The organism is Methylobacterium platani (genome assembly GCF_001653715.1).
GTDB classification, from domain to species: domain Bacteria; phylum Pseudomonadota; class Alphaproteobacteria; order Rhizobiales; family Beijerinckiaceae; genus Methylobacterium; species Methylobacterium platani.
Genome location: NZ_LWHQ01000042.1, coordinates 1 through 45,607, shown reverse-complemented (window position 1 = coordinate 45,607; position 45,607 = coordinate 1). Strand labels below are relative to the sequence as shown.

The 45,607-nt window shown below is 71.2% G+C and carries 35 protein-coding genes, 1 tRNA gene and 1 pseudogene; 10 read left to right on the top strand and 27 right to left on the bottom strand.

What is annotated here, in order from left to right:
• Window positions 1-157: 157 nt before the first annotated feature.
• The 4 genes from A5481_RS21040 to A5481_RS21025 all read right to left on the bottom strand — a co-directional run bounded on the left by A5481_RS21040 (window position 158) and on the right by A5481_RS21025 (window position 3,102).
• On the bottom strand, window positions 158-883 hold the full coding sequence (locus tag A5481_RS21040) for an SOS response-associated peptidase (protein ID WP_048434513.1): 726 nt from the start codon (window positions 881-883) through the stop codon (window positions 158-160).
• Between the two features lie 12 nt (window positions 884-895).
• Window positions 896-1,891, bottom strand: a complete 996-nt coding sequence (locus A5481_RS21035) for a magnesium transporter CorA family protein (RefSeq protein ID WP_048434514.1) — start codon at window positions 1,889-1,891, stop codon at window positions 896-898.
• 171 nt (window positions 1,892-2,062) lie between these two features.
• Window positions 2,063-2,533 carry a YbaK/EbsC family protein gene (locus A5481_RS21030; protein ID WP_048434515.1) on the bottom strand — a complete coding sequence of 157 codons (471 nt, stop codon included), beginning with the start codon at window positions 2,531-2,533 and terminating at the stop codon, window positions 2,063-2,065.
• Window positions 2,534-2,796: 263 nt separating this feature from the next.
• Complete coding sequence (locus A5481_RS21025) at window positions 2,797-3,102, bottom strand: hypothetical protein (RefSeq protein ID WP_053082400.1); 306 nt, start codon at window positions 3,100-3,102, stop codon at window positions 2,797-2,799.
• A 199-nt stretch (window positions 3,103-3,301) separates the two neighbouring features.
• Between A5481_RS21025 and hrpB the strand changes: the two genes are divergently transcribed.
• Both hrpB and A5481_RS21015 read left to right on the top strand, forming a co-directional pair.
• A complete protein-coding gene (hrpB, locus tag A5481_RS21020; protein WP_048434516.1) occupies window positions 3,302-5,866 on the top strand; it encodes an ATP-dependent helicase HrpB in 2,565 nt (854 codons plus the stop codon).
• A gap of 92 nt (window positions 5,867-5,958) precedes the next feature.
• On the top strand, window positions 5,959-8,349 hold the full coding sequence (locus tag A5481_RS21015; RefSeq protein ID WP_064504275.1) for a sensor domain-containing protein: 2,391 nt from the start codon (window positions 5,959-5,961) through the stop codon (window positions 8,347-8,349).
• Between the two features lie 24 nt (window positions 8,350-8,373).
• On the opposite strand, the gene A5481_RS21010 is transcribed toward A5481_RS21015, so the two are convergent.
• The 3 genes from A5481_RS21010 to aroA all read right to left on the bottom strand — a co-directional run bounded on the left by A5481_RS21010 (window position 8,374) and on the right by aroA (window position 12,164).
• Window positions 8,374-9,996, bottom strand: coding sequence for an ABC-F family ATP-binding cassette domain-containing protein (locus A5481_RS21010; RefSeq protein WP_064504274.1), 1,623 nt, complete (start codon window positions 9,994-9,996; stop codon window positions 8,374-8,376).
• Between the two features lie 177 nt (window positions 9,997-10,173).
• Window positions 10,174-10,806 (bottom strand): (d)CMP kinase, encoded by a 633-nt coding sequence (gene cmk / locus A5481_RS21005; protein WP_048435694.1) that lies wholly within the window; start codon window positions 10,804-10,806, stop codon window positions 10,174-10,176.
• An 8-nt stretch (window positions 10,807-10,814) separates the two neighbouring features.
• On the bottom strand, window positions 10,815-12,164 hold the full coding sequence (aroA, locus tag A5481_RS21000; RefSeq protein ID WP_048435695.1) for a 3-phosphoshikimate 1-carboxyvinyltransferase: 1,350 nt from the start codon (window positions 12,162-12,164) through the stop codon (window positions 10,815-10,817).
• A gap of 171 nt (window positions 12,165-12,335) precedes the next feature.
• Here aroA and A5481_RS20995 point away from each other — a divergent pair, with 171 nt between their 5' ends.
• The 4 genes from A5481_RS20995 (at window position 12,336) to A5481_RS20980 (ending at window position 14,924) form a co-directional block, all read left to right on the top strand.
• Window positions 12,336-12,722 carry a TIGR02300 family protein gene (locus A5481_RS20995; RefSeq protein WP_048435696.1) on the top strand — a complete coding sequence of 129 codons (387 nt, stop codon included), beginning with the start codon at window positions 12,336-12,338 and terminating at the stop codon, window positions 12,720-12,722.
• Window positions 12,723-12,936: 214 nt separating this feature from the next.
• A tRNA-Ala gene (locus A5481_RS20990) sits at window positions 12,937-13,012 on the top strand.
• A 614-nt stretch (window positions 13,013-13,626) separates the two neighbouring features.
• On the top strand, window positions 13,627-14,028 hold the full coding sequence (locus tag A5481_RS20985; protein ID WP_167350084.1) for a transposase: 402 nt from the start codon (window positions 13,627-13,629) through the stop codon (window positions 14,026-14,028).
• Between the two features lie 44 nt (window positions 14,029-14,072).
• A complete protein-coding gene (locus tag A5481_RS20980) occupies window positions 14,073-14,924 on the top strand; it encodes an alpha/beta fold hydrolase (protein ID WP_048435697.1) in 852 nt (283 codons plus the stop codon).
• A gap of 10 nt (window positions 14,925-14,934) precedes the next feature.
• Here the strand turns inward: A5481_RS20980 and A5481_RS20975 are convergent, their stop codons facing one another.
• The 10 genes from A5481_RS20975 to A5481_RS20930 form a co-directional block, all read right to left on the bottom strand.
• The gene (locus tag A5481_RS20975; protein WP_048435698.1) at window positions 14,935-18,114 is read right to left on the bottom strand and encodes a multidrug efflux RND transporter permease subunit; all 3,180 of its coding nucleotides are present in this window, start codon (window positions 18,112-18,114) and stop codon (window positions 14,935-14,937) included.
• Between the two features lies 1 nt (window position 18,115).
• Window positions 18,116-19,321, bottom strand: coding sequence for an efflux RND transporter periplasmic adaptor subunit (locus tag A5481_RS20970; RefSeq protein WP_048435699.1), 1,206 nt, complete (start codon window positions 19,319-19,321; stop codon window positions 18,116-18,118).
• Window positions 19,322-19,531: 210 nt separating this feature from the next.
• Complete coding sequence (locus A5481_RS20965) at window positions 19,532-20,506, bottom strand: HpcH/HpaI aldolase/citrate lyase family protein (RefSeq protein WP_048435700.1); 975 nt, start codon at window positions 20,504-20,506, stop codon at window positions 19,532-19,534.
• 184 nt (window positions 20,507-20,690) lie between these two features.
• The gene (locus A5481_RS20960; RefSeq protein WP_048435701.1) at window positions 20,691-23,438 is read right to left on the bottom strand and encodes a phosphoenolpyruvate carboxylase; all 2,748 of its coding nucleotides are present in this window, start codon (window positions 23,436-23,438) and stop codon (window positions 20,691-20,693) included.
• Between the two features lie 149 nt (window positions 23,439-23,587).
• Window positions 23,588-24,487 (bottom strand): succinate--CoA ligase subunit alpha, encoded by a 900-nt coding sequence (sucD, locus tag A5481_RS20955; RefSeq protein ID WP_064504273.1) that lies wholly within the window; start codon window positions 24,485-24,487, stop codon window positions 23,588-23,590.
• Between the two features lie 12 nt (window positions 24,488-24,499).
• Window positions 24,500-25,669 carry a malate--CoA ligase subunit beta gene (locus A5481_RS20950; protein ID WP_064504272.1) on the bottom strand — a complete coding sequence of 390 codons (1,170 nt, stop codon included), beginning with the start codon at window positions 25,667-25,669 and terminating at the stop codon, window positions 24,500-24,502.
• A 128-nt stretch (window positions 25,670-25,797) separates the two neighbouring features.
• Window positions 25,798-26,427 (bottom strand): methenyltetrahydrofolate cyclohydrolase, encoded by a 630-nt coding sequence (gene fchA / locus A5481_RS20945; protein WP_064504271.1) that lies wholly within the window; start codon window positions 26,425-26,427, stop codon window positions 25,798-25,800.
• Complete coding sequence (locus A5481_RS20940) at window positions 26,427-27,287, bottom strand: NADP-dependent methylenetetrahydromethanopterin/methylenetetrahydrofolate dehydrogenase (RefSeq protein WP_425350195.1); 861 nt, start codon at window positions 27,285-27,287, stop codon at window positions 26,427-26,429. The genes fchA and A5481_RS20940 overlap by 1 nt, the downstream gene beginning before the upstream one ends.
• Before the next feature lie 83 nt (window positions 27,288-27,370).
• Entirely contained in the window at window positions 27,371-28,309 is a 939-nt protein-coding gene (locus A5481_RS20935; protein ID WP_064504269.1) for a D-2-hydroxyacid dehydrogenase, read from the bottom strand.
• A 420-nt stretch (window positions 28,310-28,729) separates the two neighbouring features.
• Window positions 28,730-29,917, bottom strand: a complete 1,188-nt coding sequence (locus tag A5481_RS20930; protein WP_048434210.1) for an aminotransferase class V-fold PLP-dependent enzyme — start codon at window positions 29,915-29,917, stop codon at window positions 28,730-28,732.
• A gap of 615 nt (window positions 29,918-30,532) precedes the next feature.
• Here A5481_RS20930 and A5481_RS20925 point away from each other — a divergent pair.
• Together A5481_RS20925 and A5481_RS20920 are read left to right on the top strand one after the other, a co-directional pair.
• Window positions 30,533-30,796 carry a hypothetical protein gene (locus A5481_RS20925; RefSeq protein ID WP_048434209.1) on the top strand — a complete coding sequence of 88 codons (264 nt, stop codon included), beginning with the start codon at window positions 30,533-30,535 and terminating at the stop codon, window positions 30,794-30,796.
• A gap of 80 nt (window positions 30,797-30,876) precedes the next feature.
• Window positions 30,877-31,167 (top strand): hypothetical protein, encoded by a 291-nt coding sequence (locus A5481_RS20920; RefSeq protein ID WP_048434208.1) that lies wholly within the window; start codon window positions 30,877-30,879, stop codon window positions 31,165-31,167.
• Between the two features lie 42 nt (window positions 31,168-31,209).
• Here the strand turns inward: A5481_RS20920 and A5481_RS20915 are convergent, their stop codons facing one another.
• The 6 genes from A5481_RS20915 to A5481_RS20890 form a co-directional block, all read right to left on the bottom strand.
• Window positions 31,210-32,004 carry an ATP12 family chaperone protein gene (locus A5481_RS20915; protein ID WP_048434207.1) on the bottom strand — a complete coding sequence of 265 codons (795 nt, stop codon included), beginning with the start codon at window positions 32,002-32,004 and terminating at the stop codon, window positions 31,210-31,212.
• Between the two features lie 43 nt (window positions 32,005-32,047).
• A complete protein-coding gene (locus tag A5481_RS20910) occupies window positions 32,048-32,710 on the bottom strand; it encodes an HAD-IA family hydrolase (protein WP_048434206.1) in 663 nt (220 codons plus the stop codon).
• Window positions 32,711-32,765: 55 nt separating this feature from the next.
• A complete protein-coding gene (locus A5481_RS35355; RefSeq protein WP_048434205.1) occupies window positions 32,766-33,188 on the bottom strand; it encodes a hypothetical protein in 423 nt (140 codons plus the stop codon).
• A gap of 171 nt (window positions 33,189-33,359) precedes the next feature.
• Window positions 33,360-34,946: an RluA family pseudouridine synthase gene (locus A5481_RS20900; RefSeq protein ID WP_048434204.1), complete on the bottom strand. Its 1,587-nt coding sequence runs from the start codon at window positions 34,944-34,946 to the stop codon at window positions 33,360-33,362.
• Window positions 34,947-35,150: 204 nt separating this feature from the next.
• Window positions 35,151-35,978 (bottom strand): ParA family protein, encoded by an 828-nt coding sequence (locus A5481_RS20895; protein ID WP_048434203.1) that lies wholly within the window; start codon window positions 35,976-35,978, stop codon window positions 35,151-35,153.
• Between the two features lie 125 nt (window positions 35,979-36,103).
• Window positions 36,104-37,420, bottom strand: a complete 1,317-nt coding sequence (locus A5481_RS20890; RefSeq protein ID WP_048434211.1) for a replication-associated recombination protein A — start codon at window positions 37,418-37,420, stop codon at window positions 36,104-36,106.
• A 193-nt stretch (window positions 37,421-37,613) separates the two neighbouring features.
• On the opposite strand from A5481_RS20890, the gene A5481_RS20885 reads away from it, so the two are divergent.
• Window positions 37,614-38,663, top strand: a complete 1,050-nt coding sequence (locus tag A5481_RS20885; RefSeq protein ID WP_048434202.1) for a hypothetical protein — start codon at window positions 37,614-37,616, stop codon at window positions 38,661-38,663.
• Between the two features lie 171 nt (window positions 38,664-38,834).
• Here A5481_RS20885 and A5481_RS20880 read toward each other — a convergent pair whose 3' ends face one another.
• The 4 genes from A5481_RS20880 to dnaK all read right to left on the bottom strand — a co-directional run bounded on the left by A5481_RS20880 (window position 38,835) and on the right by dnaK (window position 44,944).
• Complete coding sequence (locus A5481_RS20880; protein ID WP_048434201.1) at window positions 38,835-39,974, bottom strand: hypothetical protein; 1,140 nt, start codon at window positions 39,972-39,974, stop codon at window positions 38,835-38,837.
• Window positions 39,975-40,886: 912 nt separating this feature from the next.
• Entirely contained in the window at window positions 40,887-41,528 is a 642-nt protein-coding gene (locus A5481_RS20875; protein WP_048434200.1) for a class I SAM-dependent methyltransferase, read from the bottom strand.
• 165 nt (window positions 41,529-41,693) lie between these two features.
• Window positions 41,694-42,869, bottom strand: a complete 1,176-nt coding sequence (gene dnaJ, locus A5481_RS20870) for a molecular chaperone DnaJ (RefSeq protein WP_048434199.1) — start codon at window positions 42,867-42,869, stop codon at window positions 41,694-41,696.
• Window positions 42,870-43,024: 155 nt separating this feature from the next.
• On the bottom strand, window positions 43,025-44,944 hold the full coding sequence (gene dnaK, locus A5481_RS20865) for a molecular chaperone DnaK (RefSeq protein WP_048434198.1): 1,920 nt from the start codon (window positions 44,942-44,944) through the stop codon (window positions 43,025-43,027).
• A gap of 470 nt (window positions 44,945-45,414) precedes the next feature.
• Between dnaK and A5481_RS32675 the strand changes: the two are divergent.
• A pseudogene (locus A5481_RS32675) lies at window positions 45,415-45,607 on the top strand (hypothetical protein); the annotation flags it as partial.

The window sequence follows — 45,607 nt, the reverse complement described above, 5'->3', positions numbered from 1 at the left end:
GGAAAGGGGGTCGGCCAACGATGGGCCGCGAGGCCGACCGCAGGGCAACGGAGATCGTGTCGTGGACCGTGGGCAGGCCAACGCTTTGCCCGCTCAGGTTCTTGCTTTTGTCGCAGATTTTTGGCGCCGAACCGGTAACCACTTCGGCGAAATCTGCTTAGAACAGCGACCCCTGCGCCTCGCTCCTGGGCTCCGGCGGCGGCGGAACCGGGGCATCCTCGTCCGGCCGCAGCAGGTCCGCCGCGTCGTGGCGCACGTCGTTGACCCGCCGGCTTGCGGGCGCGAGGTCGAGCCACTCCTCCGGCGCCGGCCGGCACAGGGCGGCCGCCTGCCCGGCATCGACGTCGCGCATGTCGAGCCACCGGTCGACGCCCTCAGGCGACAGGATCGCCGGCATACGCTCGTGGATGGCGGCGAGCAGCCCGTTGGCGCCGCAGGTGACGATCGCCGCGGTGTCGATCTCCGAGCCGTCGCGGCTGCTCCAGGTCTCCCACAGGCCGGCGAGCGCCATCGGGCGGTGATCGGCGCGGCGGATCGCGTAGGGCGCCTGGCCGCGCGGGCCGCCGCGGCGCCACTCGTAGAAGCCGTCGGCGAGGACGATGCAGCGCCGGTAGCGCAGGGCGTTGCGAAAGCTCGGCTTCTCGGCCGCGGTCTCGATCCGGGCGTTGATCACGAGGGGGAAGTCGTCCGGGTCCTTGACCCAGGCCGGCAGGAAACCCCAGCGCATCAGCACGAAGCGCCGCCGCCCGTGCTCGGACGTCACCACCGCGACCGGCTGGGTCGGCGCCACGTTGTGGCGGGCCGGGAAGTTCGGCTGCTCCGCGTAGCCGTAGGCATCCCGGAAGGTCTCCGGCGAGGAGGTGACGAAGAAGCGGCCGCACATCGCGTCAGTCTCTCACAGCCAGCGCTTCCAGCGGAAGAAGGCGTAGGGCAGGATCGCCGCCACCACCATCATCACCACCGCCATCGGGTAGCCGAAGCCCCAGTCGAGCTCCGGCATCACCTTGAAGTTCATGCCGTACATCGAGGCGATCAGGGTCGGCGGCATGAATACCACCGCCATGACCGAGAACAGCTTGATGATGTTGTTCTGCTCGAGGTTGACGAGGCCGAGGGTGGCATCGAGCAGGAACTGGATCTTGCCCGACAGGAAGCTCGCATGCTCCTCGAGCGACTGCAGGTCGCGCAGGGTCGAGCGGACCTCCTCGCGGATCTCGCGCGGCGCCTTGCTGACCCGGTAGCTCGCCGAGAGCGAGAGCAGGATGCGCTCGACCGAGACCAGGCTCTCGCGCTGCTGCGACAAAAGCTCGTTGTGGCGGCCGAGCGCCCGCAGGGTGTCCTGCAATTCGGCGTTGCGGGCGCTCGGGTCGGAATGCTCGGCGAAGATCCGGCGCGACAGCCGGTCGATGCGCTCGCCCTGCGCCTGGAGCACGTCGGCGGCGCGGTCGATCACGGTCTCGATCAGGCCGGCCAGGATCGCCTCGCCGGTGAGCAGCACCCCGGCCGGCCGCGCCGCCCGGTGGACGAACATCCGGAACGCCTGCGGATCGTCGTAGCGCACCGTGGCGAGCTTGTTGTCGCGCAGGATGAAGGTGACGCCGGTGAGCCGCGCGTCGTCGGTATCGACCCGGCACAGCAGCCGCCCGGTCATGTAGCGGGCGCCGTTCTCGACGTAGAGCAGCTCCGAGGGCTCGATGTCCTCCATCTCCTCCCGGGTCGGGATCGAGATGCCGAGGAACGCCTCGACCTTGTGGTCCTCCTGGCGCGTCGGCTCGATCAGGTCGATCCAGAGCGCGTCGGGCGGGATCGGCTCGGACATCTCGAGCAGGCGCCGCTCGAGGAGCGGGTGCCCGGTGCTGGCGCAGGCATTCGGCTGATGGACGAAGATCAAGGGCGGTCTCGAACAGACGTGACGCAGCGGCAAGGATGCGCGGCGGCAGGGGGCGCGGCGGGAAGAGCCTTGTGGCTCGGCCGCCTTGAAGGCTCCGTGACAGCGTGGGCGAGGGCGCGCCGATTGTCGATGACGCGGCGTCCACAGCCGGCCCCTGTTTTCGCTTGGTTCTCAGGCCTCGGGCGGCTGGCAGACGTCGATCCACTCCGCGCCGGTCAGCGCCGCCATGCGCTCGGGCGCGACCCGCACGGCGCTGTGGGGCGAGCCCGCCGCCGGCACGACCTCGTCGAAGGCCTGCAGGCTGACGTCGCAATAGACGGGAAGCGGTGTGGCGAGGCCGAACGGGCACACCCCGCCGACCGGATGGCCGGTGATCGCCTCGACCTCCTCGGGGCCGAGCATCCGGGGCTTCACCCCGAAGGCGGCCTTGGCCTTGCGGTTGTCGAGGCGGGCGTCGCCGCGGGCGACCAGCAGCACGATCCGCTCGCCGAGGCGCAGCGACAGGGTCTTGGCGATGCGGGCCGGCTCGACGCCGTGGGCCGCGGCGGCGAGCGCCACGGTGGCCGAACTCGCCTCGGTCTCCAGCACGACGAGGTCGGGGGCGCGGGCGGCGAGGTCGGCCTTGACGGAGGCGAGGCTCATCGGCGGGCGGCCCCGCCGGTCGGGAGGGAACGGGTCGTCGCGGGCGTCATCGCGGGCTCCGGGCGGTCGCGGGATCCGGGAAGGATGCCGGTGCGGCTCCCCCTCGCCCGTCGCGCCGGACGGCGCAAGCCCTCGGGCGCGCGTTCCGTCGCCGCGAGTTTCATCGCCACGGGTTTCATACCGACGAGTTTCATCGCCCGGAGCGGGCCGGGCGATGACGCGAGATCGAGGGCGAGCGCGGTTCCCGGCGCTCGCCGGAGGCCTCAGTAGCGCGGGCCGCCGGTGGTGTTGCCGAGCTGCTGCTCGTAGCCGGGACGCGACGGGTTGCGGGCGTTCGGGTTGCCGTGCCGCATGGTGTTGCGGCGCATGTGGCGGCGCATGTGGCGGTCGTGCCGCTTCATGTGGCGGTAATGGTAGTGGCGGCGCATGGCGACGTGCTCGACCGTCGACTCGGGCCCGGCGACGGCCGGGGCCGGTCCGGTCACGGCGGCCGAGGCCGGGGTCATGGCGAGACCGCCCAGCAGCACGCTCGCCGCCAGCGCCAGGGTCAGGGACTTCATCGCGATCATCTCCAGACGGTGGCCCCCTCGGCCAACCTGTGCGTCAATCTTTCGCCCCGCCCGCGGTTCCGCTGGGGTACCGGAAAACATCGGGAAAAACTGATTGGGGGACGCCGGAGGCCGATCCGGCCCCCGCCGCGCGGTGCGGCCGGGGTCGCGCCGCGGTCCGGGCTTGCGCGGCGGGAGCGCCTCCGCCATCCCGGCGCCCATGCGCTCCGCTCCCTCCCTGCCGATCGACGCCGTCCTCGGCGACCTCGCGACCGCCCTCGCCGCCCCGGCGGAGGCAGGCCGCCCGGGTCCCCCCAACGCGGTGCTGGTGGCGCCGCCGGGCGCCGGCAAGACCACCCGGGTCCCGCTCGCGCTGCTGGAGGCGCCCTGGCGCGGCGACCGGCGGATCGTCCTGCTCGAGCCGCGCCGCCTCGCCGCGCGGGCGGCGGCCGAGCGCATGGCCGCCACCCTGGGCGAGGCGGTCGGCGAGACGGTGGGCCTCAGGGTGCGCCTCGGCTCGAAGGTGTCGGCCCGCACCCGGATCGAGGTCGTCACCGAGGGCGTCTTCGCCCGGATGATCCTGGACGATCCTGAGCTCGACGGCGTCGCCGCGGTGCTGTTCGACGAGTTCCACGAGCGCTCGCTCGACGCCGATCTCGGCCTCGCCCTGGCGCTCGACGCGCAAGGGGCGCTGCGGGAGGACCTGCGCCTCGTGGCGATGTCGGCGACGATCGACGGCGCCCGGGTCGCGGCGCTCATGGGGCAGGGCCTCATGGGGCAAGGCCTCATGGCGCAGGGGCACGGGAATCCGGCGCCGGTGATCGTCTCGGAGGGCCGCGCCTTCCCGGTCGAGACCCGCCACATCGACCGCGACCCGCAAGGGCGCATCGAGGACGCGGTCACCGACGCGGTGATGCGGGCGCTCAGGGCAGAGCCCGGCTCCGTGCTGGCCTTCCTGCCCGGCCAGGGCGAGATCCGCCGCACCGAGGAGCGCCTGCGCGAGCGCCTCGCCGATTTCCCCGAGGTGGACCTCGCCCCGCTCTACGGCGCCCTCGACCGGGCCGAGCAGGACCGGGCGGTGCGGCCGAGCCCGGCGGGGCGCCGCAAGGTGGTGCTCGCGACCTCCATCGCCGAGACCTCGCTCACCATCGAGGGGGTGCGGGTGGTGGTCGATTCCGGCCTCGCCCGGGTGCCGGTCTACGAGCCGGATCTCGGGCTGACCCGCCTCGTCACCCAGCGCGCTTCCCGCGCCTCGGTCGACCAGCGCCGGGGCCGCGCCGGGCGCACCCAGGCGGGCGTGTGCTACCGGCTGTGGCCGGAGGCCGCGACCGGCGCCCTCGACCCCTTCACCCGGCCCGAGATCCTGGCCGCCGACCTCGCCGGGCTGGTGCTCGACTGCGCCGCCTGGGGCGTCGCCGACCCGACCACCCTGCCCTTCCTCGATCCGCCGCCGGCCCCGGCGCTCGCCGAGGCCCGGGCGCTGCTCGCCGGCCTCGACGCCCTCGACGCCGACGGCCGCCTGACCCCGGCGGGCCGGGCCCTGCGCGCCCTGCCCCTGCCGCCGCGCCTCGCCCGCATGGTGACGAGCGCCGCCGCCCACGGCCGCGAGGCGGCCCGCAGCGCCGCGGACGTCGCGGCGGTCCTGGTGGAGCGGGGCCTGGGCGGCGACGCGGTCGACCTCACCGAGCGGGTCGAGCGCTACCGGCGCGACCGCTCGGGACGGGCCGAGGACATGCGCCGCCTCGCCGCCGGGTGGGCCAGGATGGCCGTCGGGATGGCGGCCGGGATGACCGGGCCGGCCGGGACCGCCGAGGTGCAGGACCTCGGCGCGCTGGTGGCGCTCGCCTATCCCGACCGCATCGCCCGGGCCCGCGGCAAGCCCGGCGAGTACGTCCTGGCGAACGGCCGCGGCGGGGCGCTCGATCCGGCCGCGAGCCTCGCCCGCGCGCCGTTCCTCAGCGTCGCCGAGATCGTCGGCAAGGCCTCGGCCTCCCGCATCCTGGCGGCGGCGCCGATCGCGCTCCCCGCCATCGAGGCGCTGTTCGCCGACCGGATCGAGGCCCGCACCCGGGTCGAGTTCGATCCCGACGCGCGGGCCCTGCGCGCCCGCGCCCAGCGCCGCCTCGGCGCGGTGTCGCTGGCCGAGCGCATCCTGCCGGTGCCGGCGGATGCCGACAGCGCCGCGATCCTGGCGCGCGGCCTTGCCGGCCTCGGCGTGGCCGCCCTGCCCTGGTCGAAGGCGGCGCAGCAATGGCGCGAGCGGGTGTTGTTCCTGCGCGCCGCCGAGGGCGAGCCCTGGCCCGACCTGTCGGATGCCCACCTCGCCGCGACCCTGCCCGACTGGCTCGGGCCGCATCTGACCGGCCTCACCCGCCTCGACGAGATCGGCGCCGACCGGCTCTCGGACGCCCTGCACGACCTCGTGCCGTGGAACCTCCGGACCCGCCTCGACGCCGAGGCGCCGACCCATATCGAGGTACCGACCGGCTCGCGCATCCCGGTCGACTACGCGGCGGAGGGCGGTCCGGCGCTCGCCGTGCGGGTGCAGGAGCTGTTCGGCCTCTCGCGCCACCCGACGATCGGCGGCGGCCGGGTGCCGCTCGTGCTCCACCTGCTCTCCCCGGCCCAGCGCCCGATCCAGATCACCCGCGACCTGCCGGGCTTCTGGCGCGGCTCCTGGGCGGCGGTGCGCGCCGACATGCGCGGCCAGTATCCCCGCCACCCCTGGCCCGAGGACCCGACCACCGCCCCGCCGACCCGGCGGGCGAAGCCGCGGGGGACGTGAGCCCCGGCCCGCCGGCAAGCGACGGCATGGTCCGGGAAAGGAAATCGCAGTGAATTCGTGAGAGCTTCCGGTCGCCGGAAGAAGACCACTTCATGCTGCCAGACGACCTCGACACCTTCGCTGCCGACTGGGTCTGGGAGACCGATGCGGATCTACGGCTGACCGCGATACGCGGGCGCTACGCGGCGCTGACCGGCGAGGCCGATCCGCGCGGGCGGCCCTGGCCGGGGCTCGACGGAGGCGGCGACACGGGTCCGTTCCGGGGTGGGGCTGCGTTCCGGGACGTCGTCCTGCCCCACCGGCATCGCGACGGGCGGACCCGCTGGTTCCGGTTCGGCGGGGCGCCGTCGCGCGGACCGGACGGGTCGATCACGGGCTGGCGCGGCGTCTGCGCCGAGGTGCCGGAGCCTCCCGCCGCCGAGCAGGCCCGGCACCTGGAAGCGGAGACGCGACGCTTCGAGGCGGCGGTGGAGGCGATGCCGATCGGCGTCAGCGTGTTCGACGGCGATCTGCGGCTCATCGCCTTCAACGACCGCCTGCGCGACCTCTACGGGCTGCCGCCGGAGCTGATGCGCCGGGGCATGCCGATGGAGCACATGATTCGCGCCAGCGCCCGGCTCGGCAACTACCCGGGCCTGAGCCCCGAGGAGGCCTGCGCCTTCGTGGCGGAGCGCATCGGCCGGCGGGTCCGGCTGCAGCGCGAGCGGCTGCTGCCGAGCGGCCTCCTGCTCAAGACCACGATCGCGCCGCTGCCGGACGGCAGCACCATGGTGGTGCACGAGGACGCGACCGACCGGGCGCGGGCCGACGCGGCCCTGGCCGAGCAGAACCGCCGGTTCGACCACGCGCTGAGCCACATGTCGCACGGGCTCGTCCTGTTCGATGCCGATCACCGGGTCACGGTGGTCAACCGGCAGTTCCTCGATCTCTACGGCCTGTCGCCCGAGACGGTGCATCCCGGCATCACCGCCGAGACACTGATCCACCGCCGCACCGAGGCCGGCAACTTCCCGGGGCTGACGCCGGAGGAGGCCTGGCACCAGGTGCGCGAGCGGCTGGCCACCCGCACCCGCTACCGCCTCGACCAGACCCTCGTCGACGGCCGGGTCATCGCCGTGACCTACGCGCCGACGCCGGAGGGCGGCTTCGTGACGGTGCACGAGGACGTGACCGCGGCCAAGCGCGCCGAGGCGCAGATCGTCCACATGGCGCGCCACGACGCGCTGACCGGGCTGCCGAACCGCACCCTGCTGCACGAGAGCCTCGCCGAGGCGCTGGCCGGGGCGTCGGCGCGCGACGGCGTCACGGCAGTGCTGTGCCTCGACCTCGACCGGTTCAAGACCGTCAACGACACCCTCGGCCACGCCGTCGGCGACAAGCTGCTGCGCCAAGTGGCGGCCCGGCTGAGCGCCGCGATCCGGGACGAGGCCGGGACCGTCACCCTGGCGCGGCTCGGCGGCGACGAGTTCGCCCTGGTGCTGCAGCCGACCTCGCGCTTCCGGGCCGGGCGCCTCGCCGGCCGGCTGATCGAGGCGGTCGGGCGCGACTACGAGGTCGACGGCAAGCGCGTCGCGGTCGGCCTCAGCGTCGGCCTCGCGCTCGCGCCGGCGGACGGGCGGGACCCGGAGGGCCTGCTGCGGGCCGCCGACATGGCGCTCTACCGCGCCAAGGGCGAGGGCCGGGGCATCCACCGCTTCTTCGAGCCCGCGATGGATGCGGCGGTCCAGGCGCGGCGCGGCGTCGAGCTCGACCTCAGGACCGCGCTCGCCGAGCAGCACTTCGCCCTGGCGTTCCAGCCCTTCCTCGACCTCGCGGCCGGCCGGATCGCCGGCTTCGAGGCGCTCCTGCGCTGGCACCACCCGGTGCGCGGCGTGGTGAGCCCCGCCGCCTTCGTGCCGATCGCCGAGGAGACCGGGATGATCGTGCCGCTCGGCGAGTGGGTGCTGCGCCAGGCCTGCCGCGAGGCGGCGCGCTGGCCGGATCCGGTCCGGGTCTCGGTCAACCTCTCGCCGGTGCAGTTCCGCGGCGGCGACATCGACGCCACGGTGATCGCCGCCCTGCGCGAGGCCGGGCTCGACCCGCGCCGGCTCGAGCTCGAGATCACCGAGGGCGTGCTGCTGCAGGACAGCGCCTCGACGCTCGCCATCCTGCACCGGCTGAAGGGGATCGGCGTGCGCATCGCCATGGACGATTTCGGCACCGGCTACTCGTCGCTCGGCTACCTGCGCGCCTTCCCGTTCGACAAGATCAAGATCGACCGCGCCTTCGTGGCCGACCTCGCGGTGCGGCCGGACGCGCCGGCCATCGTGCGGGCGGTGACGACGCTCGCCGACAGCCTCGGCATGACCACCACCGCCGAGGGCGTCGAGACCGAGGCGCAGCTCGCCTACCTGCGCGAGGCCGGCTGCACCGAGGTGCAGGGCTACCTCATCAGCCGGCCGGTGGCGGCGGCGGCGGTGGCGCCGATGCTGGGGGGCGGGTGACGGGGCGGGTCGCGGCCCGGCCGCTCAGTGCCGCAGGCCCGGCGCCTCCCGCCCGGTCTTCTCGACGTATTCCGAGTAGCCGCCGCCATATTGCTGGATGCCGTCCGGCGTCAGCTCCAGCACCCGGTTCGACAGGGCGGCGAGGAAGTGCCGGTCGTGCGAGACGAACAGCATCGTGCCCTCGTACTGCGCGAGGGCGGCGATCAGCATGTCCTTGGTGCCGACGTCGAGGTGGTTGGTCGGCTCGTCGAGGACGAGGAAGTTCGGCGGGTCGTAGAGCATGCGGGCCATGGCGAGCCGCGCCTTCTCGCCGCCCGACAGCACCCGGCAGCGCTTCTCGACGTCGTCGCCCGAGAAGCCGAAGCAGCCCGCGAGCGTGCGCAGCGAGCCCTGGCCGGCCTGCGGGAACGCCTCCTCCAGGAACTCGAACACCGTCTGCTCGCCGACCAGGGTGTCCATTGCGTGCTGGGCGAAGTAGCCGAGCTTGACGCTGGCGCCGATCGTGACGCTGCCGGCATCCGGCGCGGTGGTGCCGGTGGCGAGCTTGAGCAGGGTCGACTTGCCGGCGCCGTTGACGCCCATCACGCACCAGCGCTCCTTGCGGCGGATGCCGAAATCGAGCCCGTCGTAGATCGTGCGGCTGCCGTAGCTCTTGTGCACCGATTTGAGGCTGATCACGTCGTCGCCGGAGCGCGGGGCTGCGGGGAAGTCGAAGGCCACGCTCTGGCGGCGGCGCGGCGGCTCGACGCGCTCGATCTTGTCGAGCTTCTTCACCCGGCTCTGAACCTGGGCGGCGTGCGAGGCCCGCGCCTTGAAGCGCTCGATGAACTTGATCTCCTTCGCCAGCATCGCCTGCTGGCGCTCGAACTGCGCCTGCTGCTGCGCCTCGTTCTGGGCCCGCTGCTGCTCGTAGAAGGCGTAGTCGCCCGAATAGGTGGTGAGCGCGCCGGCATCGATCTCGATGATCTTGCCGACGATCCGGTTCATGAAGGCCCGGTCGTGCGAGGTCATCAGCAGCGCGCCGTCGAAGCCGCGCAGGAAATCCTCGAGCCAGATCAGGCTCTCGAGGTCGAGGTGGTTGCTCGGCTCGTCGAGGAGCATCACGTCGGGGTTCATCAGCAGGATGCGGGCGAGCGCGACGCGCATCTTCCAGCCGCCCGACAGGGCGCCGACATCGCCCTCGACCATCTCGGGCGAGAAGCTCAAGCCCGCCAGCACCTCGTGCGCCCGGCCCTCCAGCGCGTAGCCGCCGAGCTCCTCGAACCGGCCCTGCACCTCGCCGTAGCGCTCGACCAGGGCTTCCATCTCGTCGAAGCGGTCGGGATCGGCGAGCGCGGTCTCGATCTCGCGCAGCTCCGCGGCGATCGCGCTCACGGGACCTGCGCCGTCCATCACCTCGGACAGGACGGAGCGGCCGGCCATCTCGCCGACATCCTGGCTGAAATACCCGATGGTGATGCCCCGATCGGACGAGACCTGGCCCTCGTCGGGCAGCTCCTCGCCGGTGATCATCCGGAACAGCGTGGTCTTGCCCGCGCCGTTGGGTCCGACGAGCCCGACCTTCTCGCCGCGCTGCAGCGCCGCCGAGGCCTCGATGAAGAGGAGCTGGTTGCCGTTCTGCTTGGCGATCTTGTCGAGGCGGATCATGGGAAGCGAGGGTCCGAGGTGGAGGGCGCGCCGGAATGCGCGCGATGTCGTCGGGGAGGCCATTGCCACGGCTTCGTGGCGGCGCGGTGTCGGGTGGAATCCGGAAGCGCCCGACGCGCTTCCTCCATTCACGACTTCATCCTGAGGTGGCAGCCGGGTGGATTCTCGAAGCGGCGCTCAGCCCTGCGGCCCGCCCCGCCCGTCGACCACGCCGGTCGCCGCCCGGAAGGCGGCGTCGGCGTCGAGCTCGGTGGTGTCGATCACCACCGCGTCCTCCGCCACCCGCAGCGGGGCGGCGCTGCGGTCGGCGTCGCGGGCGTCGCGGCGCAGGATGTCGGAGAGCACCGCCTCGTAGGCGACCGGCTCGCCGCGGCCGTCGAGCTCGCGGTGGCGGCGGCGGGCGCGCTCCTCGGCGGACGCGGTGACGAACAGCTTCACCGCCGCGTCCGGGCAGACCACGGTGCCGATGTCGCGCCCGTCGAGCACCGCGCCCGCGGCCGAGCCGGCGAAGCGGCGCTGCCAGTCGAGGAGCGCGGCGCGGACCTCGGGCTGCGCCGAGACGATCGAGGCCGCCTCGCCCATCGCGCTGCCGCGCAGGCGGGCATCGCCGAGGAACTCGGGCGACAGGGCCCGGGCGGCCGCGGCCGCCGCCGCCCGGTCGGCGAGGTCCAGGCCGGCATCGAGGAGCGCGAGGGCCACGGCGCGGTAGAGCAGGCCGGTATCGAGATGCGGCAGGCGGTAATGTGCCGCCAGGCGCTTGGCCAGCGTGCCCTTGCCGGAGGCCGCGGGGCCGTCGATCGCGATCACCATCGGGCCGCTCACGCCGAGAGCGCGGCGCCGAGCGCCCGCATGTCGGCGAGGAAGGCGGGATAGCTCGTCGCGATCATCGCGCCGTCATCCACCGTGACCGGCTCCCGGGCGGCCATGCCGAGGACCAGGAACGCCATGGCGATGCGGTGGTCGAGATGAGTCTCGACCGTGCCGCCGCCCCGCGGGGCCGCGCCGTCGCCGTGCACGATCAGGTCGTCGCCCTCGACGACGTGGGAGACGCCGTTGGCCTTCAGCCCCGCCGCCACCGCGGCGAGGCGGTCGGATTCCTTGACGCGCAGCTCGTGCAGGCCCTGCATCCGGGTGGTGTCCTCGGCGCAGGCCGCCGCCACCGCGAGAACCGGGTACTCGTCGATCATCGCCGGCGCCCGCTCGGGCGGCACCGCGACGCCCCTGAGGCGGCTGTGGCGCACCCGCAGGTCGGCCACGGTCTCGCCGCCCTCCTCGCGCTCGTTCAGGCGCTCGATGTCGCCGCCCATCTCGAGGAGCGTGGTGAGGAGGCCGGTGCGCAGCGGGTTCATCATCACCCCCTCGATCACCAGCTCGGAACCCGGGACGATCAGCCCGGCGACGAGGGCGAAGGCGGCCGAGGACGGATCGGCCGGGACCACCACGTCGGTCGCCCGCAGGGTCGGCTGGCCGGTGAGCGCGATGCGCCGCCCGTGGCCCCCGGGACCGATCGCCTCGACGGCGACCTCGGCGCCGAACAGGCGCAGCATCCGCTCGGTGTGGTCGCGGGTGGCGGCCGCCTCCACCACCGTGGTGACGCCGGGCGCGTTGAGGCCGGCGAGCAGCACCGCCGACTTCACCTGCGCCGAGGCGACCGGGCTCTCGTAGGTGATCGGCACCGCCTCGCGGGGGCCGCGCAGGGTGAGCGGCACCCGGCCGCCCTCGGCCTGCTCGACCACCGTGACGCCCATCCGCAGCAGCGGATCGAGGATCCGGCGCATCGGCCGCTTGCGCAAGGAGGCGTCGCCGTCGAAGGTCGCGGTGACCGGATGGCCGCCGACGACGCCCATCATCAGGCGCGAGCCGGTGCCGGCATTGCCGAAATCGAGCACGCCCGCCGGATCGGACAGGCCGCCGACGCCGACGCCGCGGACCCGCCAGCGCCCCTCCCCGTCCCGGTCGATCCCGGCGCCGAGCGCCTTGGCGGCGGCGGCGGTGCGCAGCACGTCGTCGCCCTCGAGCAGGCCCTCGATCCGGGTCTCGCCGAGGCTGAGCAGCCCGAGGATCATCGCCCGGTGCGAGATCGACTTGTCGCCGGGCGGCCGCAGCCGGCCCTTGAGGGCCGTCCCGGCCTGGGCGGTGATCGGGGACGGAGTGGAATCGTGCGACACGGGCAGGCGGCCTGGTTCTCGAGAATCGCTTGGGCAAGCGTGGAAAACGGCGGGGTCGTTAGCACGCGGGCACCGCCGCGTCATCCGGCGGCCGCACCGGTATTTGACAGGGCTGGCGGGCGCGACTAACCGAACCCACTCTTATCCGACATCGACAGGAACGTGACTACCGTGGCCAGACCGGAACTCGGCTTGAAGCGCCAGTGCATGAGCTGCGGCGCGAAGTTCTACGACCTCAGCAGGGACCCCGCCGTGTGCCCGAAGTGCGGCACGGTCTATCAGGTCGCCGCACTCTCGACCACCCGCGTCCCCGCCCCCGCGATCGCCAACCGGGCGCCGCGCGAGGAGGAGACCGAGGAGGAGGCCGGCGCCCCCGAGATGGTCTCGCTCGACGAGGTCGAGGCGGCCGAGGGCGGCGACGACGTCTCGGTCGACGACGACACCGACGTGGCCGATGCCGGCGGCGACGACGATACCTTCCTGGAGGAGGACGAGGAGAGCGGCGACGACGTCTCCGACTTCATCGACAGCGACATCGAGAGCGACGAGGAATCCTGATCCGCCGGGGGCGGGCGGGCGCAGCGGGCACGCCGCGCCCGCCCAAACCCCTGACCCGCCTCGGGAATTCGCGACGGTCACGAAAACTTCGCGAAGACCCGCCCCGGGGGCTTGTGTCCGGCGCCGCAGCCCCATATACCGCCGCTCACCGACGGCGACCCCGCAAGGGGATGCCGGACCGGTCTCAGGACGGATCCCAAACGGCCTGCGACGTGGGGCTTTAGCTCAGCTGGGAGAGCGCCTGCATGGCATGCAGGAGGTCAGCGGTTCGATCCCGCTAAGCTCCACCATCCCTCTTCACACCCGACCTGAACACCAGCGACGACATGGCGGCCCGCCGGCGGCGCTCCGCCCGCGCCGCGATGCGGCTGCGCGCGTCGACGCGCGCCCGCGGGATCGGTCGCCGGCCGTGTCATGGAATCCGTGCGCCGTTCCCACCGGCAGCCGGGTCGACGCCTGACCCAGATGTGAAACGCCGCTGCAATCCCGCCGATTGCTGCGACGCAGCGACAATCACTCCGGAACGCAGGGACCGCAGCGGCGGCATCAACCGTGGCGCCGGTCAACCATCCGCAATAATCAATATCGCCGTGACCCGTCCGGAGGTGGAATTTTCTCTCTTCTCCGATTACGTTGCGGTGCGGTTCACGCCTTCATCGATGGAGGCGGCCGGCATTATACTTATCACATCTAATTTATCATTTAAAAGTATTTACAAGCGGAAACACCTATTCTTTAAAGTAATATAATGCTCTTTCTTCTCGTTGCCATGTTCGAACACAAACGATCTGGCCGTTCGCCATGTTGCAGATCGCCAACAAACTTCAACCTCCGGTCGGCTGCCCGATTGAAGAAGCAAATTACCCTTGGTAAGATGCCCTGCGGTGGAAGCGTGAACGAGGGGATGTTTATGTTGACGGAGGCGCAGTGGGCTGTACTCGCACCATTGCTCGAAGGCTGCCGGCCTCGTGGCAAGACGCAGCCCCACGATCTCAAGCGGACGCTCGACGCGATCCTCTGGCGCCACTGGCACGACACGAACTGGCGCGCCGTCCCGGCGCAGTACGGTCCGTGGTGGATGGCCGCCCAGACCTTCATCCGCTGGTCGCGGCTCGGCGTCTGGGAACAGCTCCATGGCCGCCTCGTGCGCCACTTCGAGGAGCAGGGCCTGCCGATCCCGGGGATCGACCACGACGAATTCGCCTATGGCGGCGCCCGCAAGAAGGAGTTGCAGGACAGCGAGCTCCAGGTGCGCCAGATCGCCAACATGCTGCTGAGCGTGCAGAAGCAGGCGGCCGTCGCCTGAGGCCCGCCCGCGGCGGCGCGGCCCCTCGCAGGGAGACCGTTCGCATGTTCGTCGCGGTCAACGGCGTCCGCCTCTTCGTGGACGTCGAGAATGCCGGGCTCGTCCCCGACGGCGGGACCATGCGGGAGAAGCCGCCCCTGCTGCTCCTGCACGGCGGCCCGGGCTTCGACCACAGCGCCTTCAAGCCCCTGTTCTCCAGCCTGAGCGACGTGGCGCAGGTGGTCTATTACGACCATCGCGGCAACGGCCGCAGCGAGGACGGGGACCGCGCCGCCTGGACGCTGGCGCAGTGGGGCGACGACGTGAAGGGCCTGTGCGACGCGCTCGGCCTCGTGCGGCCGGTCGTGCTCGGGATGTCATTCGGCGGCTACGTCGCGCAGGCCTACGCGACGCGGTACCCGGACCATCCCGGCAAGCTCGTCCTGGTCAGCACGGCGGCCAGGGTCGACTTTCCGGCGATCGTCGAGCGCTTCCGAGGGCTGGGCGGGGGCGAAGTCGCCCGCATCGCCGAGACCTACTGGACGGCCCCGACCGCCGAGAGACGGGCGGAGTACTTCCGCACCTGCGTCCCGTTCTACCGCCGCAGACCCGTCGATCCCGCCAGGATGCAGCGCGTGCCGGTGCGCAACGACACCGCGCTCCACTTCAACGGGCCCGACAACGAGCAGGGGCGCATGGATTTCCGCCCCGCGCTCGGAGGCGTGCGCTGCCCCGTCCTCGTCATGGCGGGCGAGCACGACCCGCTGGTTCCGCCCTCGGTCGGCCAGGCGCTCGTGGCCGCCCTGCCTCCCGACCGCCTGCGGTTCGAGCGTTTCGCGGAGTGCGGCCACGATCTCTTCGGCGATGCCCCGGACCACGCCGTCGCGGTCCTGCGCGACTTCATCGCGGCGGCCTGAAGCGGCCGCCCTACTCCGCCGCCTGCCGCAACTCCGGCTTCTCCTCGTCCGCCGGCGCCTCGTCCTCCGACGCGGGCCCGTGCGAGCCGCCGGACAGGAAGGTCGAGAGCTTGTCGAGGTAGATGTAGATGACCGGGGTGGTGAACAACGTCAGCACCTGGCTCACCGCGAGGCCGCCGACCATGGCATAGCCCAGCGGCTGGCGGATCTCCGAACCGGTGCCGGTGCCGAACATCAGCGGGATGCCGCCGAGGAGCGCCGCCATCGTGGTCATCAGGATCGGGCGGAAGCGCAGGAGCGCCGCCTTGCGGATCGCCTCCTCGGGCCCGATGCCCTCGTGGCGCTCGGCCACGATCGCGAAGTCGACCAGCATGATGCCGTTCTTCTTCACGATGCCGATCAGCAGGATGATGCCGATCAGCGCGATCAGGCTGAAATCGTAGCCGAACCACAGGAGCATCGCGAGCGCGCCGACGCCGGCCGAGGGCAGGGTCGAGAGGATCGTCAGCGGGTGGATGTAGCTCTCGTAGAGGATGCCGAGGATCAGGTAGACCACCACCAGGGCGGCGGCGATGAGCAGCGGCACCGTCGAGAGCGATTGCTGGAACGCCTGCGCGGTGCCCTGGAAGCCGGTCGCGAGCGTCGGCGGCACGCCGAGCTCCTTTGCCGCCTTGTCGATCGCCGCGGTCGCCTGGCCGAGCGCGACGTTCGGGGCGAGGTTGAAGCTGATCGTCACCGAGGGGAACTGGCCCTGGTGGCTGATCGAGAGCGGGCGCACCGGCACGGTGGTCCAGGTGGCGAAGGCCGCGAGCGGCACCTGGCCGCCGGTGGTCGGCGACTTCACGTAGATGTCGCGCAAGCTGTCCGGGTTGCCCTGGAGCGCCGGCAGGATCTCCATCACGACGTGGTAGCTGTTGAGCTGCGTGAAGTACTGCGCCACCTGGCGCTGGCCGATCGCGTCGTAGAGCGTGTCGTCGATCGCCTGCGGGGTGATGCCGTAGCGCGAGGCGGCGTCGCGGTTGATCGACAGGGTCAGCGTCGTGCCGTCGGTCTGCTGGTCGGTGGCGACGTCGCGCAGCTCCGGCAGCGTCTTCAGCTTGTCGAGCAGGCGCGGCGACCAGGTATTGAGCTCGTCGAGGTTCGGGTCCTGCAGCGTGTACTCGAACTGGGTGCGCGAGGCGCGCCCGCCGGTGCGCACGTCCTGCGAGGCCTGGAGGAAGACCTTCACGCCCTCGAGCTTCGCGAGCTTCGGCCGCAGCCGGTCGATGATCTGGAAGGCGTTCGCCTCGCGGTCGTCCCGGGCTTTGAGGGTGATGAACATCCGGCCGGAATTGAGCGCCTGGCCGCTGCCGCCGATCGACATCGCGACGCTCGCGACGTCCGGATCGGCCTGGATCACCGCGCCGACCGCGCGCTGGCGGTCCTCCATGGCGGAGAACGAGATGTCCTGCCCGCCTTCCGTGATGCCGACGATGAGGCCGGTATCCTGCTGCGGGAAGAAGCCCTTCGGGATGACGACGAACAGGTAGCCGGTGAGCGCCACCGTGGCGAGGAAGGTCAGGAACGTCACGACGTGGTGGCGGAGCGCCACGTCGAGCGCCGCCTCGTAGGCGTGCAGCATCCCATCGAAGACGCGCTCGCTCCAGCGATAGAGCCGGCCGTGATGCTCGGCCTTGTGCTCCTTGAGGAAACGCGAGGCCATCATCGGGGTCAGCGACAGCGACACGAAGGCCGAGACGCCGATCGTCATCGACAGCACCACGGCGAATTCGCGGAACAGCCGGCCGATGATGCCGCCCATCAGGAGCAGCGGGATCAGCACCGCGATCAGCGAGACCGAGATCGACACGATGGTGAAGCCGATCTCGCCGGCGCCCTTGAGCGCGGCCTGCATCGGCTTCATCCCCTCCTCGACGTAGCGGGCGATGTTCTCCAAGACGACGATCGCGTCGTCGACGACGAAGCCGACCGCGATGGTGAGCGCCATCAGGGACAGGTTGTCGAGGGTGTAGCCGGCCAGCCACATCAGCGCGCAGGCGCCGAGCAGCGCCAGCGGCACCGTCACGCTCGGGATGATCGTCGCCCAGACCGAGCGCAGGAACACGAAGATCACCGCCACCACGAGGGCGATGGTGAGAGCCAACGTGAACTGCACGTCCTCGACGGCGGCGCGGATGGTCTGGGTGCGGTCGCTCAGCGTCTGGATCTTGACGCCCGCCGGCAGGGCCGCGGTGATGCGGGGCAGCTCGGCCTTGATCCGGTCGACGGTGTCGATGACGTTGGCGCCGGGCTGCTTGAAGATGACCAGGAACACGCCGCGCTGGCCGTTGGCCCAGGCCGCCTGCTTGGCATCCTCCGGCCCCGCCACCGCCCGGCCGATGTCGCGCACCCGCAGCGGCGCGCCGTTGCGGTAGGCGATGATGACGTCGTTCCAGTCCTTGGCGCGGGTGAGCTGGTCGTTGGCGTAGACCGTGTAGCTGCGGGTCGTCCCGTCGAAGCTGCCCTTCGGGCTGTTGACCGTGGTGATCGAGAGCTGGGTGCGGACGTCCTCGAGCGACAGGTCCTTGGCGACGAGCTTCGCCGGGTCGATCTGCACCCGCACCGCGGGCTTCTGCTGGCCGCCGATCAGCACCTGGCCGACGCCGGAGACCTGGCTGATGCGCTGCGCCAGCTGCACGTCGGCGGCGTCGTCGACCTCGGTCAGGGGCAGGGTGTCGGAGGTGGCCGAGAGCAGCAGGATCGGCGAGTCGGCCGGATTGACCTTACGGTAGGTCGGCGGGCTCGGCAGGTTCTTCGGCAGCTGGCCGCCGGCGGCGTTGATCGCCGCCTGGAGGTCGTTCGCCGCCCCGTCGATGTTGCGGTTGAGGTCGAACTGCACGGTGATCGACGAGATGCCCAGGGCGCTCGTCGAGGTCATCTGGCTGACGCCGGGAATCTGGGCGAACTGGCGCTCGAGGGGCTGGGCCACCGTCGAGGCCATGGTCTCCGGGCTGCCGCCGGGCAGCTGCGCGGTGACCTGGATCGTCGGGAAGTCGACCTGCGGCAGGGGGGCGACGCCGAGGAGCGGATAGGCCACGATCCCGATGAACAGGATCCCGGCCATGATCAGCGAGGTCGCGACGGGGAAGCGGATGAAGAAGCCGGAGATGCCGGTGCGACCGGCGTTCTCCTGCCCGTTGCCGGATTGCATGTCAGCGCGCCTCGCTCGAGACCGGGGCGGAATTGTCGGCCTGGCGGTCCTCGCGCGGCGAGGCGGGTTGCGCCTGGGCGACGAGCGCGCCCTCCTGCACCCGGGACTGGCCGCGCCAGATCACCGTCTGGCCGGGGGTCAGCCCCTTGAGCACCTGGGTGCGGCCGTCGTTGGAGCGCCCGACCGCGATCGGCTGGACGCGGGCCCGGCTCTGGTCGTCGACCACGAAGGCGTACAGGCCCTTGGGCCCGTGCTGCACCGCGTCGTCCGGCACCGTGACGGCGTTCGCGACCGTGCCGGTGCGCGTCTTCGTCGAGACCGACACCCCCGGCCACAGGGCGTGGTCCTTGTTGGCGAAGGAGGCCTTGAGCCGGATCGTGCCGGTGGCGACGTCGACCTGGTTGTTGACGAGGTCGAGGCGCCCCTCGGACAGCTTGGCCATCCCGTCGGTGCTCCAGGCCTCGACCGGTACCGGACCGGCGGCGAGCGCCCGCATCATGTCGCCGAGCTGCTCCTCGGGCGCGGTGTAGACCACGAAGATCGGCTCGACCTGGGTGATGGTGACGATCGCGGTCTGTTGCGCGGCGTTGACGATGTTGCCGACGTCGATCAGCCGGAAGCCGGTGACGCCGTCGATCGGCGCCTGGATCGTGGCGTAGGAGAGTTGCGTCGCCGCGTTGTCGATCGCCGCCTGGTCGCCGGCGATCTGGGCGGTGAGCTGGTTCACCGTCGCGGTCTGGGTGTCGGTCTGCTGGCGCGAGGCGTAGTCGCCGAGCTTGGTGTAGCGCTCGAGATCGGCCTTGGCGTTCTTCACGGTGGCCTCGTCCTGGGCCTTCTTCGCCTTGGCCTGGTCGAGGGCGGCCTGGTAGGGGCGCGGGTCGACCTGGGCGAGGAGGTCGCCCTTCCTGACCACCTGGCCCTCGCGAAAGCCGATCTTCAGGATCTCGCCGTCGACCCGGCTGCGCACCTGCACGGTGTTGTAGGCCTGGACCGTGCCGAGACCGCCGAGCACCACGGCGAGCGGCCCCTGCTCGACCTGCGCCAGGGTCACCGGCACCGCGGCCGGGGCGCGGGCGGCGGGCTTCGTCGCCGCCTTCTCGTGGCCGTGCCACGCATACGCGCCCCCGGCTCCGGCCAGCACCAGCAGGGCCAGCAGCCATCCGCCGCGCCGACGCTTCTTTCGTCCAGCGCCCTGTTCTGATCTCATCGGTCGCGCGCTTCCACAAGTCCGGAGCCGGCCCGAGGCAAACGTCCGGGGCCGCGGAGGCGGCCACGGGGACCCGCTTGCTTCAGGCGTATGACATTGGACTGTTTCTGCCGTATGCGAGTGCGTGCGTCGTTTGTGCACGGCGGGCAGGCCTGCTCTCCCGCAGGCGCGGGACGGCGCGACGTCTCACCGCGCGCCGCCTCGGCGTGGTCAGGCGCGGGCCATCGCGTCGGCCTTGCCGATCAGCGCCTCGGCCATGCGGATCGACGCGATGTCGATGAGGCGCCCGTCGAGCGAGACGGCGCCGCGGCCGGCCCTGGCCGCCTCCTCCATCGCCGCCAGGATGCGCCGCGCCTTGGTCACCTCGGCCTCGCTCGGGGTGAAGACCTCGTTGGCGAGATCGATCTGCGAGGGGTGGATCGCCCACTTGCCCTCGAAGCCGAGGGCCGCGCAGCGCCGTGCCGCGGAGCGGTAGCCGTCCGGATCGGAGAAGTCGCCGAACGGCCCGTCGATCGGCCGCAACCCGTAGGCGCGGCAGGCGACCAGCATCCGGTTCTGGGCGAACAGCCAGGGGTCCTGCCAGTGGGTCTGGCGCCCCCCCGTCTCGTCCTTGTCGGTCAGCACCGAGTAGTCCGGGTTGACGCCGCCGATCACGGTCGAGCGGGCACGCAGCGAGGCGGCGTAGTCGGCGACGCCGAACGACATCGCCTCGAGCCGCTTCGAGGACTGGGCGATCGCCTCGACATTGGCCATGCCGAGCGCCGTCTCGATCAGCACCTCGAAGCCGATCTTCTTCTCACGGCGCTTGGCCTGCTCGATCTGGGTCACCAGCACGTCGATGGCGTAGACGTCCTGCGGCACGCCGACCTTCGGGATCAGGATCATGTCGAGGCGCGGGCAGGCCTCGACGATGTCGATCACGTCGCGGTACATGTAGTGGGTGTCGAGGCCGTTGATGCGGATCATCATCGTCTTCGTGCCCCAATCGATCTCGTTGAGGGCCTGGACGATGTTCTTGCGCGCTTGCTCCTTGTCGTCGGGCGCGACCGCGTCCTCGAGGTCGAGGAAGATCACGTCGGCGGTGGATTTCGCCGATTTCTCCATGAAGGTCGGGTTCGAGCCGGGCACCGCCAGCTCGGAACGGTGCAGGCGCGGCGTGGCTTGCTGGACGAGGGTGAAGCTCATTTCGGGTTTCCTCCTGGGGATCATTTGGCGGTCCGTCGGGGACGGACGCAACGTGGCGGAAGGTGGGGGGCCGGTGGGTTAGGAGCGGCGCGGGCTTTTTCCCCTCCCCCCTTTTGCCGGACAGACCTGCCGCCCACTGGGAGAACAGGATTGGTGCCTCGTCCGGCGATCGGGCATGACACTCTCACCCCGTCGCCCCGAACCCGGTCGCGACGCAGTTGATCGACAGGAGCAGGGCCGATTTCAGCGTCTCGCGCTCGGCCTCGTCGGTCTCGGCCCGGAAGCGGCGCAGCAGATCGACCTGCTCGCGGCTGACCTGGTTGAGCACCGGCAGCCGCTCGCTGAGCCGCCCGCGATAGAGCGGGAACCGCTCGGCGAGGCTGCGGGCACCGCTCACCTCCAGCGCCATGGCGCAGGTCAGCCGGTACTCGGCCTCGATCATCGCGAAGATCGCCTCGCGCGCGCCCTCGTCCGGACACAGGCCGGCGAAGTCGCGGGCGAGCCCGAGATCGACCGTCAGCAGGGTCTTCTCGACCTCGTCCATGATCAGGCGGAACAGCGGCGAGCGCTCGAACATCCGCCGCAGCAGCCGCCGGCCGGCCTCGCCGCGCACGTCGAGGAGGCTCTTCAACCCGCTGCCGACCCCGTACCAGCCGGTGATGCCGTGCCGGTTCTGGCTCCAGGCGAAGACCCAGGGGATCGCCCGCAGGTCGGCGAGGCTGCGGGCGCCGAAGCGGCGGGCCGGGCGCGAGCCGATGTTGAGGAGCGCGATCTCGTCGAGCGGGCTCGCGGCGCCGAAATAGGTCACGAGGTCCGGATGCGTCAGGAGCCGCACGTAGGCCGCCCGCGAGGCGCCGGACAGGGCCTCCATCACGTCGTCGAATTCGGGGCTGGCCGCCGGGACCCCGCCGGCGGCGCCGTCGAGGGCGTGCGCCAGCACCGCCGAGGCCAGCAGCTCCATCTGGTAGGCGGCGGTGCCGCGGTTGGCGTACTTGAACGACACCACCTCGCCCTGCTCGGTGGTGCGGAACCGGCCCCGGATCGAGCCCGGCGGCTGGGCGGCGATCGCCCGGGCGGTCGGCGCGCCGCCGCGGCTGACCGAGCCGCCGCGGCCATGGAAGAACGCGATGCCGATCCCCGCCTGCTCGCCGACCTGGGTGAGCAGCCGCTGCGCCTTGGCCAGCTCCCAGTTCGAGGCGACGAAGCCGCCGTCCTTGTTCGAATCGGAGTAGCCGATCATCACTTCCTGCACCCCGCCCTGCTGGCGGGCGGAGCGGCGCACGACCGGGACCTTGAGCAGCGTCCGCATGATCGCGGGGGCGGCGCGCAGGTCGTCGATGGTCTCGAACAAGGGCACGATCGGCAGCGGGCAGACCTCGATCCCGGCCGCATCGAGGAAGACTCCCGCCGTTTTCGCCAGCAGGTAGACGCCGAGGATGTCGGGGACCGAATGGGTCATCGACAGCACGAAGGACCCGAAGGCCTCGCGGTCGAGGCTGCCGCGCATCTCCGCCACCAGCCGGAAGGTCGCGAGCGTCTCCTGCGCCTCCTCGGGCAGGCCGGAGATGTCCGACGGGCCGTCGAGGGGACGCGCGAGCTCGGCCTCGAGCCAGGCGGTCCAGGCCGGAGCGTCGACGTCCGGCGGCTCGCCATCGCGCATCCGGCGCCACAGGGCCTGGAGCGCCCGGGTGGTGCGGGTGGTGTTCTCGCGGATGTCGAGGCGCACGGTCGAGAAGCGGAAGATCTCGACCATCCGGCGCACCGGGCGCACCCGGTTGGCGGACAGCGACGGGCAGCCGGCCTCGGATAGGCCTTGCTCCAGGGCGCGCAGGTCGGCGATCAGCAGGTCGGCATCGCCGTAGCCGGGACCGGTCGCCTCGGGCCCGGATTCGTCGTCCAGCCCGGCCATCGTCGCGTCGAGGCGCCGGCTCAGGCAGGTCAGGAACTGGCGATAGGGCTCGCCGGGGTTGCGCCGCGCGATCGCCTCACCGTCCGGCTGGAGCGCGAGCTGGTCGGCGAGCGCCGCCGCGAACTCCTCCGGAACCGGAAGCGCACGGGCGCTGATCGACAGGGTGCGGGCGAGCCCGGCGATCCCGTCGCGGTAGCGGGTGAGGCTCGCGCGCGCGTTGCGCCGCAGGGTGCGCCGCGTGACCTCGGCGGTGACGAAGGGGTTGCCGTCCCGGTCGCCGCCGATCCACGAGCCGAACTGGAAGAAGGCCGGCACCTCGAACCGGGTGCCCGGATAGGCGGCCTCCAGCGCCTCCTCGAGCGAGCCGAGGGTCTCGGGCAGCATCTCGAACAGCGTCTCGTCGAAGAAGTGCAGGCCCCAGGCCACCTCCCTGTCGACGGTCGGCTTCTCGAGATGCAGCTCGCCGGTCATCCAGACCAGCTCGACCTCGTCGCGCAGGTCGTTCATCAGGGCCTGGCGCTCGCGCTCGGTCCAGCGCGGCATCTCCAGTTCCTTCAGGATCAGGTAGATGCGCCGGAACTTCTCCAGCACCGTGACCCGCTTGGCCTCGGTCGGGTGCGCGGTGAGCGTCGGGCGCACGCGCAGCGAGTCGAGGAGGTCGTGGACCGCCTGCGCCGGCACGCCCTGCGCGGCGGCCCGCGCCAGGACGGCGCTGAACGAGTTCTTCAGCCGGTCGCGGCCGGCATTGCGCTCGACGTGGCGGCGCCGGCGCATCGCGGTGTTCTGCTCGGCGATCGCGATCAGCTGGAACCAGATGCCCTGGACCTGCAGCGCCCGCGCCGTCAGCTCCGGCGACAGCCCGGCGATGTCCGCCTGGCCGCGCAGGACCGCCTCCAGCTCCGGCTGGTGGCGCCGGCAGACATCCACCAGCGAGCGGAACAGCACGTCGAGGGCGACGCGGTCCTCGGTGCCGGAGATCAGCGGCGGGACGAAGGGCGTGTCGGGAACGGGAGTGTGGATCATCGGGGGCTCCCCGTGGGGGTCGAGGGAGTTTCCCTCCCCCTTGTGGGGAGGGGTCAGGGGTGGGGGTGGTGCAGGAGGCACCGCCTCGCTTTACGCGGCACCACCCCCACCTCCGGCTCCTCCCCACAAGGGGGAGGAGAGAGGGAGCATCACGCCGCCTTGCGGTGCTGCGCCATCACCTGCGCCATGGTCGTCCCGAAGGCGCCGGGGCTCGGGGCCACGGTGAGACCGTAGGAGCGCATGATCTCGGCCTTCTCGCCCGCGCTGTCGCCGGCCGCCGAGATGATCGCGCCGGCATGCCCCATCTTGCGGCCCTTCGGCGCCGTGAGGCCGGCGACGAAGCCGACCACCGGCTTCTTCATGTTCTGCTGGATCCAGGCCGCGGCCTCGGCCTCCTGGGGACCGCCGATCTCGCCGATCATCAAGACCGCGTCGGTGTCCGGGTCCTCCTCGAACAGGGCGAGGTGGTCGAGGAAGGACGAGCCGTTGATGGGATCGCCGCCGATGCCGACCGAGGTCGAGATGCCGAGGCCCACCGCCTTCATCTGCGCCGCGGCCTCGTAACCCAGCGTGCCGGAGCGCGAGATCACCCCGATATTGCCCTTGAGGTAGATGTGGCCCGGCATGATGCCGAGCATCGCCTTGCCGGGCGAGATGATGCCGGCGCAGTTGGGCCCGACCACCATCGGCCGGCGCTCCCGGGGGTAGCGCCGCAGGTAGCGCTTGACCCGCATCATGTCCTGGGCCGGGATGCCGTCGGTGATCGAGCAGATCAGCCGGATGCCGGCATCCGCCGCCTCCATGATGGCGTCGGCGGCAAACGGCGGGGCCACGAAGGTGATGCTGGCTTCAGCCCCCGTCTCCTGCACCGCCCGGCGGACGGTGTCGAAGACCGGCACGCCGTGCTCGGTGCGGCCGCCCTTGCCCGGGGTGACGCCCGCGACGACGTTCGAGCCGTACTCGACCATCTCGCGGGCGTGGAAGCTGCCCTTGTCCCCGGTGATGCCCTGGACCAGGATCCGGGTCGTCTCGTCGATCAGGATGCTCATCGGGCGTCCCCCTCAGTTCTTGGCGCGGATGGCGGCCACGGCTTTCTCCGCGGCCTCCGTCAGGGTGTCGGCGGTGATGAGGTCGAGGCCGCTCTTCTCGAGGATCGCCTTGCCGGCCTCGACGTTGGTGCCGGCGAGCCGCACCACCAGCGGCACGCCGATCTTCACCTCGCGGGCGGCCTGGACGACGCCCTCGGCGATCCAGTCGCAGCGGTTGATGCCCGCGAAGATGTTGACCAGGATCGCCCGCACGTTCGGGTCCGACAGGACGAGGCGGAAGGCGGTGGCGACCCGCTGCGGCGAGGCGCCGCCGCCGACATCGAGGAAGTTCGCCGGCTCGCCGCCGGCGTGCTTGATCATGTCCATCGTCGCCATGGCGAGGCCGGCGCCGTTGACGATGCAGCCGATCTCGCCGTCGAGGCCGATGTAGTTCAGGTTGTGCTCGGCGGCCTGGGCCTCGCGCGGGTCGCTCTGCGAGGGATCGTGCATGTCGGCGATCTGGCGGCGCCGGAACAGGGCGTTGTCGTCGAACGACATCTTGGCGTCGAGCGCCAGCACCCGGTCGTCGCGGGTCACGACCAGCGGGTTGATCTCCAGCATCACGGCGTCGCAATCGCGGAAGGCGCGATAGGCGCTCATGATCGTCTTCACGGCGGCGCCGACCTGCTTGATGGTGAGGCCGAGCTGGAAGGCGAGTTCGCGCGCCTCGAAGGGCTGCAGGCCGACCGCCGGTTCCACCACCACCTGCAGCAGCGCGTCGGGATCGGTCGCGGCGATCTCTTCGATGTCCATGCCGCCGGCCTTGGAGGCGACGACCCGCACCCGCTCGACCTTCCGGTCGAGGACGATGCCGAGATAGAGCTCGCGCTCGAACGGGTCGGCGGTCTCGATGTAGACCCGCTGCACCGGCTTGCCCTCGGGGCCGGTCTGGTGCGTGACGAGGCGGCGGCCGAGGAGGTCGTTGGCCGCGTCGCGGACCTCGTGGGTGGTGCGGCAGAGGCGGATGCCGCCGGCCTTGCCGCGGGCGCCGGCATGAATCTGCGCCTTCACCGCCCAGTGCCCGCCGCCGAGCTCGGTCGCGGCGTAGACCGCCTGGTCGGGGCTGAACGCCACGGCCCCCTTCGGGATCGGCACGCCGAAGCTCGCGAGCAGCTCCTTGGCCTGGTACTCGTGCACGTCCATGGCGTCCTCCTGTCGTGTGGGCAAAGGCTTCCCGTTCCGGGCGCGAGGGGTTCCCTCGCGCCCGGCTGAAAAGCGCGGTGCGTTGATTTGAGAATGTCGCCCGGCGACTTCGCCGGGCGCGCCGACCGTCAGGTCAGCTTCGACTTCACCAGCCCGTAGACCCGCTCGGTCACGGCGTCGGCGCCGTCCAGCGCCCGGGCGAGGTCGGCGAGGCGGCCGTCCGCGAAGATCCGGTCCTCGATCGCCTTGGCGTTGACGTAGACGTTGAGGGCGGCGCTGCGCAGGCCGGCCTGGGCCGCCAGCACGGCGACGCCGGCATCGCTGACCACGTTGAGGTTGCCGCGCTCGGCGATCCCCTCGCACAGGTCGATCACCGCCCGGCAGGTCTTCGCGCAGGCGAGCGGCACGTCGGTGGCGAGCCGCAGGGCGTCCTGGATGGCGGCCGCGCGGGCCGCCTTCTCGTCGTCGCTCGCCTTCGGCAGCCCGTAGGCGCCCATCACCGCGTCGAACGCCGTCACGTCCTCGGCGATCATGCCGGTGAGCTCGGCCCGCAACGCCTCGGCGCGGTCGCGGGTCGCGATCATCTCGGCCTCGACCTCGGCATACTTCTTCTTGCCGATGGTGAGGTTGCAGACCATCGAGACCAGGGCGGCCCCCATGGCGCCGGAGATCGCCGCGGCGCCGCCGCCGCCCGGGGTCGGGCGCTCGCTCGCGAGCGCGTCGAGGAAGCCCGGGATCGTGTCCTCGTCCTTCGCCATCACGCCATCTCTTTCGCGAGCGCGTAGATCTCTTCCGCGTCGAGGACCAGCTCGCTGCTCTCGAACAGCTTGGCGACGCAGGCCCGGTGCAGCTTCAGCTTCAGGCCACCGATGCCCAGCGCCCCGAACACGGTCTTGCCGTGGCGCTCCTTGCCCTTGTCGGTCGCCTCGATCCCGCCGAAGCCGAGCGGCGGCTGCGCGTTGTAATCGCCCAGGAAGGCGAGGTCCTTGGCCGCGCTCCACTGCGCCTCGGAGGCGAGTTCGAGCCCGATCGCGCCGGCGGCGAAGGCCACGTCGGCCTCGGCGAGCGCCGCGCCGCGGGATTCGGCATCCGCCGTCTCGATCGCCCGGATCTCGACCTTGAAGCGGGCCTCGATGGTCTTGGCAGCCTCCTGCGCCTTGGCGAGGTTGCGCCCGGCGAGCGTGACGGTCGCGCCCTCCTTGGCGAGGAGCGCCGCCGAGCGCATGCCGACCGGGCCGGTGCCGGCGAGCACCACGGCGCGCTTGCCCTGGAGCGAACCCGCCGCCTTGGCGACCAGCGCCACGCCCGCCGCGGCGGTGGTGTTCGAGCCGTTGGAGTCGAGCATGCACGACACCCGGAACGGGCCGAAGAAGCGCTTGCGCACCGCCTTGAACACCGCCTCGCCGGCCGCCATGCTGCCGCCGCCGACGAAGATCGCGGTCGATTTCTTCTCCGCGCCGCCGCGGGTGTAGATCGTGCCGTCGACCAGCGCCCCGACATTCTCAGGGGTCACATTGGGGTAGCCGGTGATGATGTCGGCGCCGCCGTCATAGCCCACCACCACGTCGAACACGCTGGGCATCGGGTCGGTATCGAACTGGAACAGAAGCTTCTTCATCGTCATCCTTTCCGCCGCGGGCCTTCCGGCCGACGCGGGGCAATCCTTCGAGGTGCGGGAGCGGGTTAGCGCCCCCGCTCGTCCTACTCCACCACGTTCTGCGGCCGGCCGGCCACGAAGGCCTCGATGTTGTCGACGACCTGGTCGGCGAGGATCTGCATCGCCTGTTTGCTCGCCCAGGCGACGTGGGGGGTGATGATGAGGTTCGGCAGGTCGAGGGCGAGCAGCGGGTTGTCGTCCCGCGGCGGCTCGGAGGTCAGAACGTCGAAGCCGGCGCCGCCGATCGTGCCGGCGGTCAGGGCTTCCGCCAGCGCCGCCTCGTCGACGAGGCCGCCGCGGGCGGTGTTGATCAGGATCGCGTCGCGCTTCATCCGCGCCAGCTCGTCCCGGCCGATCATGTTGCGGGTCTCCGGCGTCAGCGGCGCGTGCAGCGTGATGACGTCGCTCTCGCGGATGATCGTGTCGAGGTCGACGAGGCCCGGTTGGGGCATCACGTCGTAGGCGATTACCCGCATGCCCAGCGCCTCGGCCCGCTGGCCGATCGACTTGCCGAGCGCGCCGTAGCCGACGATGCCGAGCGTCGAGCCGGCCACGTCCCGGATCGGGTAATCGAAGTAGCAGAAGTGCCGCGCCCTGCCCCAGTCGCCGCGCCGGACCGAGTTGGCGTAGGGCACGATCGCCCGTCGAAGCGCGAAGATCAGCCCGATCACGTGCTCCGGCACGGTGTTGAAGGCGTAGTTGCGGATGTTGACGACGGTGATGCCGCGGGACTTGGCGAAGGCCTTGTCGACCACGTCGGTACCGGTGGCCGCGACCGCGATCAGCTTCAGGTCGGGCAGCTGGCTCAAGGTCTCCTCGCGCATCGGCACCTTGTTGACGATGGCGATGTCGGCACCCTTCAGCCGTTCCACGATCTCGTCGGGCGCCGTCACCGCGTGCTCGACGTACTCGTGCGGAAAGCTCGGGGGCCGCAGGGTCGCATCCAGGGTCTCGCGGTCGAGGAAGACGATGCGGTGGGACATGGTCGGGCGGTCTCCGGCGGTCTTTTCGTAAGTCCCGCTCTCGGGGCGGGCCGCGACTTCATGGCATGGCGGGCCGGATCCCGGCAGCCGGTCTAAGGGACGGGGCACCCTTTTCCCCCTCCCCCGCAGAGGCAGGGCTGTCCGGGGAAAATTGGATGGCGCGCCTCCCCTCTCCCGTGTGGGAGAGGGGTCGGGGGTGAGGGTGCTACGGTCCCGAGTCGAACTCCGAACGTCCCGCTGCCAGCACGACGGTCAGAGCTTTACACGGATGCGTGTCACCCTCACCCCTACCCCTCTCCCACACCTTGCAGCGATACCGGGCAAGCCCGGCATCGCCTGGAGAGGGGATCCCGCGCTTTTTTCTCGAGGGGATTTTTCCCGCACAGCGCTGCCGCAGAGAGGGAGGGAAACCCCCGAGCCTCACCCCTCCCGCGTATTCCGGAAGTGCTCCGTCGCCGCGGCGACGCCGCTGCCGGGGGTGATGCGGATGCCGGCATCCTGCATCGCCATCTCGACGCCGGCCAGCGCGCCGAGCAGCATCAGCTCGTTGAGGTCGCCGATATGGCCGATGCGGAACAGCTTGCCCGCCACCTGCGAGAGGCCGGCCCCGAGGGCGAGGTTGTAGCGGCGATAGGCGATGTCGATGACCTCGGCGCCGTTGATCCCCTCCGGCACCATCACGGCGCTCACCGTATCGGAGTGCCATTTCGGCTCACGGGCGCAGAGCGTCAGGCCCCAGGCCTTCACCGCCGCGCGGGTGCCGTCGGCGAGCCGGCGGTGGCGGGCGAAGATCGCCTCCAGCCCCTCGTCCTCGACGCAAGCCAGCGCCTCGCGCAGGCCGTGGAGCATCGGCACGGACGGCGTGTAGGGGAAGTAGCCGGTGGCGTTGGCCTTGGCCTGGTCGTTGAAGTCGAAGTAGACGCGCCGGCACTCGGCGGTCTTGGCGGCGTCCAGCGCCCGCTTGCTGACGCAGACGAGGCCGAGGCCCGCCGGCAGCATCAGGCCCTTCTGCGAGCCGGTGATGGCGCAATCGACCCGCCACTCCTCGGCCCGGAAGTCGATGCTGCCGATCGACGACACGCCGTCGACGTAGAGCATCGCCGGGTGGTTCGCCGCGTCGATCGCCTTGCGCACCGCGCCGATATCGGAGGTGACGCCGGTGGTGGTCTCGTTGTGGACCACCAGCACCGCCTTGATCCGGTGCTCGCGGTCGGCCCGCAGGGCCTCCCCGATCCGCTCGGGGTCGGCGCCGGTGCCCCATTCCTCCTCCTGGACCTCGACGTCGAGGCCGACGCGGCGGGCCATGTCGATCCACAGCGTGCTGAACTGGCCGTAGCGCGGCGCCAGTACCCGGTCGCCGGGCGAGAGCGTGTTGGTGAGCGCCGCTTCCCAGGCGCCGGTGCCGGTGGAGGGGAAGAGGAAGACCTGGCCCTCGCGGGACTTGAAGATCTTCTTGGTCTCCTCGAACAGCGGCAGCGTCAGCGCGGGGAAGGCCGAGGAGCGATGATCCTCGGACGGCACGATCATCGCGCGCTGGACCCGATCCGGGATGTTGGTCGGACCCGGAACGAAGAGGAAGTTGCGTCCCGGACGTCTCGATCCAGCCATGGTGTCTCCTCCAGCCCTGTGGGCTTTGAGTCCGAGCGGTGTCGCCGCCCGTCTCGTGAACCGGTTGCGCGTCTCCGGCCGCCGCAGCGGCGCCGACAAGTCCTGCCTGCAAGGCTCGGCGTGCAAGCCTCGGCGAGAAGTCTCGGCGTGAAAGCGGGGCGGGACGCGAGAGTCGGACCGTGCGACCCGAAGATCATCCGGCGGCATGCCGCCGCCCGTCATCCCGGGTCGCCCTGTCGAGATCGACTATGCGAGCGCGTGTCCCGGAAGGAAAACTGAAAAAACTGAGACCCGTCTTCAAAAAATTCGAATGCGCGCCGGCAGCTCGGCCAAAAGGGGTAGGCGCCTGCGCCTTCCGCCGCAACGGCCCAGTCGATGCTTTGCCGTATCGGCAGTATTGCTCAGAAAAGCCGCAAACCTTATCGAATGTGATCAGCAGTTCCGATCACGCCGGATATGCATCGGCTCCAAGAAGCAGCGGATCGGAACCGGGGGAGGCCGTTCATGATTGCGAGCAGCGTGGGCTCCGGGTTCACACGCGCAGGGGCCGGCCGCGCCGAGATCGACCGAGCCGAGTCCACTCGTGCGGAGTCGACTCGAGCCTGGCCGCGGACGGTGCGGCGCTGGCCGACCTACAACCTGTTTCGTCGGCGCGAGGAGCCGGACCTGGTCTGCGCGGTGCCGAACGACTTCCCGGTGCCGGCCTTCGTCAGCGGCGAAGCCTGGACCTATGCCGGCAGCATCAGCTCGCCGTCCGAGGCGCCGCCCGGCTTCGCGTCCGAGATGGCGGAGCGCGGCGCCGAGACCTGCGGCTTCCACTTGTTCCACCAGCTGCCGGACACCTCGGTGCCGGTGCAGGCGTGGCGCGCCGCCGGATAAGCTTTTGCTTTCGGCGAGAACCGGAACCGGGGTTCGCGCATTGTCCAGCCAAGACATGCTTCAGCACCGGAGACCCGGAGATGCTTCTCAAGACCGTCATCGCGGCCGGCCTCGTCGTGGCTTGCTCCGCCGCCGCCCGCGCCGAGGGCACCAGCCTCGACCAGGCCGGCATCCCGGCCCTCGACGTGCCGGGCTTCGCCGCGAGCGTGCCGGCCGGCATGCCGCTCTTCGCCGCCCTGCCCCAGATGGCGCCGGGCGCCGAGGTGAACGTGCGCGGCATCGACACCAGCGGTCTCGTCGCCTTCGGCTCCTCCGTGCCGTCGGCGATAGACCCGAACGCCGACATCGCCACCGGCTCGCTGGCGAAATGAGCGATCGAGGCCGGGGCGCCCCGCCCCGGCCGTCTCGGGCGCTCAGGCTTCCGCGCTGAGTGCCGCAACCCGTGCCGCCGCCTCGAACTCGGCCCGCCGCGTGCCCAGGCGCGCCTCGGCCTCCGCGTCCCGGCCCCAGACCTCCGCCTGGAAGGTCTCGTCGACATGCGCGGCGCTCCACCCCTCCTGCGGGGTCAGGCGGCCGTGCAGGACGGCGAGCGCGATCAGCAGCGAGCCGGTGAGGGTCGTCATCGAGTGCAAGGCGGCGAGCGCCGTCGGGCTCTCCACCGCCTCGACGGCGCGGCGCAGGGCCTGCAGCGACGCCTCCGGCTGGGTGACGTGCATCACGCCCTCGCTCAGCACGAACCGGGCGCCCAAGCTCTCGTGGGCCCAGGCGAGCACCGGGTCCCAGGCCGCGGCCTGCGCCGTCACCAGGCGCGCCGGGTCGCCGGCCCGGTAGACGACGAGATCGGTGCCGGCATAGGCCGAGAGATCGTCGACCACCGCATCCCGCCGCTCGGCCACCCCGTCGAGGGCCGAGTTGACGAGGCGGGTGAGCGGCATCCGCGCCGGGTCGATGAACTCCTCCTGCGCCCCCCATTCCTCGGCGAGCGCCGCGGCGAGGCCGGCCTGCGGCACCGCGAGGCGGCGCCGAGCCGGGGTATGGGCCGGGCGCCCGTCGAGGACGAGGCGGTAGCCGTCCTCGGCCGGCGCGACGCCGGCCTGCGTGTAGAAGCGCTTGGGCAGCGCGGGCTTCGCCGATTGGCGGGCGGCGCGGACCGGGTCGGACGAAGCCTCCGGATCCCCGAGCCAGTCGCGGGTCACGTCGTTGGTCATGGCGGAAAGATAGGGCCTCGGGACCGTGGTTGCGAGGCGGTCGTCAGGCGACCGCGATCCGTTCCATCAGGGCGGCCTCGAGCGCCGGCATGCTGTCCATCACCGCGTGGGCGCCGGCATTCCGCAACGCCTCGACGGTGTGGTAGCCCCAGGCGACGCCGAGCGCCCCGACCTGGGCGCCACGCGCCATCACCATGTCGTAGGTCGTGTCGCCGATCATCACCGTGCGGGCCGGCTCGGCGCCGGTCTCGGCCATCGCCTGTTCCAGCATCGCCGGGTGGGGCTTCGAGGGGGCGTCGTCGGCGGTCTGCACCGTGGCGAACCACCCCTCCCAGCCGTGGACCGCCACCAAGTGGTCGACCCCACGGCGGGACTTGCCGGTGGCGATGCCGAGTTGCACCGCGGGCTCGCGGTTGAGCCGGGCGAGCAGAGCGGCGACGCCGGGAAACAGCGTCTCGCGGATCTCTGCCCGGGCCCGCATGCGGCCGAAGGCCTGCTTGTAGGCCTCCGACAGGGCGACCACCGGCCCGTCGGCGCCGACGAGCGCCGTGAAGGCCTGGGGCAGCGACAGCCCGACCACCGACAGCGAGCGCTCCCGCGTCGGCGCCGGCAGCCCCACGGCGGCGAAGGCCTCGCCTTGCGCCGCCACGATCATGTGCTGGCTGTCGACGAGGGTGCCGTCGACGTCGAAGACGATCAGGAGCATGGGTGTTCGGGCCGCCTCGTTGCGCGCCGGTCGAGACCCGGCCCGCGCGCGGCCCTCAAGGCTGCTTGGTGCGGGCCGGCTGGCCCGGCTGGATGCGCTCATAGCCCAGGCGGCAGCGGATCAGGAAGCGGCGCCGTGCGCCGCCGTGCAGGCTGCGCCGCTGCGAGGCGCGGTTGCAGGCAGCGTAGCTCGGCCGGCGCCGCCGGGGCGTCGCGGCGCGCTCGGGTGCGGCCGGCCGGGCGGCCGGCGCGCCGCCCTCGGCGGGGGCCGTGCCACGGCCCTCGTGGCGTCCCCCGTCCTGACGACCGTCCTGCCTGCCGTCCTGCCTGCCTTGGGCGGGCTTGCCGTCTGGGCGCGCGGCCGGCACCGCCGGGGCGGCGGCGGGCACCGGTTCCGTGGCGGCGGGGGTCTGGGCCTGCGCCGTCCCGAGGGCGAGGAATCCGATCAGGCCGAGGCTGGCGAGCGCGGCGGGTCTCATCTGGCTTGTCTCACTCCCGATGGGCCGCTGAGCCCGCGCTGGCGCCGTGGCCGCGACGGCCGATCCTGAGAATAAGGCGCGCGGGCGTCCTGCCAAGGCCCTCCTCGCCCGGGGATTCCTCCCCAGGGGCAGCAAGGCCCGTGGAGGGAGAGGCTCCCGCCGCCCGCCGCGTCACGCCTCCGGCGCCTCCACGATCGGGTCGTAGCGCGCGGCGTCGAAGCCGAGGAGGTTCCAGCTCTGCGCCATGTGGGGCGGCAGCGGCGCCGTCACGTCGATCGGCTTGGCGGTGCGCGGATGCGGGATCACGATGCGCCGGGCGAGGAGGTGCAGGCGGTTCTGCAAGCCCCCGGGCAGCTCCCAGTTCTCGATGTCGAAGTACTTGGGATCGCCGACCAGCGGGTGGCCGATATGGGCCGCGTGGGCGCGCAGCTGGTGGGTGCGGCCGGTGACCGGCTTCAGCGACAGCCAGGCGAGCTTCTGCCCGGCCTGGTCGACCACGGCGTAGTAGGTGAGGGCGTGGCTCGCGCCCTCGTCGCCGTGCTGGGCGACCCGCATCCGGGAATCGGCCTCGCCGACCTCCTCCCGGGCGAGGTAGGTCGAGATCCGGCCCTGGCGCACCTTCGGCACCCCGGCGGCGAGCGCCCAGTAGATCTTGCGCGCCGCCCGCGACCGGAAGGTCTTGGCGAGCGTCGCGGCGGCGAGCCGGGTCTTGGCGATGATGAGGCAGCCGGCCGTGTCCTTGTCGAGGCGGTGGACGAGGCGCGGCTTCTGGCCGTCCTTGTCGCGCATCGCCTCGAGCAGGCCGTCGACGTGGCGGGTGGTGCCCGAGCCGCCCTGCACCGCGAGGCCGAACGGCTTGTTGAGCACCATCATGTCCTGGTCCTCGTAGAGGATCAGGGAGCGCAGGAAGGCAAGGTCGCCTTCCGCCCGGGGCGATCCCGGGGCCGGGGCGCGCACCTCGAGGCTCAAGGGCGGCACCCGCACGCTGGCGCCGGGCTCGACCCGGTCGGCGGCCTTGGCGCGCTTGCCGTTCACCCGCAGCTCGCCCTTGCGCACCAGGCTCTGGATGCGGGTGAAGGGTAGTTGCGGGAAGCGGGCCGAGAGGAAGCGGTCGATCCGCATCCCGGCCTCGTCCGGCGTCACCTCGAGCGTCTGCACCCCGGTGGCCAGCGCCTCGGAGGTCGCCTCGCGCAGGGCCCGGCGGGTCGGGGGCTTGGATGACGAAGCCTTGGTCTCCGGGGGATTGCGGTGCGGGGCCTCGCCGGCCTCGCGCCGCTCGTCCCGACCCTCCTGCCGGCGCGGACGGGCCGGCGGACGATCCTCCGGAGCGCTGCGAGGCGCCCGGTCCGCCGCCGCGCCGGTGCGCGGCCGGTCGGATCTGGGTTTTTCCGATCTCGGCTTGTCGAAGCCAGGCTTGCCGAATCCGGACTTGGACGCCGATCCGGCCGGCGTGCGAGCCGGCGCCTCGTCCCGCTCCCAGGGCGAGGCGTCGCTCGTGTCTCGGCCGAAGGCGGGGCGGGCGGGCGTGGCGTTGCCGGGAGCCGGCGTGGCGAGCGCCCATTTGCCGGAACCCGATTTGCCGGCACCGGACCTGCCGGGCGCGGCCCGGTTGGAGACCACCAGGCCGGCGGCGCGCTCGGCGGCGTCGCGGGCGGTGTTGCGCGGTCCGGTGCGGACCCGCGGCGGGCGGCTCGAGGCGGATCCGCCCGAGCCGGTCCGCGACCGCCCGGAACCGCCGCGATGGGGAGGCTTCGTCATGCGGCGGCTCGTAGCACCCGCAAGCCCTTCCGTCACGCCCGACGCCTCGCCCCGGCGGCGATTCGTGCATCCGTCGCGTCCGGTTCCGGATGTCGGGCCCCCGCGGCGTCAGGCCCAAGAGGGGCCAGGAGCAAGAGGGGCCAGGAGCAAGAGGGGCCAGGAGCAAGAGGTGTCAGGAGCAAGAGGTGTCAGGAGCAAGAGGTGTCAGGCCCAGGAGCAGGAGGTCCGGGCAAATCCCTCGCTGCGCCCGGGCGCGTCGGCGCCGGCGGCCTGTACGAGGCCGAAGCGCTGGACGAGGTCGTCGGCGAGCGCGGCGAAATCGGCCGCGGCGCGGGCGTTGGGGCGGCAGCGCCGCAGCGGCTGGCGCCGGGCGAAGGCCTCGCTCACCGCCACGTCGACGCGCACGCCCCGGACCATCTGGTCCGGCCCGAAGCCGGCACGCAGCTGGGCCAGGGTGTCCTTCTCGACGTTGGTGCGCAGGTCGATCCGCATCGGCGCGATGGCGAGGCCGAGCGGCGCGGCGCGGAACCGCAGCATCGTCTCGTGGAACGAGCGGGCGAACTGGCGCACGCCGTCGAGCCCGAGCGGGTCGAGGGTGGTGGGGACGACCACGCCGCTGCTCGGCAGGAGGGCGCAGATCATCACCGCCCGGGCGGAGGGCGGCACGTCGATCAGGACGAGGTCGTAATCCGGCAGCAGCGGCGCCAGGGCCGTCTCGAGGCAGCGGCCGTCGTCGTGGCCCATCTGCCCGTCGAAGCCGCGGTCGGCCGGGATGATCGCGACGCCGTCCTCGTCCGTCGGCTGCACCGCCCCGTCGAAGCCGCCGCCCCGGCGGCGCAGCGGCGTGTGGGCGTTGGGCAGGCCGAGCTCGGCCAGCGCGCCGAAGCCGAGCCCGCTATGGCCCTGGGGGTCGAGGTCGACGACGAGCACCCGGAAACCCCGGCTGCCGAATTCCGCCGCCAGGTTGACGGTCGCCGTCGTCTTGCCGGTGCCGCCCTTGCAATTGGCGATCGAGAGGATGCGCGCCGTCATCACAGCTCCCGGCCGGTCGAGACACGATGCGGGCCATCATGCGGAGCGGTGACCCTCGGTCACAAGGGCGCCGGAGGGCGCCGCGACGCTTCCCGCGACTTTCCCGCGGGACCGTCACCCGATCGTCACACCCCGTCGCGCCCGCGGGATTTCCGCGCCTCCTCCCACCAGTCCAGCCGCTCGGCGATGCGGCGCTCGAAGCCCCGGTCGGTCGGCGCGTAGAACTGCTGGCGGCCGAGGCGCTCCGGCCAGTAATCCTGGCCCGAGAAGGCGTCGGGCTCGTCGTGGTCGTAGCGGTAGCCCTCGCCGTAGCCGAGCCGGCGCATCAGCTTCGTCGGCGCGTTGAGGATGGTGCGGGGCGGCGGCAGCGAGCCGTGCTCCTTGGCGGCCCGGGTCGCGGCCTTGTAGGCGGTGTAGACCGCGTTCGATTTCGGCGCCGTCGCGAGGTAGACCGCCGCCTGCGCCAGGGCGAGCTCGCCCTCCGGCGAGCCGAGGAAGTCGAACGCCTCCTTGGCGGCGTTCGCCACCGCCAGGGCCTGCGGGTCGGCGAGCCCGATATCCTCGACCGCCATCCGCACCAGCCGGCGGGCGATGAACAGCCGGTCCTCGCCCGCGTCGAGCATCCGGCAGAGATAGTACAGGGCGGCGTCCGGGTCCGAGCCGCGGATCGTCTTGTGCAGCGCGGAGATCAGGTTGTAGTGGCCCTCCTGCGCCTTGTCGTAGACGGGGGCCCGGCGCTGGATCAGCTCCTGCAGCAGCGCGGCGTCGAGGGTCTCGCCGGGGCCGGCGGAGCGCCAGACCTCCTCGGCGAGCGTCAGGGCCGCCCGCCCGTCGCCGTCGGCCATCCGCACCAGGACCGACCGGGCCTCGGCGTCGAGGGGCAGGGTCCGCCCGGTCACCGCCTCGGCCCGGTCGAGGAGCTTGGCGATCGCCGCCTCGTCGAGGGCGCGGAACACCAGCACCCGGGCGCGGGAGAGAAGCGCGGCGTTGAGCTCGAAGGACGGGTTCTCGGTGGTGGCGCCGACGAGCGTGACGGTGCCGTCCTCGACCACCGGCAGGAAGGCGTCGAGCTGCGCCCGGTTGAAGCGGTGGATCTCGTCGACGAAGAGCAGCGTGCCCCGCCCCGCCGCCCGCCGGGCCCGGGCGGCCTCGAACACCTTGCGGAGCTCCGCGACGCCGGAGAAGATCGCCGAGATCTGCTCGAAATGCAGGTCGGTCTCGCCGGCGAGCAGGCGGGCCACCGTGGTCTTGCCGGTGCCGGGCGGTCCCCACAGGATCAGCGAGCCGAGGTTGCGCCCGCGGATGAGCCGGGTCAGCGCACCCCCCTCCCCCGTCAGGTGCTCCTGTCCCACCACCTCGGCGAGGGCCGTCGGCCGCAGCAGGTCGGCGAGGGGGCGGGGAGCGTCGCGGTCGAGGCCCGCGGAGGCGAACAGGTCGGACATGACCCGCATCAACACCGGCCGGGCCCGCGGCCGCAAGAGCGCGCCCGCCGCCGCCCACCGCGCTCCCGGCATATGCCGCCGCCCGGGTGATCTCGCGCCGCGAAGCTGCTAGCCTGCCGTCGGGATCTCCCCGGGGGTCGCGCCCATGCGCCGGCGCGCTTGCCGGGACCCGGTCTTCGGCCTAGCAAGCAGCATGCGATTCAACTTCAACGTCGTCGGCCCGGCGAGCTTCGACCTCTGGATCGCGCCCGACGACATGCGCCGCACGCCGCGCCTGCGCGTGGTCATGGATCGGACGCGCGAGGTCGTGATCGAGGCCTGGGTCCACTACCCCCAGCTCAAGGAATTCGGCTGGCACGCCCACGGCATCTGCGGGTTCAAGCTCAGCGGCGAGAGCTGCCCCGGCCTCGACCAGGCCGAGCGCTTCGACATCTACGACGGCGACACCAACATCCTGCTCTACCGGCATCGCGCCGGCGCCGCCTATCGCCCGGCCCGCGTGCTCTCGCTCGACTACACGATCAACCAGGACAACCTCGCCCGCGACATGCTCTTCCCGGAATTCGCGATGGCGTATTTCGGAATCCACGACATCCACTTCGACCTGCTGCGCTGCATCATCGACATCAAGTACAGCGACTCGATGCTGCTGCAGGGCAGCCTGCTGTTGAAGCGCTACGAGGACGTGATCCAGACCGGCGAGTACGTGAAGACGATCCTGGTCGTCGATCCCTACGTGGAGCTGGCCAAGCGCATCCTGTGGCTGCGCCGGATGGCGGAGATCGGCAAGGACCCGGCCCAGGGCTGGCGCGTCGACCATCTCCGGGGGCCCAGCGCCTTCGCGGCCGGGCTCGACCTCGGCAGCGTCTCGGCCCTGCGCAAGGGTTTCGACCGCATCGACCTCGAGACCTACGGCTGGCTGGAGAACCCGCTGACCCGCGACCTGTCCTGCACCGTCCCGGGCGAGGCGATGAAGCCCGGCCACTGGATGCTCGCGATCGACGCGCTGTCGCGCTTCCACGTCATCGGCCACCAGCATTTCTGGGGCGCCTACACGGCGATGCTGGCCGACGTGCTGAAGCTCGAAGGCCCCGCCCTGCCCGAGCGCCGGGTGCCCGAGCCTGTCCTGGAGCTCGCCGAGACACTGAGCCGGGTGAAGGCCACGATCGGCCTCGTCGAGATGGACATCAACCTCAGCGACAAGGTCTACACGATCATCGAGAGCCAGTGGGAGAAGGGGTGAGGGGAGAACCGGCCGAGCGTTCCCTGCGGCGTCATATGAAATCCGATTGATCGCTCGGCGATTGCGACGCAATCGCTTTCGCGATGCGGATTTCGACTTCGCTCAAGCGCCACGCGGGCCTACGATACAGTTTCCGGAAGACACCTTCCGGAAACTGTATCATCGACCGAATCACTGCCGCCATGAGTCTCTGAGGCCGCGTTCGAGGACCCGCCGCGCCCAGCCGAGGGCGCCCCCGCGCGGCGGTGCCGGCCGATCGGTCGAGACCTCGAACCGGATGCCGGCGGCCCCGGCCATCTGCCGCCGGGAGCGCCATTGCTTCACCACCTCAGCTCCGTGGTCTCCCAGGCGCGCCACGACGTCCGGCGGGACTTCCCGATCCGTGAACCGGCGCATCGGCGCGATGTAGTCCAGAGTCTGGACGTCGTGCTCCCGCGAGAACAGCAGGTCCAGGCGATAGAGCGGTCCGGTGAAATCGCCCGACGCATTGCCCTCCTCGACATGGGTGACGCGGTAGCGGTACGACCCGTCATCCGGACCGAACGTGTCGCCGTCGGGCACGATGTAGCCGTGCTTGAGGGATGCCAGCGTCACGAATGCGAAGATGCCGTCGAGCACGGCGGACCACGGAACCGGGGTGGCGGCGACGTGAATGTCGCGTCCGATGAAATGACTGGCTCCGACGGTGCGGATCTCGACCTGCTGGCGGCCGTCGGCGCTCGTCCCGCCGTCGAACAGCATGGGATGGATATGGAGCAGGTTGGGGACCGGCTGCGCCGCCAGGACTTCGAACATGTCACCCCGCATCAGCTGGTTGCTCGACGTCCAGTGGACCAGCGTCGCGGCGGTCCGACGATGCGCGATCGTCGAGAGCGTCGCGCATCGCGTCATGCGGGCGATGAGAGCGGGCAGCGACTGACCGGCGAGCGGCATCTCGAGCTTGGCGAGCATGTCCCGGATTTCGGGCGTCGGCGGGAACAGGCCGGCATGCGTCGCCACGAGGATGTGGGAAGTGTGCCGGGCCGCGCGCTCGCGCGCATCCGGCGTCCCTGCTCTCGTGAATGACGACGACAGCGCGGTCTCGAGCACGGACAGGTCGGCTGGCCTGGCGAGATGCTCAATGGTGACCATGATGTCGTCGGTGCCGTAGAGCCGGTAGAAGACACCCGGTTTCGTGTCTGCAAAGACCTTGTACTGCGTGCCGGCCGCATCCTCGACGGCGATGAATTCGCGCACGATCGCGTCGAGGTCAGGGGCGCGATCGCCGCACAGGAGGAGCGCGGCCTGGATCGTATGCGGATAGTCGGTCATGGTCGGTCCTATCTCCGGCAGAACAGGCGCCTGCCGAAACTCGGCGGGGTGGCCGGCATCGCCTGCGTGGTGGGGGATGCTCCGGCGATTCCCGCCCGCCTGCCGGGCCATCGCGGTCAAGGCCTGGCACCAGGTCGGGGTCGGACGGCTCGGCCGGAGGCGGACAGACACTGCCGGCGAACGGGTTGGGATCGATCAATCCCATCGTCCCGTTCCAGACGAAGCGATACAGGTCCCAGGAGCGCGTTCTGGTAGAGCGCTGCGGTAAACAGCAGCTCGATCTGCGTGTCGTGATCAAGCGGCATGAACAATCTCGCAGAGCCGCGCGGTCAAGATGCATGACTTACCTAATTGATATGAATTAAAATAATCATACTAAGTTATATTAAAATGTATATCGAGGTGGTTTATTCGCCCGGAAGCCATCTCTCTCGTCGTAGGGTCGGTCAAGATCGAACATAAATTTTCGCTGTCGCTACGGTGTCAGCTGTATTTATAATAATAATCTAAATTTTCGACGCATCGGGTCGCTGACCAATCTCTAATTTTTAAAATCAAAACAAGATATTGACGAAAATTCGAGAGCGGAACCAAAGATCGGCTCCAACAATCATCGATATAAAGCGATTGAATTGGCTTTGACGAGATTGCTCGAAAAGCTTACGGCATATGCTGATCGAATGCGATCGCAAGTATACTGAAGAGCATCTGCTATCGCCGTTCGCGCCCGTTCCGATGGCATCCCCGCCGGTGGTCGGTGCCAAGGATCGCTCGGCCAGCCCCTGCCGCGCTGGCGCCCGGTCGGGTTCGGGTTTCGCCGACCCGAAAGGGGCACGGTTCGGCCCGCGGTCGCCCCACGGGCGCGAGGGCACCGGGTACAAGGGTTCTGGGCGCGGGGAGCGATCGGCCCCCTCAGGGCCGGCGATACACCCAGACCCGCGCCGGCGGCAGGTTCAGCCACACCTTGTTCGAGCGGCTGGCGGTGTAGGTCGTCGACTTGGCCGGGATCGGCGGCACCACCGCGTAGGTGAACTGCACGAACGGCGCATCCGGGTGCATCAGGTCGTGGACGGCGCCCAGGAGCTCGAGGCGCTGCTCCAGCGGCTTGGTGAACAGCGGCAGGCTCGAGATCGTGGCGCAGGCCGGCTCGTCGACGATGCCCGCGAGCGTCGCCCGGATGTCGTAGGCGTCGCCCTGCAGCACGGTGGCCTTCGGGAAGCGCCGGCGCAGCAGCTTGCAGAAATCCGGGTTGTACTCGACCAGCACCAGCCGCTCCTGGGCGATGCCGCGGCGCACCAGCGCGTCGGTCACCGGGCCGGTGCCGGGCCCGAGTTCGATCACCGGGCCGGTCAGGCGCGGATCGACGTAGGAGGCCATGGTGCGGGCGAGCATCCGGCCGGACGGCGTCACGGCGCCGGTGACCAGCGGCCGCTCGAACCAGGAGCGCAGGAACCGCGCCTCGTCCTCCAGGATATCGCGCTTCTGGGGCCGCGGATGGGGCAGCGGGCTGGTGACCGCGATGGCTTTGGCCCTGGATCGGCGAGGCAAAGGCAAGACCGAAGACCCTTGAACACGCGAAAGAAGTCGGTTGGTGAACGGCTGTCGTTCAAAGGCGCGCCGCCGTCAAGCCTGCCGCGCCCGCCCGGGCCCCGCGAACCGCGCAATCTCCATCGCGCGGGAGAACGCGCAACGGCCGCTCCGGTTCGCGGGCGGGACGGCTCAGGCGCGGCCGGAGCCGCTGAGGCCGTCGAAGAACTCCTTCACCCGGGAGAAGAAGCCGGCGCTCTCCGGGTGGTTGTCGGCCTGCGTGCCGTGGGTGTCGAATTCCTGCAGGAGCTCGCGCTGGCGCTTGGTGAGGTTCTGCGGCGTCTCGACGAAGACCTGGATGTAGAGGTCGCCGACGTCGCGCGAGCGCAGGACCGGCATGCCCTTGCCCTTGAGGCGGAACTGCTTGTTGGTCTGGGTGCCGGCCGGGACCCGGACCGAGGTGTGCGAGCCGTCGATCACCGGCACGGTGATCTCGCCCGAGAGCGCCGCGGTCACCATCGAGATCGGCACGCGGCAGAACAGGTCCGCCCCGTCGCGCTGGAAGAACGGATGCGGCTTGATCGCCAGGAAGATGTAGAGGTCCCCCGCCGGCCCGCCGCGCAGGCCCGATTCGCCCTCGCCGGCGAGGCGGATGCGCAAGCCGTCGTCGACGCCCGCCGGCACGTTGATCGACAGCGTGCGCTCGCGGGTGACGCGGCCGGCGCCCGAGCAGGCCGGGCACGGATCCTCGATGATCTCGCCGCGGCCGTGGCAGGCCGGGCAGGTGCGCTCGATGGCGAAGAAGCCCTGCGCCGCCCGCACCCGGCCGTAGCCGGCGCAGGTCGGGCAGGTCTTGGGCTTCGAGCCCGCCTTGGCGCCCGAGCCGGCGCAGACCTCGCAGGTGACCGAGGTCGGCATCTTGATCGTCTCGGTCTTGCCGGTGAAGGCCTCCTCGAGGCTGATCTCGAGGTTGTAGCGCAGGTCGGCGCCGCGCTCGCGGCCGCCGCCGGGCCGCCCGCCCGCAGCCCCGCCGGGGCGCCCGCCGCCCGGGCCGCCGCGGGCGTCGCCGAAGAACGTGTCGAAGATGTCCGACATGAAGTCGCCGAACTCGTTGCCGAATCCGGGTCCGCCCTGCCCGCCCTGCGAGAAGGCGGCGTGGCCGAAGCGGTCGTAGGCGGCGCGCTTCTGCCCGTCGGACAGGCACTGGTAGGCCTCGTTGAGCTCCTTGAACTTGAGCTCGGCCTCCTTGTCGCCGGGGTTGCGATCGGGGTGGTAGACCATCGCCAGCTTGCGGAAAGCCGACTTCATCTCGCCGTCGGTCGCGGTCCGGGCGACGCCCAGCACCTCGTAGTAGTCGCGCTTCGACATTCCCCGGTCCCCAAACCCGTCCCGCGCCTCACCGGTCGGGCATCGTCCATACAAGTCCGGTCCCCGGCGCCGTCGGGCGGCCGGGGACCGGATCGAGCTTCACATCACTGGGCCGCACGGATCTCAGATCCGTGCGGCAACCTCAAGGCGTGTTTTTACGCCCGCTTCTTCTGGTCCTTGTCGTCGACCTCCTGGAAGTCGGCGTCGATGACGTCGTCCTTCTTCGGCTCGGCGCCCGGAGCCGCACCCGCGGCGGCGTCCGGACCGGCCTGGCTCGCGGCGTACATCGCCTCGCCGAGCTTCATCGAGGCCTGCATCAGGTCGGTGGTACGGGCCTTGATCTGCTCGACGTCCTCGCCGGCCAGCGACTGGCGCAGGGCGTCGATGGCGGTGGTGATCGCGGCCTTGTCGGAGGCCGGGACCTTGTCGCCGTGCTCGGTCACCGACTTCTCGGTGGCGTGGATCAGGCTCTCGCCCTGGTTCTTCACCTCGACCAGCTCGCGGCGCTTCTTGTCGTCGGCCGCGTTGGCCTCCGCCTCCTGCACCATGCGCTGGATGTCGGCGTCGGACAGGCCGCCCGAGGCCTGGATGCGGATCTGGTGCTCCTTGCCCGTCGCCTTGTCCTTGGCCGTCACGTTGACGATGCCGTTGGCGTCGATGTCGAAGGTCACCTCGATCTGCGGCAGGCCGCGCGGGGCCGGCGGGATGCCGACGAGGTCGAACTGGCCGAGCAGCTTGTTGTCGGCCGCCATCTCGCGCTCACCCTGGAAGACCCGGATGGTGACCGCGTTCTGGTTGTCCTCGGCCGTCGAGAACACCTGCGACTTCTTGGTCGGGATGGTGGTGTTGCGGTCGATGAGCCGGGTGAACACGCCGCCGAGCGTCTCGATGCCGAGCGACAGCGGGGTCACGTCGAGGAGCAGCACGTCCTTGACGTCGCCCTGGAGCACGCCGGCCTGCACCGCGGCGCCGATCGCCACGACCTCGTCCGGGTTGACGCCCTTGTGGGGCTCCTTGCCGAAGAAGGCCTTCACCTGCTCCTGAACCTTCGGCATGCGGGTCATGCCGCCGACCAGGACCACCTCGTCGATCTCGGCCGCCGTGACGCCGGCATCCTTGAGCGCCTTGCGGCACGGCTCCATGGTGCGCTGCACCAGGTCGTCGACCAGCGACTCGTACTTGGCGCGGCTGAGCTTGAGCGCCAGGTGCTTCGGGCCGCTCGCGTCGGCGGTGATGTAGGGCAGGTTGATCTCGGTCTGGGTCGCCGAGGACAGCTCGATCTTCGCCTTCTCGGCGGCCTCCTTGAGGCGCTGGAGGGCGAGCTTGTCCTTGGTCAGGTCGATGCCCTGCTCGCGCTTGAACTCGGCCGCCAGGTACTCGACGATGCGGTTGTCGAAGTCCTCGCCGCCCAGGAACGTGTCGCCGTTGGTCGACTTCACCTCGAACACGCCGTCGCCGATCTCGAGGATCGAGACGTCGAAGGTGCCGCCGCCGAGGTCGTAGACCGCGATCAGGCCGGCCTTCTTCTTGTCGAGGCCGTAGGCGAGCGCCGCCGCGGTCGGCTCGTTGATGATGCGCAGCACCTCGAGGCCGGCGATCTTGCCGGCATCCTTGGTCGCCTGGCGCTGGGCGTCGTTGAAGTAGGCCGGGACGGTGATGACCGCCTGGGTGACCGGCTGGCCGAGATACGACTCGGCGGTCTCCTTCATCTTCTGCAGCGTGAAGGCGGAGATCTGCGACGGCGAGTAGGACTTGCCGTCCGCCTCGACCCAGGCGTCGCCGCCGCTCGAGCGGGTGATCTTGTAGGGAACGAGCCCCTTGTCCTTCTGCGTCATCGGGTCGTCGTAGGTCCGACCGATGAGGCGCTTGATGGCGAAGAAGGTGCGCTCGGGGTTCGTCACCGCCTGGCGCTTGGCCGGCTGGCCGACGAGCCGCTCGCCGTCGTCGGTGAAGGCGACGATCGACGGGGTGGTGCGCGCGCCTTCCGCGTTCTCGATGACCTTGGGCTGCGTGCCTTCCATCACGGCCACGCAGCTGTTGGTGGTGCCAAGGTCGATGCCGATCACTTTACCCATGGTGGGATCCCTCGTTGGTGTTTTTTAAGCAGACCGCCGAGCCCCGAAGCAGCTCGGCCCATGGCGGTACTTGTCAAAGGTTTGAGCCGGGGCGGGCCGGACCGGACCGCGCTTCGCCGGGAACCCGGCGAGCGGGGGCGTTGCCCGCGCCGAGCGGGATATAAGAAGGCGGTTTCGGAGCCGCAAGGCGAGCCGGGCCGTGCCGCGCACCGGGAATCGGGCCTCGCGCGGCGGTTCTGTGTCCCGATCGTTGCCGGAGCGTCCGCCGCCCGCGCCCGGCCGTCCGCACGAGGCGGCCGGGCGCGGGCGGGATGCCGTTCCCGGAGCCCCTCCCCGGCCCCCCTCCTTGCGGCCAAGCCGCCACGACAATGTTGCGGCCTTGCCACGCCCGTGCCACGGACCGCATGCTAGGACCGTGCGGGAGGTTTCTCCCGTTGCCTGTGTCCCCCGTCGCCTGCGCCTGGAGCCTGATGCAGCCCGTTCGCCCCTCCTCCCGCCCGGTGGCCCTGCCGGTTCTGGCGGCCCTGCCCCTCGCGGCGGTCCTGATGGTGGCGCCGGCCCCGGCTTCGGCCCAGTCGTTCCTCGAGGAGCTGTTCGGCATCGGCCGCGCCGCGCGCCCGCCGGTGCCGCCGGCCGCGGTGCCGGGCGGCCGGGGCCCGGGCG

Bases quoted from the DNA above. Each gene is read 5' to 3' on its own strand.
- A5481_RS21025 (WP_053082400.1), bottom strand. From the start codon at position 3,102: ATGATCGCGATGAAGTCCCTGACCCTGGCGCTGGCGGCGAGCGTGCTG.
- A5481_RS20920 (WP_048434208.1), top strand. From the start codon at position 30,877: ATGCTTCTCAAGACCGTCATCGCGGCCGGCCTCGTCGTGGCTTGCTCC.
- A5481_RS20965 (WP_048435700.1), bottom strand. From the start codon at position 20,506: ATGAGCTTCACCCTCGTCCAGCAAGCCACGCCGCGCCTGCACCGTTCC.
- A5481_RS21030 (WP_048434515.1), bottom strand. From the start codon at position 2,533: ATGAGCCTCGCCTCCGTCAAGGCCGACCTCGCCGCCCGCGCCCCCGAC.
- dnaK (WP_048434198.1), bottom strand. From the start codon at position 44,944: ATGGGTAAAGTGATCGGCATCGACCTTGGCACCACCAACAGCTGCGTG.
- A5481_RS20900 (WP_048434204.1), bottom strand. From the start codon at position 34,946: ATGACGAAGCCTCCCCATCGCGGCGGTTCCGGGCGGTCGCGGACCGGC.
- hrpB (WP_048434516.1), top strand. From the start codon at position 3,302: ATGCGCTCCGCTCCCTCCCTGCCGATCGACGCCGTCCTCGGCGACCTC.
- A5481_RS20950 (WP_064504272.1), bottom strand. From the start codon at position 25,669: ATGGACGTGCACGAGTACCAGGCCAAGGAGCTGCTCGCGAGCTTCGGC.
- A5481_RS20910 (WP_048434206.1), bottom strand. From the start codon at position 32,710: ATGCTCCTGATCGTCTTCGACGTCGACGGCACCCTCGTCGACAGCCAG.
- A5481_RS20930 (WP_048434210.1), bottom strand. From the start codon at position 29,917: ATGGCTGGATCGAGACGTCCGGGACGCAACTTCCTCTTCGTTCCGGGT.
- sucD (WP_064504273.1), bottom strand. From the start codon at position 24,487: ATGAGCATCCTGATCGACGAGACGACCCGGATCCTGGTCCAGGGCATC.
- A5481_RS20895 (WP_048434203.1), bottom strand. From the start codon at position 35,978: ATGACGGCGCGCATCCTCTCGATCGCCAATTGCAAGGGCGGCACCGGC.
- A5481_RS20935 (WP_064504269.1), bottom strand. From the start codon at position 28,309: ATGTCCCACCGCATCGTCTTCCTCGACCGCGAGACCCTGGATGCGACC.
- cmk (WP_048435694.1), bottom strand. From the start codon at position 10,806: ATGGTGATCGCGATCGACGGCCCCGCGGCCTCCGGCAAGGGCACGCTG.
- A5481_RS21040 (WP_048434513.1), bottom strand. From the start codon at position 883: ATGTGCGGCCGCTTCTTCGTCACCTCCTCGCCGGAGACCTTCCGGGAT.
- A5481_RS20970 (WP_048435699.1), bottom strand. From the start codon at position 19,321: ATGAGATCAGAACAGGGCGCTGGACGAAAGAAGCGTCGGCGCGGCGGA.
- A5481_RS20890 (WP_048434211.1), bottom strand. From the start codon at position 37,420: ATGTCCGACCTGTTCGCCTCCGCGGGCCTCGACCGCGACGCTCCCCGC.
- dnaJ (WP_048434199.1), bottom strand. From the start codon at position 42,869: ATGTCGAAGCGCGACTACTACGAGGTGCTGGGCGTCGCCCGGACCGCG.
- A5481_RS20960 (WP_048435701.1), bottom strand. From the start codon at position 23,438: ATGATCCACACTCCCGTTCCCGACACGCCCTTCGTCCCGCCGCTGATC.
- fchA (WP_064504271.1), bottom strand. From the start codon at position 26,427: ATGGCGAAGGACGAGGACACGATCCCGGGCTTCCTCGACGCGCTCGCG.
- A5481_RS35355 (WP_048434205.1), bottom strand. From the start codon at position 33,188: ATGAGACCCGCCGCGCTCGCCAGCCTCGGCCTGATCGGATTCCTCGCC.
- A5481_RS20915 (WP_048434207.1), bottom strand. From the start codon at position 32,004: ATGACCAACGACGTGACCCGCGACTGGCTCGGGGATCCGGAGGCTTCG.
- A5481_RS20885 (WP_048434202.1), top strand. From the start codon at position 37,614: ATGCGATTCAACTTCAACGTCGTCGGCCCGGCGAGCTTCGACCTCTGG.
- A5481_RS20975 (WP_048435698.1), bottom strand. From the start codon at position 18,114: ATGCAATCCGGCAACGGGCAGGAGAACGCCGGTCGCACCGGCATCTCC.
- A5481_RS20985 (WP_167350084.1), top strand. From the start codon at position 13,627: ATGTTTATGTTGACGGAGGCGCAGTGGGCTGTACTCGCACCATTGCTC.
- A5481_RS21015 (WP_064504275.1), top strand. From the start codon at position 5,959: ATGCTGCCAGACGACCTCGACACCTTCGCTGCCGACTGGGTCTGGGAG.
- A5481_RS20880 (WP_048434201.1), bottom strand. From the start codon at position 39,974: ATGACCGACTATCCGCATACGATCCAGGCCGCGCTCCTCCTGTGCGGC.
- A5481_RS20940 (WP_425350195.1), bottom strand. From the start codon at position 27,287: ATGAAGAAGCTTCTGTTCCAGTTCGATACCGACCCGATGCCCAGCGTG.
- A5481_RS21010 (WP_064504274.1), bottom strand. From the start codon at position 9,996: ATGATCCGCCTCGACAAGATCGCCAAGCAGAACGGCAACCAGCTCCTC.
- A5481_RS20980 (WP_048435697.1), top strand. From the start codon at position 14,073: ATGTTCGTCGCGGTCAACGGCGTCCGCCTCTTCGTGGACGTCGAGAAT.